The sequence below is a fragment of the Streptomyces sp. NPDC127098 genome, from assembly GCF_042722465.1.
Classification (GTDB): Bacteria; Actinomycetota; Actinomycetes; order Streptomycetales; family Streptomycetaceae; genus Streptomyces; species Streptomyces millisiae.
The window spans coordinates 1-53,384 of sequence record NZ_JBHXFJ010000055.1 but is presented as its reverse complement, the minus strand read 5'-3'; the positions used below and the strand labels follow the sequence as shown (position 1 = coordinate 53,384).

At 73.6% G+C, this 53,384-nt stretch carries 51 protein-coding genes and 3 pseudogenes; 21 read left to right on the top strand and 33 right to left on the bottom strand.

The window, feature by feature from the left end; genetic code table 11:
• Positions 1–109: 109 nt before the first annotated feature.
• Complete coding sequence (locus ACFWI8_RS27740; protein ID WP_132821217.1) at positions 110–790, bottom strand: response regulator transcription factor; 681 nt, start codon at positions 788–790, stop codon at positions 110–112.
• Positions 787–2,097 (bottom strand): sensor histidine kinase, encoded by a 1,311-nt coding sequence (locus ACFWI8_RS27735; protein WP_387096891.1) that lies wholly within the window; start codon positions 2,095–2,097, stop codon positions 787–789. Before ACFWI8_RS27735 ends, ACFWI8_RS27740 begins: the two co-directional genes overlap by 4 nt.
• A 181-nt stretch (positions 2,098–2,278) precedes the next feature.
• On the opposite strand from ACFWI8_RS27735, the gene phoU reads away from it, so the two are divergent.
• Complete coding sequence (gene phoU, locus ACFWI8_RS27730) at positions 2,279–2,953, top strand: phosphate signaling complex protein PhoU (RefSeq protein ID WP_311604949.1); 675 nt, start codon at positions 2,279–2,281, stop codon at positions 2,951–2,953.
• A gap of 428 nt (positions 2,954–3,381) precedes the next feature.
• On the opposite strand, the gene ACFWI8_RS27725 is transcribed toward phoU, so the two are convergent.
• Positions 3,382–4,668 (bottom strand): sensor histidine kinase, encoded by a 1,287-nt coding sequence (locus ACFWI8_RS27725; RefSeq protein ID WP_387096888.1) that lies wholly within the window; start codon positions 4,666–4,668, stop codon positions 3,382–3,384.
• Between the two features lie 73 nt (positions 4,669–4,741).
• A complete protein-coding gene (locus tag ACFWI8_RS27720) occupies positions 4,742–5,500 on the bottom strand; it encodes a phosphoglyceromutase (RefSeq protein WP_387096885.1) in 759 nt (252 codons plus the stop codon).
• 74 nt (positions 5,501–5,574) lie between these two features.
• On the opposite strand from ACFWI8_RS27720, the gene ACFWI8_RS27715 reads away from it, so the two are divergent.
• Positions 5,575–8,238 (top strand): SpoIIE family protein phosphatase, encoded by a 2,664-nt coding sequence (locus tag ACFWI8_RS27715; protein ID WP_387096883.1) that lies wholly within the window; start codon positions 5,575–5,577, stop codon positions 8,236–8,238.
• Here the strand turns inward: ACFWI8_RS27715 and ACFWI8_RS27710 are convergent.
• On the bottom strand, positions 8,226–8,732 hold the full coding sequence (locus ACFWI8_RS27710; protein WP_387096880.1) for a YbjN domain-containing protein: 507 nt from the start codon (positions 8,730–8,732) through the stop codon (positions 8,226–8,228). The two genes, ACFWI8_RS27715 and ACFWI8_RS27710, sit on opposite strands and share 13 nt — an antisense overlap.
• Entirely contained in the window at positions 8,725–10,071 is a 1,347-nt protein-coding gene (mshA, locus tag ACFWI8_RS27705) for a D-inositol-3-phosphate glycosyltransferase (protein WP_387096877.1), read from the bottom strand. The genes ACFWI8_RS27710 and mshA overlap by 8 nt, the downstream gene beginning before the upstream one ends.
• Before the next feature lie 45 nt (positions 10,072–10,116).
• On the opposite strand from mshA, the gene ACFWI8_RS27700 reads away from it, so the two are divergent.
• Positions 10,117–10,953 carry a class I SAM-dependent methyltransferase gene (locus ACFWI8_RS27700; protein ID WP_387096874.1) on the top strand — a complete coding sequence of 279 codons (837 nt, stop codon included), beginning with the start codon at positions 10,117–10,119 and terminating at the stop codon, positions 10,951–10,953.
• Positions 10,954–10,966: 13 nt separating this feature from the next.
• On the opposite strand, the gene ACFWI8_RS27695 is transcribed toward ACFWI8_RS27700, so the two are convergent.
• The 3 genes from ACFWI8_RS27695 to mshD all read right to left on the bottom strand — a co-directional run bounded on the left by ACFWI8_RS27695 (position 10,967) and on the right by mshD (position 14,926).
• Positions 10,967–11,392: an NUDIX hydrolase gene (locus tag ACFWI8_RS27695; RefSeq protein WP_387096871.1), complete on the bottom strand. Its 426-nt coding sequence runs from the start codon at positions 11,390–11,392 to the stop codon at positions 10,967–10,969.
• Complete coding sequence (locus tag ACFWI8_RS27690) at positions 11,376–13,514, bottom strand: RNA degradosome polyphosphate kinase (RefSeq protein WP_387096868.1); 2,139 nt, start codon at positions 13,512–13,514, stop codon at positions 11,376–11,378. The genes ACFWI8_RS27695 and ACFWI8_RS27690 overlap by 17 nt, the downstream gene beginning before the upstream one ends.
• Before the next feature lie 509 nt (positions 13,515–14,023).
• Entirely contained in the window at positions 14,024–14,926 is a 903-nt protein-coding gene (gene mshD, locus ACFWI8_RS27685; protein WP_387096865.1) for a mycothiol synthase, read from the bottom strand.
• A gap of 121 nt (positions 14,927–15,047) precedes the next feature.
• Here mshD and ACFWI8_RS27680 point away from each other — a divergent pair, with 121 nt between their 5' ends.
• Positions 15,048–16,832 (top strand): bifunctional metallophosphatase/5'-nucleotidase, encoded by a 1,785-nt coding sequence (locus tag ACFWI8_RS27680; protein ID WP_387096862.1) that lies wholly within the window; start codon positions 15,048–15,050, stop codon positions 16,830–16,832.
• Between the two features lie 55 nt (positions 16,833–16,887).
• On the opposite strand, the gene ACFWI8_RS27675 is transcribed toward ACFWI8_RS27680, so the two are convergent.
• Both ACFWI8_RS27675 and ACFWI8_RS27670 read right to left on the bottom strand, forming a co-directional pair.
• Positions 16,888–17,559 (bottom strand): 4'-phosphopantetheinyl transferase, encoded by a 672-nt coding sequence (locus ACFWI8_RS27675; protein WP_387096900.1) that lies wholly within the window; start codon positions 17,557–17,559, stop codon positions 16,888–16,890.
• Between the two features lie 5 nt (positions 17,560–17,564).
• Positions 17,565–18,416: a metallophosphoesterase family protein gene (locus ACFWI8_RS27670; RefSeq protein WP_387096859.1), complete on the bottom strand. Its 852-nt coding sequence runs from the start codon at positions 18,414–18,416 to the stop codon at positions 17,565–17,567.
• 59 nt (positions 18,417–18,475) lie between these two features.
• On the opposite strand from ACFWI8_RS27670, the gene soxR reads away from it, so the two are divergent.
• Complete coding sequence (soxR, locus tag ACFWI8_RS27665; RefSeq protein WP_387096856.1) at positions 18,476–18,994, top strand: redox-sensitive transcriptional activator SoxR; 519 nt, start codon at positions 18,476–18,478, stop codon at positions 18,992–18,994.
• Positions 18,995–19,005: 11 nt separating this feature from the next.
• Positions 19,006–19,950: pseudogene (locus tag ACFWI8_RS27660) on the top strand (aminoglycoside phosphotransferase family protein).
• A gap of 83 nt (positions 19,951–20,033) precedes the next feature.
• Here ACFWI8_RS27660 and ACFWI8_RS27655 read toward each other — a convergent pair.
• The 6 genes from ACFWI8_RS27655 to ACFWI8_RS27630 all read right to left on the bottom strand — a co-directional run bounded on the left by ACFWI8_RS27655 (position 20,034) and on the right by ACFWI8_RS27630 (position 25,876).
• Positions 20,034–21,458, bottom strand: a complete 1,425-nt coding sequence (locus ACFWI8_RS27655; RefSeq protein WP_387096853.1) for a sensor histidine kinase — start codon at positions 21,456–21,458, stop codon at positions 20,034–20,036.
• Between the two features lie 24 nt (positions 21,459–21,482).
• On the bottom strand, positions 21,483–22,205 hold the full coding sequence (locus ACFWI8_RS27650; protein ID WP_387096851.1) for a response regulator transcription factor: 723 nt from the start codon (positions 22,203–22,205) through the stop codon (positions 21,483–21,485).
• A 15-nt stretch (positions 22,206–22,220) separates the two neighbouring features.
• A complete protein-coding gene (locus ACFWI8_RS27645; protein ID WP_387096847.1) occupies positions 22,221–23,177 on the bottom strand; it encodes a S1C family serine protease in 957 nt (318 codons plus the stop codon).
• A 63-nt stretch (positions 23,178–23,240) separates the two neighbouring features.
• Complete coding sequence (locus tag ACFWI8_RS27640; protein ID WP_387096845.1) at positions 23,241–23,822, bottom strand: Uma2 family endonuclease; 582 nt, start codon at positions 23,820–23,822, stop codon at positions 23,241–23,243.
• 96 nt (positions 23,823–23,918) lie between these two features.
• The gene (locus ACFWI8_RS27635; RefSeq protein WP_311604697.1) at positions 23,919–24,938 is read right to left on the bottom strand and encodes a LacI family DNA-binding transcriptional regulator; all 1,020 of its coding nucleotides are present in this window, start codon (positions 24,936–24,938) and stop codon (positions 23,919–23,921) included.
• A 194-nt stretch (positions 24,939–25,132) separates the two neighbouring features.
• Complete coding sequence (locus ACFWI8_RS27630; RefSeq protein ID WP_387096842.1) at positions 25,133–25,876, bottom strand: winged-helix domain-containing protein; 744 nt, start codon at positions 25,874–25,876, stop codon at positions 25,133–25,135.
• Between the two features lie 291 nt (positions 25,877–26,167).
• Between ACFWI8_RS27630 and ACFWI8_RS27625 the strand changes: the two genes are divergently transcribed.
• From ACFWI8_RS27625 to ACFWI8_RS27600, 6 genes are all read left to right on the top strand, one after another.
• Complete coding sequence (locus tag ACFWI8_RS27625; RefSeq protein WP_387096840.1) at positions 26,168–26,434, top strand: MoaD/ThiS family protein; 267 nt, start codon at positions 26,168–26,170, stop codon at positions 26,432–26,434.
• A gap of 23 nt (positions 26,435–26,457) precedes the next feature.
• Entirely contained in the window at positions 26,458–27,243 is a 786-nt protein-coding gene (locus ACFWI8_RS27620; RefSeq protein ID WP_387096897.1) for a hypothetical protein, read from the top strand.
• Positions 27,244–27,390: 147 nt separating this feature from the next.
• Positions 27,391–28,110 carry a DUF2993 domain-containing protein gene (locus ACFWI8_RS27615; protein ID WP_387096837.1) on the top strand — a complete coding sequence of 240 codons (720 nt, stop codon included), beginning with the start codon at positions 27,391–27,393 and terminating at the stop codon, positions 28,108–28,110.
• Positions 28,111–28,218: 108 nt separating this feature from the next.
• Positions 28,219–28,320: a putative leader peptide gene (locus ACFWI8_RS27610; protein WP_347877143.1), complete on the top strand. Its 102-nt coding sequence runs from the start codon at positions 28,219–28,221 to the stop codon at positions 28,318–28,320.
• Positions 28,321–28,440: 120 nt separating this feature from the next.
• The gene (locus ACFWI8_RS27605; protein WP_387096834.1) at positions 28,441–29,280 is read left to right on the top strand and encodes a sulfurtransferase; all 840 of its coding nucleotides are present in this window, start codon (positions 28,441–28,443) and stop codon (positions 29,278–29,280) included.
• A 39-nt stretch (positions 29,281–29,319) separates the two neighbouring features.
• On the top strand, positions 29,320–29,607 hold the full coding sequence (locus ACFWI8_RS27600; protein WP_311602561.1) for a DUF1416 domain-containing protein: 288 nt from the start codon (positions 29,320–29,322) through the stop codon (positions 29,605–29,607).
• 125 nt (positions 29,608–29,732) lie between these two features.
• On the opposite strand, the gene ACFWI8_RS27595 is transcribed toward ACFWI8_RS27600, so the two are convergent.
• Entirely contained in the window at positions 29,733–30,095 is a 363-nt protein-coding gene (locus tag ACFWI8_RS27595; protein WP_387096830.1) for a DsrE family protein, read from the bottom strand.
• A 397-nt stretch (positions 30,096–30,492) separates the two neighbouring features.
• Here ACFWI8_RS27595 and ACFWI8_RS27590 point away from each other — a divergent pair, with 397 nt between their 5' ends.
• The gene (locus ACFWI8_RS27590; RefSeq protein ID WP_387096827.1) at positions 30,493–31,071 is read left to right on the top strand and encodes an FABP family protein; all 579 of its coding nucleotides are present in this window, start codon (positions 30,493–30,495) and stop codon (positions 31,069–31,071) included.
• Between the two features lie 10 nt (positions 31,072–31,081).
• On the opposite strand, the gene ACFWI8_RS27585 is transcribed toward ACFWI8_RS27590, so the two are convergent.
• The 3 genes from ACFWI8_RS27585 to ACFWI8_RS27575 form a co-directional block, all read right to left on the bottom strand.
• The gene (locus ACFWI8_RS27585; protein ID WP_387096824.1) at positions 31,082–31,843 is read right to left on the bottom strand and encodes an SDR family oxidoreductase; all 762 of its coding nucleotides are present in this window, start codon (positions 31,841–31,843) and stop codon (positions 31,082–31,084) included.
• Positions 31,844–31,904: 61 nt separating this feature from the next.
• Positions 31,905–32,810, bottom strand: coding sequence for an asparaginase (locus ACFWI8_RS27580; RefSeq protein WP_387096822.1), 906 nt, complete (start codon positions 32,808–32,810; stop codon positions 31,905–31,907).
• Positions 32,811–32,849: 39 nt separating this feature from the next.
• Complete coding sequence (locus tag ACFWI8_RS27575; protein ID WP_387096819.1) at positions 32,850–33,377, bottom strand: ABC transporter substrate-binding protein; 528 nt, start codon at positions 33,375–33,377, stop codon at positions 32,850–32,852.
• Between the two features lie 147 nt (positions 33,378–33,524).
• Here ACFWI8_RS27575 and dtd point away from each other — a divergent pair, with 147 nt between their 5' ends.
• A complete protein-coding gene (dtd, locus tag ACFWI8_RS27570) occupies positions 33,525–33,950 on the top strand; it encodes a D-aminoacyl-tRNA deacylase (protein ID WP_387096816.1) in 426 nt (141 codons plus the stop codon).
• A gap of 106 nt (positions 33,951–34,056) precedes the next feature.
• On the opposite strand, the gene ACFWI8_RS27565 is transcribed toward dtd, so the two are convergent.
• The 3 genes from ACFWI8_RS27565 to ACFWI8_RS27555 form a co-directional block, all read right to left on the bottom strand.
• Positions 34,057–35,031, bottom strand: a complete 975-nt coding sequence (locus ACFWI8_RS27565) for a YgfZ/GcvT domain-containing protein (protein WP_387096813.1) — start codon at positions 35,029–35,031, stop codon at positions 34,057–34,059.
• 21 nt (positions 35,032–35,052) lie between these two features.
• Positions 35,053–35,478 (bottom strand): Fur family transcriptional regulator, encoded by a 426-nt coding sequence (locus ACFWI8_RS27560; protein WP_387096810.1) that lies wholly within the window; start codon positions 35,476–35,478, stop codon positions 35,053–35,055.
• A 299-nt stretch (positions 35,479–35,777) separates the two neighbouring features.
• Complete coding sequence (locus tag ACFWI8_RS27555; protein WP_387096808.1) at positions 35,778–38,240, bottom strand: hypothetical protein; 2,463 nt, start codon at positions 38,238–38,240, stop codon at positions 35,778–35,780.
• Between the two features lie 365 nt (positions 38,241–38,605).
• Here ACFWI8_RS27555 and ACFWI8_RS27550 point away from each other — a divergent pair, with 365 nt between their 5' ends.
• Positions 38,606–39,856, top strand: coding sequence for a GNAT family N-acetyltransferase (locus ACFWI8_RS27550; protein ID WP_387096805.1), 1,251 nt, complete (start codon positions 38,606–38,608; stop codon positions 39,854–39,856).
• 24 nt (positions 39,857–39,880) lie between these two features.
• On the opposite strand, the gene ACFWI8_RS27545 is transcribed toward ACFWI8_RS27550, so the two are convergent.
• Positions 39,881–40,066: a hypothetical protein gene (locus tag ACFWI8_RS27545; RefSeq protein WP_311602584.1), complete on the bottom strand. Its 186-nt coding sequence runs from the start codon at positions 40,064–40,066 to the stop codon at positions 39,881–39,883.
• Positions 40,067–40,220: 154 nt separating this feature from the next.
• On the opposite strand from ACFWI8_RS27545, the gene ACFWI8_RS27540 reads away from it, so the two are divergent.
• From ACFWI8_RS27540 to ACFWI8_RS27530, 3 genes are all read left to right on the top strand, one after another.
• Entirely contained in the window at positions 40,221–41,087 is an 867-nt protein-coding gene (locus ACFWI8_RS27540; RefSeq protein ID WP_387096802.1) for a GntR family transcriptional regulator, read from the top strand.
• Positions 41,088–41,780, top strand: a complete 693-nt coding sequence (locus ACFWI8_RS27535) for an HAD family hydrolase (RefSeq protein ID WP_387096799.1) — start codon at positions 41,088–41,090, stop codon at positions 41,778–41,780.
• Positions 41,781–41,867: 87 nt separating this feature from the next.
• Complete coding sequence (locus tag ACFWI8_RS27530; protein ID WP_387096796.1) at positions 41,868–42,977, top strand: phosphotransferase family protein; 1,110 nt, start codon at positions 41,868–41,870, stop codon at positions 42,975–42,977.
• Here the strand turns inward: ACFWI8_RS27530 and ACFWI8_RS27525 are convergent.
• From ACFWI8_RS27525 to ACFWI8_RS27490, 8 genes and pseudogenes are all read right to left on the bottom strand, one after another.
• On the bottom strand, positions 42,901–45,066 hold the full coding sequence (locus tag ACFWI8_RS27525) for an MMPL family transporter (protein WP_387096793.1): 2,166 nt from the start codon (positions 45,064–45,066) through the stop codon (positions 42,901–42,903). The two genes, ACFWI8_RS27530 and ACFWI8_RS27525, sit on opposite strands and share 77 nt — an antisense overlap.
• A gap of 45 nt (positions 45,067–45,111) precedes the next feature.
• Positions 45,112–45,312: a DUF5957 family protein gene (locus ACFWI8_RS27520; RefSeq protein ID WP_387096790.1), complete on the bottom strand. Its 201-nt coding sequence runs from the start codon at positions 45,310–45,312 to the stop codon at positions 45,112–45,114.
• A gap of 1 nt (position 45,313) precedes the next feature.
• Positions 45,314–46,090: a cytochrome d ubiquinol oxidase subunit II gene (locus ACFWI8_RS27515; RefSeq protein WP_387096787.1), complete on the bottom strand. Its 777-nt coding sequence runs from the start codon at positions 46,088–46,090 to the stop codon at positions 45,314–45,316.
• 9 nt (positions 46,091–46,099) lie between these two features.
• Positions 46,100–47,341 carry a cytochrome ubiquinol oxidase subunit I gene (locus ACFWI8_RS27510; protein WP_387096784.1) on the bottom strand — a complete coding sequence of 414 codons (1,242 nt, stop codon included), beginning with the start codon at positions 47,339–47,341 and terminating at the stop codon, positions 46,100–46,102.
• A gap of 275 nt (positions 47,342–47,616) precedes the next feature.
• The gene (locus ACFWI8_RS27505) at positions 47,617–48,300 is read right to left on the bottom strand and encodes a response regulator (protein WP_387096781.1); all 684 of its coding nucleotides are present in this window, start codon (positions 48,298–48,300) and stop codon (positions 47,617–47,619) included.
• Positions 48,301–48,498: 198 nt separating this feature from the next.
• Entirely contained in the window at positions 48,499–48,969 is a 471-nt protein-coding gene (locus ACFWI8_RS27500; RefSeq protein ID WP_387096895.1) for a GNAT family N-acetyltransferase, read from the bottom strand.
• A gap of 183 nt (positions 48,970–49,152) precedes the next feature.
• Positions 49,153–49,233 (bottom strand): annotated as a pseudogene (locus ACFWI8_RS27495) (kinase); the annotation flags it as partial.
• A gap of 26 nt (positions 49,234–49,259) precedes the next feature.
• Positions 49,260–50,129 (bottom strand): LysR family transcriptional regulator, encoded by an 870-nt coding sequence (locus tag ACFWI8_RS27490; protein ID WP_387096778.1) that lies wholly within the window; start codon positions 50,127–50,129, stop codon positions 49,260–49,262.
• Positions 50,130–50,237: 108 nt separating this feature from the next.
• On the opposite strand from ACFWI8_RS27490, the gene ACFWI8_RS27485 reads away from it, so the two are divergent.
• From ACFWI8_RS27485 to ACFWI8_RS27475, 3 genes and pseudogenes are all read left to right on the top strand, one after another.
• Entirely contained in the window at positions 50,238–51,188 is a 951-nt protein-coding gene (locus tag ACFWI8_RS27485; RefSeq protein WP_387096776.1) for a DMT family transporter, read from the top strand.
• On the top strand, positions 51,136–51,651 hold the full coding sequence (locus ACFWI8_RS27480; protein ID WP_387096773.1) for a pyridoxamine 5'-phosphate oxidase family protein: 516 nt from the start codon (positions 51,136–51,138) through the stop codon (positions 51,649–51,651). Before ACFWI8_RS27485 ends, ACFWI8_RS27480 begins: the two co-directional genes overlap by 53 nt.
• Before the next feature lie 85 nt (positions 51,652–51,736).
• Positions 51,737–53,384, top strand: a pseudogene (locus ACFWI8_RS27475) (hypothetical protein); the annotation flags it as partial.

The window sequence follows — 53,384 nt, the reverse complement described above, 5'->3', positions numbered from 1 at the left end:
TCAGCCACCGCGTCGCCCCAGCGGTGTGTGGGGGGGGGGGGGTGGGACAGCTCCACCCCCCCGCCTCTCGCGTGGTCGGCCGACGTCGCGGCCACGCCGCACCCGCGGCCTACGGCTCGAACTTGTAGCCGAGGCCACGCACCGTGACCAGGTAGCGCGGGGTGCCGGGGTCGGGCTCGATCTTGGCCCGCAGGCGCTTGACGTGGACGTCGAGGGTCTTGGTGTCCCCCACGTAGTCCGCGCCCCAGACGCGGTCGATCAGCTGCATCCTGGTGAGCACCCGTCCGGCGTTGCGCAGCAGCATCGCCAGCAGGTCGAACTCCTTGAGCGGCAGGTCCACCTTCCGGCCGGAGACGGTGACCACGTGCCGGTCGACGTCCATCCTGACCGGTCCCGCCTCCAGGGCGGCCGGGCTCTCCTCCTCCGACTCCCCCCTGCGGCGCAGCACCGCGCGGATGCGCGCCACCAGCTCGCGGGAGGAGAACGGCTTGGTCACGTAGTCGTCGGCCCCTATCTCGAGGCCGACCACCTTGTCGATCTCGCTGTCCTTCGCGGTCACCATGATGACCGGTACGTTCGATCGGCCCCTGAGCTGGCGGCAGACCTCCGTGCCGGGCAGGCCCGGCAGCATGAGGTCGAGCAGCACCAGGTCGGCGCCGTTGCGCTCGAACTCGTCCAGCCCCTCGGGACCCGTGGCCGCGGTGGCGACCTCGAAGCCCTCCTTGCGGAGCATGTACGACAGAGCGTCGCTGAAAGACTCCTCGTCCTCGACTACGAGCACTCGGGTCACGGGAGGACCTCCCGGGCGGTTTCGTTGGTGCGGGTGGTGTGGTCGGGCTCCGTCGCCCCGTCGGCGTCGACGCCGTCGGGGAACTCGGCCGGTTCGTGCAGGGTGCCACCGAACCCCTCGCGCTTGCGTCGGGCGGCCAGGTGGCGTTCCCGCGCGCTGCCGGGCTCCGGCAGCCGCAGGGTGAAGGTGGAGCCCTGACCTTCAGCGCTCCACACCATGACTTCCCCGCCGTGCGAGGCTGCCACATGCTTGACGATCGCGAGCCCGAGGCCGGTGCCGCCGGTCTGGCGGGAGCGGGCCGGGTCGACGCGGTAGAAGCGCTCGAAGATGCGCTCCTTGTCGGTCTCGGGGATGCCGATGCCCTGGTCGGTCACGGCGATCTCGACCAGGTCGCCGCCGGGCGCGGAGACCTGGGAGCCGGCGATGGCGACCCTGGTGTGGGGCGGGCTGTAGTTGACCGCGTTCTCCACCAGGTTGCCGAGGGCGGCGGCGAGCTGCCCGCGGTTGCCCCAGACGGCGAGGCCCGCGGTGCCGCCGGAGGCGATGGTGATCTGCTTGCTCCCGGCGTGCTGGCGGCAGCGGTCGAGCGCCTCGGTGACCAGTTCCTCGACGGGCACCAGCTCGGCGGCGGTGAGCATGTCGTTGTCCTGCACCCGGGAGAGGTCGATCAGCTCCTGGATGAGGTTGGTGAGCCGGGTGGCCTCCTTCTGCATCCGGCCGGCGAAGCGGCTGACGGCCTCGGGGTCGTCCGCCGCGTCGAGCACGGCCTCGGAGAGCAGGGAGAGCGCGCCGGCCGGGGTCTTGAGCTCGTGGCTGACGTTGGCGACGAAGTCGCGGCGGACGGCCTCGATGCGGCGGGCCTCGGTGAGGTCCTCGACCAGCAGCAGCACCAGGCGGGCGCCGAGCGGCGCGGAGCGGGCGGAGACGGCGAGGACATCGGCGCGGCCGAGCTTGCCGCGCTTGGGCACGTCGAGCTCCAGCTGCCGTATCTCGCCGTCGCGGCGGGTGTCGCGGGCCATCTTCAGCATCGGCTCGACGGCGAGCCGGCCACCGCGCACCAGACCGAGGGCGTAGGCGGCCGAGCTGGCCTTGACGACGCCGTCGTGCTCGTCGAGGACGACGGCCGAGGAGCGGAGCACGGACAGCACGGTGTCCACGCCCGGCGGCAGGACCGCCTCGGCCGGCTGGGCCGTGCGCGGTGGCCTGGTTCGTTCGCGCTCGCTCAGCCGGAATGCCAGCATGGCAACCACGCCGGTGCAGAGACCGGCTATCGCTGCCACTGCGGCGACCGCCGCGTTCACGTCCATATCCTCAGGTTATGCGGGGCTTGCCCACTGACCACAGGTGTGACTGAAGATGCTCTTCCGGCCGCCCGCGAGAGTTCACCTTGCCGACAGCGATGATTCACTTGACGGGGCGGAAACGGCCGCTTTACGAGCAGAGCTTGTGACGGACAGAGCAAGGCGGGCGGAGGAAGGACGAGAGGTCATGCGTGACGCATACCACGAGGAGCTCGACGCGATCAGCGACAACCTGGTCGAGATGGCGAGGTTCGTCGGTTCGGCGATCGGTAGGGCGACGACGGCGATGCTGGACGCCGACCTGAAGCTCGCGGAGAGCGTGATAGAGGCCGACGTGAAGGTCGACGAGATGCACCGCGACCTGGAGAACTCGGCCATAGCACTGCTCGCGCGGCAGCAGCCGGTGGCCACGGACCTGCGGATCGTCGTCACCAGCCTGCGGATGAGCGCGGACCTGGAGCGGTGCGGGGACCTGGCGCAGCACGTGGCGAAGGTGGCGCGGCTGCGGTTCCCCGACTCGGCGGTGCCGAGGGATCTTTCGGCCACCATCCTGGAGATGGGCCAGCTGGCGCAGCGGCTGATGGCCAAGGCGACGGAGGTGCTGATCACCAAGGACGTCGAACTGGCGATGCAGCTGGAGCAGGACGACGACGAGATGGACTCGCTGCACCGGACGCTCTTCAGCCACCTGCTCGACGACCGCTGGCGCCACGGGATCGAGACGGCGGTGGACGTGACGCTGCTCGGCCGCTACTACGAGCGCTTCGCCGACCACGCGGTGTCGATCGCGCGCCGCGTCGTCTACCTGGTGACGGGCGAGCACGCCGACGAGTTCGCGCCGGAACCGGAGACGACGGCCTAGCCGGCCGGGCTTGGACGGCGGTTCTTCCCCCACCCACCCGCCCTTTTCCCGCGGCGCGGCCACCGGCGCCGGGCCGCAGGCGGCAGGCCGCGGTTCGTGGCGCCCGCCAGGCGGCAGGCCGCGCTGCGCGCGCCTGGCCGGCCGGCTGCGGGCGCGTACCCGGTCCCACCCGGGGCCCGGGGCGAAGCCCCGTGCGCTGGTGCGCCCCTGTGCGCGGGTTGTCGGGGGTGGGGGTGGCGGCCGTCCATGGGGGGAGGACGATCTGAGGAGGGTCCATGGAGGCGACACCCCTGCCCGCTCCCGTGACACCGCCCGGGGAGCGTCGGCCGCTGCCGTTGCTCGGTGGGTGCGGTTGCGGTTCCGGTTGCAGCTGCGGCTGTCAGTCGGGGTCCGCGTGTCAGTGCGGGGGCAACTGCGGCTGATCCTTTTCAGTCCCTGGGGTCCCGCCCGAGGGGGGTGGGACCCCAGGGCAGCTCCGCCACCAACTCGAACTCCGTGCCCGAGGCGCTCGGCCCGTGCCGCAGCGCGCCGCCCTCGAGCGCCACGCGCTCCTCGAGGCCGGCGAGGCCGGCGCCCGAGCCCGGGATCTCGGCGGCCGAGGGGCGCGCCGGCAGCGCGCTCCGCACCGCGACCGTGAGGCCCTGCCCGGGCGCGCCGCCGATGGCCACCTGGACGGGCGCCCCCGGCGCGTGCTTGCGCGCGTTGGTCAGGCCCTCCTGCACCACGCGGTAGGCCGTGCGCTGCACGGTGGTCCTGAGCGCCGCCGCCGCGCCCGCGTCCACGTCGCGGGTGTAGACGACGCGCTGGCCGGCCCGCTCCGCCTCGGTGACGAGCCCGCCGATGTCGGCCACGCCGGGCTGCGGGCCGCCCTCGCCCTGGCCGCGCCCGCGCAGCACCGTCAGCACCTCGCGCAGCTCCTCCAACGCCTGGTGCGCCGTGTCCCTGATGACGCGCGCGCTGTCGCCTATCTCCGTGTCGCTGAGCGGCTTGGCGCCGCCCGCCGCGGCGTCGGTGCGGTAGGCGAGCGCGCCGGCGTGCACCGAGAGAAGCGAGATGCGGTGCGCGAGCACGTCGTGCATCTCGCGCGCGATGGCCTCGCGCTCGGTGCGCCGCGCGTCCACCAGGCGTCTGGTGTGCTCGGCCCGCTCCCGCCTGGCGTCGGCCCGCAGCCGGACCACGAGCTGGCGGCGCAGCCGCACGCTGGCGCCCCAGACGAAGAAGAACAGGTAGTAGGCGATCATGAACGAGACGGCCATGTAGCCGCCGTCGTGCGGGACGCTGTACTCGACGAGGTAGGGCGTGAGGACGGCGAAGTGCGCCCCGAGGACCAGCAGCGCGGTGGACAGCGGCAGCCGCAGGCCGAGGTTGAGGATGCCGAAGGTGACCGCGCCGAAGCCGCAGCTGGAGAACGCCGTGACGGGGAGGAGGGCGAGGCCGATGGCCAGCGGGTGCTCCCGGCGCCACCAGATCGCCAGGCAGGCGAACGCGCCGAGCCAGGGGTCGACGGTCGACATCCAGTCCGGCAGGTAGAACCGGCTGGGCAGGTCGATCAGGAGCAGCAGCCAGACGGCGGCCGAGAGGGCGAAGAACAGGCCGTCGACCGCCCAGTCCCGGCCGGTGCGACGCGGGCGGGCGCTGCTGCCCTCGGCCAGCAGCTCCCCTGGCAGCAGCCACCGCTGCTCCCATCCGTCGCGCAGCGCCCCCGTATCGGTCATGTATACGAGATTAAGGGCTCGCCGGCCGCCGGCCGGGGGGAAGGACCGGCCGGCGGGACGTGGGCGCGGTGGGCTACTTCTTGCCCTGGTTCTTGACGGCCTCGATGGCGGCCCTGGCGGCCTCCGGGTCCAGGTAGCGGCCGCCGGGGGTGACGGGGCGGAAGTCGGCGTCCAGCTCGTAGAGGAGCGGGATGCCGGTGGGGATGTTGAGGCCCACGATCTCCGCGTCCGAGATGCCGTCCAGGTGCTTGACCAGGGCGCGCAGGCTGTTGCCGTGCGCGGTGACCAGCACGGTGCGGCCGGTGAGGAGGTCGGGGACGATGCCGTCGTACCAGTAGGGCAGCATCCGGACGACGACGTCCTTCAGGCACTCGGTGCGCGGCCGCAGCTCGCTCGGGATGGTGGCGTAGCGCGGGTCGTCGCTCTGCGACCACTCGGCGCCGTCGGCGAGCTCCGGCGGCGGGGTGTCGTAGGAGCGGCGCCACTTCATGAACTGCTCCTCGCCGAACTCGGCGAGGGTGGCGGCCTTGTCCTTGCCCTGCAGGGCGCCGTAGTGCCGCTCGTTGAGCCGCCAGGAGCGCCGGACGGGGATCCAGCCCCGGTCGGCGGCGTCGAGCGCCAGGTTGGCGGTGCGGGTGGCCCGCTTGAGCAGGGAGGTGTGCAGCACGTCGGGGAGCAGGCCGGCCTCCTTCAGCAGCTCGCCGCCGCGGACCGCCTCCTTCTCGCCCTTCTCGTTCAGGTTGACGTCCACCCAGCCGGTGAACAGGTTCTTGGCGTTCCACTCGCTCTCGCCGTGGCGGAGCAGGATCAGCTTGTACGGTGCGTCGGCCATGAGGCCGAGAGTAGACGGCACCCCCGTGCGGCGGCGGATCGCCCCCGGGATCACCTCCGGTGCAAAGTGGAGGAATGAGGGCATTTCGCTCTGGCCCACGCCTGCGGAGCGTCGTCGGCCAGATGTTCATCCTCCAGGTGGTGATCACGCTGCTGCTGGTCGCCGCCGGGGTGGGTGCCCTCGTGCTGGAGAAGCGCCACGAGAAGCGCGCCGCGGCCGCCGAGCGCGCCCTGGTGGTGGCCCAGACCTTCGCCAACTCGCCGGGGATCGTGCGCGCCCTGCGCTCGGACGACCCGTCGGCCGAGCTCCAGCCGAGCGCCGAGGCGGCCAGGAAGGCCACCGGCGTCGACTTCATCGTGGTGATGGACCCCGACGGCATCCGCTACACCCACCCCAACCCCGACCAGATCGGCAAGCGCTTCATCGGCACCTTCAGGCCAGCCGCCCAGGGCCATGTGGTGCGGGAGCAGGCCACCGGCACGCTCGGCGCCTCGGAGCGCGCGGTGGTGCCCGTGCGGGACGGGGACGGCCGGGTGATCGGGATGGTCGCGTGCGGCGAGACGCTGCGCAAGATCAACCTGATGGTCAGCAGCGAGCTGCCGCTGCTGTTCGGCGCGGCCGGCGTCGCGCTGGCCCTGACCATCGGCGGCGCCGCGTTCGTCAGCCGGCGGCTGCTACGGCAGACCCGGGGCCTGGGGCCCAGCGAGATCACCCGACTGTACGAACTCCACGACGCGGTTCTGCACTCGGTCCGCGAGGGCGTGCTGATCCTGGACGAGGACTGCCGCCTGCTGCTGGTCAACGAGGAGGCGCGGCGGCTCCTCGACCTGCCGGAGGACACGACCGGCAGGCCCCTCGGCGACCTAGGCCTCGACGAGGCCACCCAGGAGCTGCTCAGCAGCGCGGAGGACGTCACGGACGAGGTGCACCCGGCCGGCGGCCGGCTGCTCGCCGTCAACCTGCGCCACACCACGGGCCGCGGCGGCCCGCCGGCCGTCGTGGCCACGCTGCGCGACACCACCGAGATCCAGGCGGTCTCCGGCCGCGCCGAGACCGCCCAGCGCCGGCTCGGGCTGCTCTACGCGGCCAGCGTCCGGATCGGCACCACCCTGGAGATCACCAGGACCGCGGAGGAGCTGGTGGAGGTCGCCGTGCCGGAGTTCGCCGACTACGTCAGCGTCGACCTGTCGGAGACCGTGCTGCGCGGCGACGAGCAGCCGGGCACCGACATCAGGATCAGACGGATCGCCGCCGGCGGCATCACCGCCGACCACCCCCTCTACCCCTCGGGCCAGGCCCTCTCCCTGCGCCCTGAGACGGCCGAGGTGATGGGGCTGCGCGGCGGCCGGGCCCAGCTGGAGACCGACCTGCGCGGCACCGACTGGTGGCGGGCCGGCGACGAGGAACACGCCAGGCGGCTGCTCGACCTGGGCCTGCACTCGCTGATCTCCACGCCGCTCCAGGCGCGCGGGGTGGTGCTCGGCGTGGCCAACTTCTGGCGCTCCCGGGAGGGCGCGCCGTTCGACGAGCAGGACCTGGAGCTGGCCGAGGACCTCGCCGCGCGCACCGCCGTCACGGTGGACAACGCCCGCCGCTACGCGCGCGAGCACGAGATGGCCGCCACTCTCCAGCGCAGCCTGCTGCCGCGCGAGGTGCCGGAGCAGAACGCGGTGCGGGCCGCCTACCGCTACCGGCCGGCCGAGGCGGTGGGCGGTGACTTCTTCGACGTGATCCCGCTCTCCGGCGCCCGGGTCGCGCTGGTCGTCGGCGACGTGGTGGGCCACGGACTGCACGCGGCCGCCACCATGGGCCGGCTGCGCACCGCCGTGCACAACTTCGCGGCGCTCGACCTGCCGCCCGACGAGCTGCTCGGCCACCTGGACGAGCTGGCCGACCGGGTGGACCGCGACGAGGCGGGGTTGGACGGCGCCACCGGCACCATCACCGGCGCCACCTGCCTGTACGCGATCTACGACCCGGTCGAGGGCGTGGTCACCATGGCGCGCGCCGGGCACCTGCCGCCGGCGCTGATCCTGCCCGACCACTCGGTCTCCTTCCCCGAGCTGCCGGCCCAGCCGCCGCTGGGCGTCGGCGGCATGCCCTTCGAGACCGCCGAGCTGCGGCTGCCCGAGGGCAGCGCCCTGGTCCTCTACACCGACGGCCTGGTGGAGGCCAGGCAGCGGGACATCGACCGCGGCCTTGGGCTGCTGGCCGACGCGCTGCGCCACTCGGCCCTGCGGGACGAGGACCCGGACGACATGTGCGACGCGGTGCTCGACGAGCTGCTGCCGCCCCGTCCGGGCGATGACGTGGCGCTGCTGGTCGCCCGCACCCGGATGCTCTCGCCCGACCAGGTCGCGGTGTGGGACGTGCCGACGACGGCGGCGGCCGTCGCGCCGATCCGGGCCGCCGTCAGCGAGCGCCTCGACGAGTGGCGGCTGAGCGAGATGGCGTTCATCACCGAGCTGATCCTGACCGAGCTGATCACCAACGCCATCCGGCACGCGTCGGGCCCCGTACGGGTGCGGGTGCTGCGCGACCGGACGCTGATCTGTGAGGTGTCGGACTCCAGCAGCACCTCGCCGCACCTGCGGAACGCGAAGGACACCGACGAGGGCGGGCGCGGCCTGTTCATGGTGGCGCAGTACGCCGAGCGCTGGGGCACCCGCTACACGCCGGAGGGCAAGGTCATCTGGGCCGAGCAACGGATGCCGGCCGGCTGGCGTCAGGAGTCCTGAGCCGGCCTGGTGAGGTGCGCGAAGGCGTCGAGGTTGCGGGTCGACTCGCCGCGGGCCGTGCGCCAGGCGTACTCCTTGCGGATGGCGGTGGCGAAGCCCAGCTCCAGCAGGGTGTTGAACGAGCCGTCCGCCTGTTCGAGGACGGTGCCGAGCAGCCGGTCGATCTCCTCGGGGGTGATCGCGGCCAGCGGCAGCCGGCCCACCAGGTAGACGTCGCCCGTCGCGTCCACCGCGTAGGCCACGCCGTAGAGGCGGGTGTTGCGCTCCAGCAGCCAGCGGTGCACGGCGGCCGCGTTCTCGTCCGGGCGGCGGATCACGAAGGCGTTCACCGAGAGGCTGTGCCGGCCGACCACCAGCGAGCAGGTGGTGGACAGCTTGCGGGTGCCGGGCAGGGTGACGACGTACCGTCCCGGCGCCGGGCTCTCCCACTCGGCGCCGCTCTCCCGCAGCGCCGCCTCCAACGCACCTGCCGCACCCTCGACGCCGTCAGCCATGGGCCGATCGTAGCCCGCGGCCGGCCCGGAACCGCCTGGCCTCCACGGCCGCCCGGTAGACCTCCAGGGTGCCGGCCGCCGTGGCCTCCCAGCCGAAGCGGCGGGCGTGCCGGGCGGCCTCCGCGCCGAGCCGGCCGGCGTGCGCGGGGTCGGCGAAGCGGCGCAGCGCCGCCGCGTACTCCACCGGGTCGTGGCCGTCGATCAGGTAGCCGGTGGCGCCGTCCCGCACCACCACGGGCAGCCCGCCGACGGCCGCCGCCACCACCGGCGTCCCGCACGCCTGCGCCTCGACGGCGACCAGGCCGAACGACTCACTGTAGGACGGCATCACCAGCACGTCGGCCGCCCGGTACCAGTCGGCGAGCTCCGCCTGCGAGACCGGCGGCCGGAAGCGCACGAGATCGCCGATGCCCAGCCTGGCCGCCAGCTTCCGCATCCGCTCGGGACGGGCGAGCCCGGTGCCGCTCGGCCCGCCGACCACCGGCACCAGCAGCCGCCGGCGCAGCGCCGGCTCCGCGTCGACCAGTTCCCGGACGGCCTGCAGCAGGATGTCGGGCCCCTTCAGCGGCTGGATGCGGCCGGCGAACAGCGGGATCAGCGCGTCGGCCGGCAGCCCGAGCCGCTCCCTGGCGGCGGCCCGCCCGTCCCCCGGACGGAAGGTGGCCAGGTTGACCCCGGGGTGGACGACGGCGGTGCGCAGCGGGTCGGCGTCGTAGTGGCCGACCAGCTCGGCGGCCTCGCCCGCGGTGTTGGCGATCAGCCGGTCGGCGGCCTGCACGATCTGCGTCTCGCCGATGACCCGGGCCGCGGGCTCCGGGGTGTCGCCGGTGGCCAGCGCCGCGTTCTTCACCTTGGCCATGGTGTGCATGGTGTGCACCAGCGGCACCCCCCAGCGTTCGGCGGCCAGCCAGCCGACGTGCCCGGAGAGCCAGTAGTGCGAGTGCACCAGGTCGAAGTAGCCGGGCGGCTGTTCGGCCCAGGTCTGCATCACGCCGTGCGTGAAGGCGCACAGTTGCGCCGGCAGCTCCTCCTTGCTGAGCCCCTCGTAGGGGCCGGCCTCCACGTGCCGCACCCGCACCCCCGGCACCAGCTCGACGGTGGGCGCGAGCCCGCCGGCCGTCGCCCGGGTGAACACCTCCACCTCGATGCCGAGCGCCGCCAGCTGCCGCGACAGCTCCACGATGTAGACGTTCATGCCGCCGGCGTCTCCGGTGCCCGGCTGGTCGAGCGGCGAGGTGTGCACGCTGAACATCGCGACCCGGCGGACGTGTGGCACAGCGGCTCCTGCTCGTCGCTTGGGGGAACTTCGGGGAAGGGACCAGGAGGTGCAACCCGGCACCGGAAGCTCGTGTTCCCATTGTGCGGGACCGTTACCCTCGACCGCATGCGGCAGGGTCCCGAGGGAAAGCCAGAGGGAAATGTCACACGCGGCACCACCAACCCGAACCGGCTGCGCCGCATGGACCGCTGGATCGCCGCCACGCTCGGCCCCGCGCTGCGCCGCTCGACCGCCCCGCCCTCGGCCGTCGACCTCGGCTACGGGGCGGCGCCCTGGACCGCCGTCGAACTGCTCGCCCGGCTGCGTCGGGTGCGGGCCGACGTCCGGCTGTTCGGCGTCGAGATCGACCAGGCCAGGGTGGCGGCGGCGCTGCCGTACGCGGGCCCCGGGCTCGACTTCGTGCGCGGCGGCTTCGAGCTGCCGCTGCCGGGCGGCCGACGGCCGCTGCTGATCAGGGCGGCCAACGTGCTGCGGCAGTACGCCGAGGACGAGGTGCCGGCCGCCTGGGCCCGGCTCTGCGGGCGGCTCGCGCCCGGTGGGCTGCTGGTCGAGGGCACCTGCGACGAGATAGGCCGCCGGCACGCCTGGGTGGCGCTCGACGCCGCCGGGCCCCGCACCCTCACCCTGGCCGCCAGGACCGCCTCCCTCACCGCCCCGTCCGAACTCGCGGAGCGGCTGCCCAAGGCGCTGATCCACCGCAACGTGCCGGGCGAGCCGATCCACGCGCTGCTGCGCGACCTGGACCGCGCCTGGGCCTCGGCCTCGCCCTACGCGGCCTTCGGGCCGCGCCAGCGCTGGCTCCGCGCCGTCGCCCTGCTGGCCGCCGACTGGCCGGTCGCCGACCGGGGGCGGCGGCAGCGCCACGGCGAGCTGACCGTGCCGTGGGCGGCCGTCTGCCCGGCCAGAGGACCACTGGCCGGCACGGCCGCCGCCCGCGGCTAGGGCCGGGACGGCCCTACGGCGCGACGTGCGGAAGCGCTTCGTCGAGCAGCAGCCGGTCGGGCTCGTGGCTCAGCCGGGCGCGGGCCCCGACCGGCGGGAGCCACAGCACCCGGTCGACCTCGTCGTTCGGCTCGAAGCCGCCGCCCACCGCCTCCGCCACCCAGTACCTGACCTCCTTGGGTCGGCCCTTCGCCAGATAGCGGGCCGTGCTCAGCGGCGCGCCGAGCCGGCAGTCGAGGCCGGTCTCCTCCCGCACCTCGCGCAGCGCGGCGGCCTCCGCCGGCTCGCCGGCGTGCAGCTTGCCCTTCGGGTGCGACCAGTCGTCGTAGCGCGGCCGGTGCACCAGCACCAGCTCGACGCCATCCGCCGCCCGCCGCCACACCACGCAGCCGGCCGCCTGCACCGGGCGCGCCGGCTCGCCGTCAGCCGGCGCCGCCACGACGCTTCCTCCGGCCCTCGATCAGCGTCTCCTGCACGTTCCGCAGGGGCTGGCCCTCGTCGTCGAACGCGTGCCGCGTCCAGTCGCCGTGCTGGTCCAGGTGCCAGGACTCGGACGAGTCCGAGGTGCCGGTGGACAGCAGCCGGGTCAGCGCCGAGCGGTGCCCGGGGTCGCTGACCCGCACCAGCGTCTCGATCCGCCGGTCCAGGTTCCGGTGCATCAGGTCGGCGCTGCCCAGCCACACCTCGTTCTCGCCGCCGCCCGCGAAGGCGTAGACCCGGGAGTGCTCAAGGAAGCGGCCGAGGACGCTGCGCACCCTGATGTTCTCCGAGAGCCCCGGCACCCCGGGGCGCAGCGAGCAGATGCCGCGCACCCACACGTCCACCGGGACGCCGGCCTGCGAGGCGCGGTAGAGGGCGTCGATCACCGCCTCGTCGACGATCGAGTTCACCTTGATCCGCACCCAGGCCGGCCGGCCGGCGCGGTGGTTGTCGACCTCGCGGCGGATCCGGGAGATCAGGCCGTCCCGCAGCGAGCGCGGGGCGACCAGCAGCCGGCGGTAGTTGTCCCGCCGGGAGTAGCCGGAGAGCCGGTTGAACAGGTCGGACAGGTCGGCGCCCACCTCGGCGTCGGCCGTCAGCAGCCCCAGGTCCTCGTAGAGTCTGGCCGTCTTGGGGTGGTAGTTACCGGTGCCGACGTGCGAGTAGCGGCGCAGCTCGTCGCCCTCCTGCCGCACCACCAGCGACAGCTTGCAGTGCGTCTTGAGCCCGACGAGGCCGTAGACGACGTGGCAGCCGGCCTCCTCCAGCTTCCTGGCCCACTTGATGTTGGCGTGCTCGTCGAACCGCGCCTTGATCTCCACCAGCACCAGCACCTGCTTGCCCGACTCGGCGGCGTCGATCAGCGCGTCCACGATCGGCGAGTCGCCCGAGGTGCGGTACAGCGTCTGCTTTATCGCCAGCACGTCGGGGTCGCCCGCCGCCTGCTCGAGGAACGCCTGCACCGAGGTGGAGAACGAGTCGTACGGGTGGTGCAGCAGCACGTCGCGCTGGCGGAGCGCGGCGAAGATGTCGGGCGCCGAGGCGGACTCCACCTCGGCCAGGTCGCGGTGGGTGCCGGCGACGAACTTCGGGTACTTCAGCTCCGGCCGGTCAAGCGCCGCGATCGAGCCGAGCCCGGTGAGGTCCAGCGGGCTGGGCAGCGTGAAGACCTCCTCGCGGCTGATCTTCAGCTCGCGCACCAGCCGGTCGAGCACCCTCGGGTCGACGCTGTCCTCGACCTCCAGACGCACGGGCGGCCCGAAGCGGCGCCGCAGCAGCTCCTTCTCCAGCGCCTGGAGCAGGTTCTCCGCGTCGTCCTCCTCGACCTCCAGGTCCTCGTTCCTGGTGACCCGGAACACGTGGTGCGCCAGCACCTCCATGCCGCGGAACAGCTCCTCCAGGTGCGCGGCGATCACGTCCTCGACCGGCACGAAGCGCTGCGGCGACGCCTCGAGGAAACGGTCAAGCAGCGGCGGCACCTTCACGCGGGCGAAGTGCTCGTTGCCGGAGGACGGGTTGCGGACCACGACCGCGAGGTTGAGCGAGAGTCCCGATATGTACGGGAAAGGGTGCGCCGGGTCGACGGCGAGCGGCGTGAGGACCGGGAAGATCTTCTTGCGGAACATGGAGAAGAGCCGGGTCTGCTCCTGCTCGGTCAGGTCCTGCCAGCGGACCAGGTGGATCCCGGCCTCGGCGAGCCGCGGGGCGACGGTCTTCTGGTAGCAGGCGGCGTGCCGGCTCATCAGCTCGCGGGTGCCGGCCCAGATCGACTCCAGCACGTCACGCGGCGCCTGCCCGGTCAGCGAGCGGGTGGCGACGCCGGTCGCGATCCGGCGCTTCAGACCCGCGACCCGGACCATGAAGAACTCGTCCAGGTTGCTGGCGAAGATGCTGAGGAAGTTCGCCCGCTCGAGCAACGGCGTGTCGGGATCCTCGGCGAGGTCGAGCACCCGTTCGTTGAACGCGAGCCAGCTGCGCTCGCGATCGAGGAACCGGTCCGCCGGGAGCTCGGCCTCCGACTCGACGGTCGGCGCCGGCGCGGCGGGCTGCGGGACGAGGGCGGCGCGGGTTTCCTGACTCATGCCTCCATTCTCGCGCTACGTGTGCAAACGGGGCACGTCAGCGCGGTAAACAGGCTGACAGCGTGCGCGGGGCGGCGTAGCCGCCCGGGGCGCCGCCGCGCTTCGCGCGGGCGCTTCCCCCCCACCCGCCCGCCCTTCCCGCTGGCGCGGAGCGCCACCCCCGCGCTCCGCGCGGCACCGACCTGACGGCCCGCGCCCACTCGCCCGCCCTCTTCCGCGCTCCGCGCGGTGCGAGGCCACCGCCGAGGGCGGGCCGGCGGGCGCGGCACCGGGCCGCCAGGCCCGGGCGGCGGCTGCGGCCGTATGCCGGCCCCGCGCTCCGCGCGGTGCGGCGGCTGCGCCGCCGGAGCGCGGGCTGCGCCGCGCGAGGCCACCGCCGAGGGCGGGTGGGTGGGCGCGGACCGGGCCTGGCGGCTGCGCCGCCCAGGGCCGGCGGATCCGGCGCACGCCGGCGAAAGGGCGGGTGGGTGGGCGCGGCACCGGGGCCGCCAGGCCCGTGCGGCGGTTCGTCAGGATTCCGTGCGGTACATCAGGTCCACCTCGAAGGTGCGGAAGCCGAGGGACTCGTAGAGGCGGACCGCCGTGCCGTTGTCGGCGTCGACGTAGAGCATGGCCGTGTCCAGGCCGGGGCGCCCGGCCAGGTGGCGGAGGCCGGTCGTGGTGAGGGCGCGGCCCAGGCCGAGGCCCTGCGCCGCCGGCGAGACGCCGAGGACGTAGATCTCGCCGAGGCCCTCGGCCCGGTGCTCCTTGGTCCAGTGGAAGCCGAGCAGCTCGCCGTCCGCCTGCCGCTCCGCGAGGAAGAAGCCGGCCGGGTCGAACCACGGCTCCGCCTTGCGCGCGTCGAGGTCACGCTGGGTGAGCGAGCCCTGCTCTGGGTGGTGCGCGAACGCCGCCGCGTTGACGGCGAGCCAGGCCGCGTCGTCCTGTCCCGGCACGAACGTCCGCACCCGCACGCCCGCCGGCAGCGTCGGCTCGGCCGACCGGAGGCCGCCGAGCGGCCGCCGCAGCTGTCGCAGCTCGCGGAAGAGCGTGAGCCCGAGGGCCTGCGCCAGGTGGCGTGCCCGCGGGTGGCCGCCGTGGGCCCACAGCCGCAGCCGGTGGCCGGACTCGTCGAGCAGGGCCCGGCCGAGCCTCCTGCCGTGGCCCTGGGCGCGCCGCTCCGGGTGGACGACGAGTTCGCCGGCCGGCGGCTCGACGGCGTCCGTGCCGTCGAGTTGGGCGTAGCCGGCGATCGTGTCCCCGTCCCACAGCAGCAGGTGTCGCACCCCGGCGCGCGGGCCGTCCCGCAGCAGCAGCCGGCCCTGTTCGGACACCGCGTACTGGCCGTCGACCTTGGCCGCGGCCTCGATCAGCTCCCGGACCAGGCGTAGTTCGTCCGCCTCCACCTGATCGCGCACCAGGATCTCGCTCATGCTCTAGACAGTAGGACACCCCGGGCCCGCACCCCCCGAATGCGCCCGTTCACTTCCTTTCACCTCGCCGTTACACACATCCCCCTGCCGGGCTACGCGCGTAGCCAATAGGGTGCCGCTCATGCACGCACGGATGTTCAGACTGACCGCGGGAGCCGCCACGTTGGCCGCCGTCGGGGCGCTCGCCGTCGCCCTGCCCGCCGCGCAGGCGCAGCCCGACAACGACTCGAGAACCAGGCCAGGTCCCACCGTCGACCTCCAGTTGCTGGCGATCAACGACCTGCACGGCGCCCTCGAACCGCCCACCGGGTCCAACGGCCAGGTCACGCACCGGCACGAGGACGGCACCACCGAGCAGCTCACGGCCGGTGGCGTGGAGTACCTGGCGACCGGGCTGCGCGAGGCGCGCGAGGGCCAGCGGCGCTCCCTGACCGTGGCGGCCGGCGACCTGGTCGGCGCCACCCCGCTGCTGTCCGGCCTCTTCCACGACGAGCCCACCATCGAGGCGTTGAACGAGCTGGAGATGGACGTGGCGGGCGTGGGCAACCACGAGTTCGACGAGGGCTGGGAGGAGCTGACCCGGCTGCAGGAGGGCGGCTGCCACCCGGTGGACGGCTGCTACGTCGAGGGCCGCGAGTTCGAGGGCGCCGACTTCCCCTACCTGGCGGCCAACGTGGTGGACGAGGACACCGGCCGCCCGATCCTGCCGCCCTACTCGGTGCAGAACCTGAACGGGGCCCGGGTCGGCTTCATCGGCGTGACCCTGGAGGGCACCGCCGACATCGTCACCCAGGAGGGCATCGAGGGCCTGGAGTTCCTGGACGAGGTCGAGACCATCGACCGCTACTCACGCGAGCTGCGCCGCCGGGGCGTGAACGCGGTCGTGGTGCTGATCCACGAGGGCGGCTACCCGACCGACACGGCCTACAACAACCGCTGCGAGGGCGGCGCCGACGGCGGCGTCTCCGGGCCGATCGTGGACATCGCCGAGCAGGCCAGCTCCGCCGTGGACGTGTTCGTCAGCGGCCACACCCACCAGCCCTACGTCTGCGCCATCCCCGACCCCTCGGGCCGGGAGCGCCTGGTGACGTCGGCGGCCTCCAACGGCCGGCTCTTCACCGAGCTGAACATGAAGTACGACCTGCGCTCCGGCGACATCGTGCGGGCCTCGGTCGAGGGCAGCAACCGGGTCGTGGACCGCGAGCAGCCGGCGGCCGCCGACCTGACCGCGCTGATCGACTACTGGAGCGAGCTGGCCGCGCCGGTGGCGAACGCGCCGATCGGCTACATCTCCGAGGACATCAGGGGCCGCGGCGCCGGCACGCCCGAGTTCCCGCTCGGCGACCTGATCGCCGACGCGCAGCTGGCGCACGCCCGTGAGCTCGACCCGTCGGCCGCGGTGGCGCTGATGAACCCGGGCGGGGTGCGCGCCGACCTGACGTACGCGGCCTCAGGTGACGAGGGCGACGGCGTGGTGACGTACGGCGAGGGCTTCACGGTCCAGCCGTTCTCGAACACGGTCAACCTCCTCGACCTCACCGGTGAGGAGCTGCTCCAGGTGCTGCGCGAGCAGGTGACCGGGGTGAACCAGTCGTCGCCGAAGATCCTCCAGCCCTCGGCCGGCCTGACGTACACGCTGGACCTGACCCGTTCGGGCGCCGAGCGGATCGTGGCGGACTCGGTGCGGATCGACGGCGAGCCGCTGGACCCGGCGGCCACCTACCGGGTCGCGGTCAACTCCTTCCTGGCCGGCGGCGGCGACGGCTTCGCCACCCTGGCGGACGGCGACAACCCGCTGGTCGGCGACGACGACATGGCGGTGCTCGCGGAGTACCTGACGGCCAACTCCTCGGCCGGGGCGCCGCTCTCGGCTCCGGCGGCGGACCGCGTCACCGTCGTCCAGTGACCGCACGCGCCACCTGATGCGGCCGGGCCCGGCGTGGGCCCGGCCGCATCGGCGTTCACCGGCCGCGCGGCAGCGCGATCGCGGTGACGAGCAGTCCGTCCTGGGCCAGCCAGCGGCCGGTGAACGAGTCGTGCCGCACCCCGTCGACGACCGGCCCCGGCACCAGCAGCCGGGCCGTGAAGGTGCCGGCCGCCAGATCGAAGTCGAGCGCCGCCTCCTCGAAGTCGAGCCACTTCCCGGTGAGCGGGTACCAGACCTTGTAGACGCTCTCCTTGGCGCTGAACAGCAGCCGCTCCCAGCACACTTCGGGATGGACGGCGGCCAGCCGGCGCAGCCTCGGCCGCTCCTCGGGCAGCGAGATCAGGTCGAGCACGCCCGGGTCACGCAGCGGCTCGTCGGGCTCGGCGTCGATGCCGAGGCCGGCCACGGCGTCCCGGCGGGCGACCGCCGCGGCCCGGTAGCCGTCGCAGTGCGTCAGGGAGCCGACGAAGCCGGCCGGCCAGCCGGGCGCCCCGCGCTCGCCGGGCAGCAGCGGCACCCGGGGGCCGCCGAGCGCGGCCAGCGCGGTGCGGGCGCAGTGCCGCACGGTGGCGAACTCGCGCCGCCGCTTGTCGACGGCGTTGGCCACGTGCGCCGATTCCTCGGGGAACAGCTCCGGCTGCTCGGCCGGGTCCCCGAACGACTCGACCACCTCCACCGGTTCGTCGGCCAGCAGCTTGCCGAGCACCCCGCTCACCGCCCCACCGCCGCGGCCGGCAGGATCGGCACCAGGCGTCCCGGCGTGCTGGGGCGCGGCTGCCACTCGCGCGGGTAGCCGAGCGAGACCTCCTGGTGGAGGACGCCGTCGACGCGCATCTCGCGGGGGATGTGCAGGTGTCCGTAGACCACGGCCGCGGCGCGGAAGCGGACCGGCCAGTCGTGGGTGGCCTCCGTGCCGCACCACAGCGCGAACTCGGGGTAGCGCAGGATCCGGGTCGGTTCGCGCACGATCGGCCAGTGGTTGACCAGCACGCTGGGCAGGCCCTCGGGCAGCTCGGCGACGAGCCGCGCCTCGGTGGCCGCGACCCTGGCCCGGCACCAGTCGTCCAGGCCGGGGTGGGGGTCGGGGTGGAGCATGAACTCGTCGGTGCAGACCACGCCGGCGGCCTCGGCGACCCGGAGGGCATCGGCCTTGCTGTGGGTGCCGGCCGGCCGGAAGGTGTAGTCGTAGAGCAGGAAGAGCGGCGCGATCACGGCGGGCCCGCCCTCGCCCTCCCACACCGGGTACGGGTCCTCGGGCGTGACGATCCCGAGCCGGCGGCACAGCTCGACCAGGTACGCGTAGCGCGCCTCGCCGGTGAGCCGCACCGGGTCGTCGGGCGGCGTCCACAGCTCGTGGTTGCCCGGCACCCACACCACCTTGGCGAACCGCTCGGCGAGCAGGGTCAGCGCCCACTCGATGTCGCCCGTCAGCTCGCCCACGTCCCCGGCGACCAGCAGCCAGTCGTCGTCGGACGCCGGCCGCAGCCGCTCCACGATCGCCCGGTTCTCGTCGTACCGCACGTGCAGGTCGCTGATGGCGACGAGTCTCCCCGCCTTCCCCATGCGCCACTCCCCTCAGGTCAACCTCAAGAAAACTTGAGCTCTGCGCTACGCTCGGCGGCATGCCCCAGAGCACCATCGCGAAGGAACTCACCATCGGCCAGCTTGCCCAGCGCAGCGGCGTCGCCACCTCCGCACTCCGCTTCTACGAGGAGCAGGGCCTGATCACCAGCCGCCGCACCTCGGGCAACCAGCGCCGCTACGCCCGCGACATGCTGCGCCGGGTGGCGTTCATCAGGGTCTCGCAGAACGTCGGCATGCCGCTCGCCGCCATCCGCGACGCGCTGCACCGGCTGCCCGAGGGCCGCACCCCCAACAGGGACGACTGGGCCGAGGTCTCCGAGTCGTGGCGGGCCGACCTCGACCGGCGCATCCACCGCCTACGGCAGCTCCGGGACGGCCTGACCGACTGCATCGGCTGCGGCTGTCTCTCCCTGGAGAGCTGCGTGCTGGCCAACCCCGACGACATCTGCGGCCAGAGCGGCGCCTGCGGCCCCGTCCGCCTGCTCGCCGACGGCGAGGACCCGTTGGAGGCGCCGGAGGTGTCCGGTTCCTGCGTGCCTGTGGCGAGCTGTCGCTAGCGTTGCCCGGCATGACGCACACCGCGACGCCGGACGAGACCGAGGTCACCGCCGAGCTGGTCATGGACCTGCTGCGCGAGCAGCATCCCGACCTGGCCGACCGCCCCGTGCGGCTCGGCGCGCGCGGCTGGGACAACCAGCTGTGGCGGCTCGGCGACGACCTCGCGGTCCGGCTGCCCTGGGCGACCGGGACGGCCGACGCCCTGTTGCTGAAGGAGCACGCCTGGCTGCCCACGCTCGCCCCACTGCTTCCGCTGCCGATCCCCGTCCCGCAGCGCCTCGGCGCGCCCTCCGAGCGGTTCCCCCGCCCCTGGATCGTCACCACCTAGGTGCCGGGCTCGCCCGCCGACCGCGCCCCCGCCACCCGCGCCGAGGAGGCGGCCGACGCGCTGGCCACCTTCCTCACCGCGCTGCACCGGCCGGCGCCCGCCGACGCGCCCGTCAGCCAGGACGGCCGTGGGGAACCACTGGGCGAGCGTGCTCAGCGGTTCTTCGAGCACCAGCTCGCCCAGGCGGTCGAGTTCGGGCTGGTCCCCGATCCCGACGCCGTCCGCGCGATCTGGGCGGACGCCGTCGCGGCCCCCGACTGGGCGGGCCCGGCGCTCTGGCTCCACGGCGACCTGCACCCGGCCAACGTCCTCACCGCCGACGGCACCTTCTGCGGCGTGATCGACTTCGGCGCCCTGTGCGTCGGCGACCCGGCCCATGACCTCGCCGCCGCCTGGCTGCTGCTGCCCGACGGCGCCGTCGACCGCTTCCACGACGCCTACCGGCCGACCCCCGACGCGGCGACTCTGCGCCGCGCCCGGGGCCACGCGCTGCTGCTCGTCTTCCTCGGCCTCCTCGTCGGGCACGCCGGCGTCCACGTCCGGCCCGGCGGCAAGCCCACCTGGGGCCCACCCGCGCAGGCGGCGCTGCGCCGCCTCGTCGCCACGGCCAGCCGAACGGCCGGATGACCGAATCAGGCGGGCGGCTGAGCCGCCGGTGCGTTGTCGCGCGGAGCCCGCCCCCCACCGTGGCCTACGCCAAGCGCGTAGCGCTACCGTTCCGGCGGCGGGACCGGGGCGCCCGGGAGGCGCAGCACGGCCTCCGTGCCGCCCTCCCCGTCACGCGCCGGGCGCAGCGTGATGTCGCCGCCCGACTCGCGGACCGTCCTGGCCACGATGGAGAGCCCGAGCCCGGAGCCCGGCAGCCGACGTGCGCCCGGCGCGCGCCAGAAGCGCTCGAAGACGTGCGGCAGCTCCTCGGCCGGGATACCGGGGCCCCGGTCGCGGACCAGCAGCACCCCGTCCCGCAGCACCACGTCCACCCCGGCCCGCGGATCCCGGCCCTCCGCGCCGAACTTCACCGCGTTGTCCAGCAGGTTCACCACCACCCGCTCGAGCGCCGCCGGCTCGCCGCGCACGAACCACGGGTCGAGCTCCGCGTCGATCGGCATCCCCTGCGGCGCGCGCGGCCTGGCCCGCGCCACGGCCCGCGCCGCCACGTCGTGCAGCGCCACCACCTCGACCCGGCCGCTGCCCGCCGCCCGTTCCGGCCGGGACAGCTCCTGGAGGTCGCCGATGAGCGCGGCCAGCTCCGTCAGCTGCGCCGTCACCGAGGCCATCAGCTGCCGCCGGTCCTCGGGCGGCAACGGCCGGCCGGTCTCCTCGCTGCGCGCCAGCAGCTCGATGTTGGTGCGCAACGAGGTCAGCGGGGTCCGCAGCTCGTGCCCGGCGTCCGCGATCAGCTGTTGCTGGAGCTCGCGGGACGAGGCGAGCGCCGCCGTCATCGAGTTGAACGAGCGCGAGAGCCGGGCGATCTCGTCGTCGCCGGTGACCGGGATCCGCACGCTCAGGTCCTCGGTGCGGGCGATGTGCTCGGTCGCCTCGGTCAGCCGGTCGACCGGCCGCAGCCCGGCCCTGGCCAGCGCCACGCCGACGCCCGCCGCGCCCACCACGCCGCCGGCCGCGACCAGCGTCAGCACCACGGCCAGCGACCGCAGCGGATCGTCCACCTCGGACAGGGGCCTGGCGACGGTCACCGCGTATCCGGCGGCGAGCTGCCTGGTGACCACCCGGTAGGAGGCGCCGTCCGAGCCGGTCGCGTCGTGCAGCGACTCCGGCGACCTGCCCTGGGTCACCGCCACGTCCGTGTCCGACACGTCGAGCAGCGCGCTGCCCTGGATCAGGCAGCGGTCACCGTCGGCGTTCACCACCTGGGTGACGAAGCCGAGCGGCGGGCGCGGCAGGTCGCTCGGCAGTTGGTCGGGGTCGGTCACGCAGGCGCCCGTCTGCACCCTGGCGATCAGCGGCGGGGCGTCCACCCGGCTGCTCCGCAGCGTCTCGTCCACCGACGACGTCAGCTGGTCGCGCACCAGGAACCAGGCGACGCCCGAGCACACCGCCACCGCCACCGCCACGGCGAGCGCCGTCAGCAGCGCGAGCCGGGACCGCAGCGGCAGGTCGCGGAAGCGGTGCCTCATGTCCCTCGCCTCATGTCCCCGGCCTCATGACTCGGCGGCGCGCAGCACGTATCCGACCCCCCGGACGGTGTGCAGCAGCCGTGGCTCGCCGCCCGCCTCGGTCTTGCGGCGCAGGTACATGATGTAGACGTCCAGGGAGTTGGAGCTGGGCTCGTAGTCGAAGCCCCAGACCGCGTGCAGGATCTGCTCGCGGGTGAGCACCTGACGCGGGTGCGCCATGAAGAGCTCGAGCAGGGTGAACTCGGTGCGGGTCAGCTCCATCGCCCGCTCGCCACGCGTGACCTCGCGGGTCGCCGGGTTCATCCGCAGGTCGGCGAAGCCAAGCCACTCGTCGGCGGCCGTGCCGGGCTCGCCGTCGGCGCCGGCCCTGGCGTACGAGCCGCGCCGCAGCAGCGCCCGCAGCCGGGCCAGCAGCTCGTCCAGCTCGAACGGCTTCACCAGGTAGTCGTCGGCGCCGGCGTCGAGCCCGCTGACCCGGTCGCCGACCGTGTCGCGCGCGGTGAGCATGAGGATCGGCACCCGGTCCCCGACGGCGCGCAGCCGCCGGGCCGTGGTGAGCCCGTCCATGCGGGGCATCAGGACGTCGAGCACGATGACGTCCGGTTCGTAGGTGTCCCGCTTGGCCAGCGCGTCGGCGCCGTCCACGGCCGTCTCGGTGGCGTACCCCTCGAAGGCCAGGCTACGGCGCAGCGCCTCCCGCACGGCGGGCTCGTCGTCCACGATCAGGACGCGGGAACCGTCACTCATGGGGCAAGTCTCGCATCAGGCGGTGTCACCGGAGACGGCGCCGGAACCGGCACCGGCCAGGAACTCCTTGACGGTGTTGACGGGGATCGCGAAGCCGAGACCCGCGCTGCCCGAGTCCTGTCCCGTGCTGTACATGGCCGAGTTGACGCCGATGATCTCGCCGCGCATGTTGACCAGCGCGCCCCCGGAGTTGCCGGGGTTGAGGGAGGCGTCGGTCTGGATGGCCTCGTAGGTGGTGGTGCTCCCCGAGCCGAGGTCGCCGTTGTACTGGCCGCCGCCGAACTCGAACGGCCACTGCCCCTGGCTGCCGCCGCCGTCCTCCCTGGCCACGGTGACCTCGCGGTGCAGGGCCGAGACGATGCCGCTGGTGACGGTGCCGGTGAGGCCCTCCGGCGAGCCGATGGCGACGACCTGGTCGCCGACGGCCACCGAGTCGGAGTCGCCGAGCGTGGCGGCCGTCAGGCCGCTGACGTCCTCGGCCTTGATCAACGCCAGGTCGGTGTCCGGGTCGGTGTCGCTGACGGTGGCCGTGGCGGTCGAGCCGTCGCTGAAGGTGACCCGCACGGTGCCGGCGCCGGAGACGACGTGGTTGTTGGTGAGGATCTCGCCGTCGGAGGTGAGGATCACGCCGGAGCCGGTCGCCGAGCCGGTGGAGATCTCCACGACGCTGGGGCTGACGGCGGCGGCCACCGAGGAGACCGTGCCGGTCGAGCCGACGGAGACGGTGGAGGCGCTGGTGCCGGAACTCGCGGTCGCGGTGGCGGGCGCGTCGGTCACGGAGTCGAGGAGCGCGGCGGTGCCGCCGCCGGCCGCCGCGGCCACGATGGCCACGGCCGCGAACAAGGCCACGGGCCGCCGGGCCCGCCGCCGGTGTCGCGGCGGCGGCGGCTGCTCGTCGGTGCCGGCCACCGGCTCGTACTCCGGCCGGGGCGGGTAGGCGTTTCCCTGGTCTGCTGCCTGGTATTCGCTCATGGGACGAGCGTGCGTCCCGAAGATGAGAGGACCCTGAGCGCCGGCTCAGAATCTCCTACGGAATCAGCCGACGTGCCAGCCGGCCGTGTCGAGGCCCAGGTCGAAGGGCTCGGGGAGGTGGAAGGTGTCGCCGAACTTGCCGGTCTGGAGGCCCCGGTACATCTCGCCGTTCGGCTCGCCGTACAACGTCACCGTCGGCCCGCCGTCCGCGAACGCGTCGACCAGGAGATAGAGCGGCACCCCGGCGACGGCGTAGCCGACGCGCTTGGCAAGGCGGTCATGGCGGGCGGTGCCGGGTGACGTGATCTCCACGACCAGCTCGACGTCGGCGGCACGGACCAGCTCGGGCGACTCCAGCAGCGCCTCGGCAGCGACCACCAGGTCGGGGATGTAGCAACCCTCTCGGCGCGGGACGACGACACTCAGGTTCTGGAACACGCCCAGACTGCCGGGCAGATCAGCAAGCACCAATGCCCGGTGCAGTGCGCTGGCGATCGACGTGTGACTGTTGGACGGCCGCCGTGCCAAGGTGATGATCCCCTCGATGATCTCCGCCCTGTACCCCTCGGGGGCGTCCAGCTTCTCCCAGGCCCGAAGAAGGTCCTCGAAGCGGCCGTGGTTGTCATCGACGGTCGCGACGCTCATGGCGGTTTCCTCCAACTCTCCGCACAGAGCCCAGCATTCCTGGCGGAGCGGAGCCAAGCCCGTCAGCCGCTTTTCACTCGTACGAGGAACCAGAGGTCAGTCGCCGCAGCCGCAGGACCTGCGGATCTTGAGGGAGACCGGGAACTGCCGCAGCCGCTCGCCCTGGCCCTCCTCCGCGTCGCCTATCGCCAGGTCGACGGCGGCGCGCGCCATCGCCTGCCGGTCGGAGCCGACGGTGGTGAGCGGCGGGTCGGTCAGCACCGCCTCCTTGACGTCGTCGAAGCCGACGACGGCCAGCTCTCCGGGCACGTCGATCCGCAGCTCGCGGGCGGCGCGCAGCACGCCGATGGCCTGGTCGTCGGTCGCGCACATCAGCGCCGGCGGGCGCTGCGGCCCCGAGAGGATGTCGAGGGCGACGCGGTAGGCGTCGTAACGGTTGTAGAGGGCCTGGAACAGCCGGCCCTCGGTGGGGAGGCCGGCGTCCGCCATGGCCCGGCGCCAGCCGTTGACGTGGTCGGTGACCGGGTCGCCGGACTTGGGGGTGGACTCGATGCCGCCCATGCAGGCCACGTACGGGTAGCCGTGGTCGGCCAGCAGGTGCCGGGTGATCCGCTCGGCGCCGCCGATGTCGTCCAGGTAGACCGCCACGTCGTCGATGGACTCGGGCCGCTCGTGCAGCAGCACCACCCGGGCGTCCCAGGCGTCGATCTCGGCGGCGGCGGCCTCGCTCGGGCCCATGCTGATCAGGATCAGGCCCGAGACCCGCATCCCGAGGAACGCCCGCAGGTAGTGGACCTCGCGCTCGTCCCGGTAGTCCGAGTTCCCGACCAGCACCATCTTGCCGCGCTCGTCGGCGGCCTGTTCGACGGCGTGCGCCAGCTCGGCGAAGAACGGCTGCCGGGCGTCGGGCACGATCAGACCTATGAGGTCGGTGCGCTGGGACGCCATCGCCTGCGCGACCCGGTCCGGCCGGTACCCGAGCTCCTTGATCGCGGCGAGCACCCGCTCCCGCGTTCCCGCGGCCACCGGTCGCGGGCCGTTGTTGATGACATAGCTGACGACGGCGGTGGAGGTCCCCGCCAGTCGCGCAACGTCGTCCCGCGTCACTTTGGCCACGGCGCGCAGTCTACGCGCGCAACCCCCCACCCCGATACGGGGTCCTGGGCGGACGGCCTGAACGGTCCCCACCGGGCTCGGGGCGCTCCGCGCCGGGGGTTGTTCCCCCACCCACCCGCCCTTGAGCGCGCGCTGCGCGGCGCCGCCGCACCGCATCGCGGCCGGCAAAAGGGTGGGTGGGTGGGGGAAAACCGCTACCTACGACGCGCCGCTTCCTTCACCAGCGCCTCGGCCTCGCGCGTCACCGCGTCCTCCGCCGCCTTCTCCTTCTCCGGGACCACGAACCGGTAGCCCACGTTCCGGACCGTGCCGATCAGCGACTCGTGCTCCGGGCCCAGCTTGGCCCGCAGGCGGCGGACGTGGACGTCCACCGTGCGGGTGCCGCCGAAGTAGTCGTAGCCCCAGACCTCCTGCAGCAGCTGCGCCCGCGTGAAGACGCGGCCCGGGTGCTGCGCCAGGTACTTCAGCAGCTCGAACTCCTTGAAGGTCAGGTCGAGCACCCGGCCCTTCAGCTTCGCGCTGTACGTCGCCTCGTCCACCGACAGGTCGCCGTTGCGGATCTCCATCGGGCTGTCGTCACTCGTCAGCTGCTGGCGGCCGGTGGCGAGCCGCAGTCGCGCCTCGACCTCGGCCGGGCCCGCGGTGTCGAGGACCACGTCGTCGACGCCCCAGTCGGCGGTGACGGCGGCGAGGCCGCCCTCGGTCACGATCAGCACCAGCGGGCAGCCGGGGCCCGTGGAACGGAGCAGCTGGCAGAGGGAGCGGACCTGCGGCAGGTCCTTGCGGCCGTCGATGAGGATGACGTCGGCGCTGGGGGCGTCCACCAGGGCCGGGCCCTCGGCGGGGGCGACGCGGACGTTGTGGAGCAGCAGCTCTAGTGCCGGGAGGACTTGCGAGGAGGGCTGGAGGGCGTTGGTAAGGAGAAGCAGCGAACTCATGTCGGGGGGCGTTCCTTCCTCTGTCCTGGCGCGGGGACGATTCGAGCGGCTCTGCCCAGAAAACGCGAAAGGACCCGGGATGGCGTCAGTGCCCGGATCCTTCTTTCGCGAGCAGCATAGCCGAAACATTTCACCTTGCGCAGGGGCGCGTATCACACTGCTGCCCGCACCGACGCGGGCCGGCACGTGTACCCGTGCGCCCGCTCGTGCGCCCGCCGGGCCATCATGGTGCGGCAGCACACACCGTCGACGTGAGACGACGAGCGACGACGAGAGACGAGGAGAAGCCGGATGGCGAGCGGCACGATCCGTTACTGGGCCGCGGCGAAGGCCGCGGCTGGGACGGCGGAGGAGGCGTACGAGGCCGCCACGCTCGCCGGGGCGCTGGAGGCGGCCAGGGCGCTGCACGCCGACCGGCCCGAGTTCGCGCGGGTGCTGACGCGCTGCTCCTTCCTGGTGAACGGGGAGCAGGTCGGTTCGCGGTCCCACGAGACGGTCACGCTGCCCGACGGCGGCACGGTCGAGGTGCTGCCGCCCTTCGCGGGCGGCGCCAGGTGAAGGGGGACCGGGACGTGAACGGGATGGTGAACGTGCGCCCCGAGGCCGATCCGCAGCCGGTCGCCGGCCGGCACCGGGCGCGGTCGCCGATCATCAGCCCGGGGATCCAGCCGGCGCTGCTGACCGTGGCGCTCTCCGCGCTCTTCGCGGCGACGGCGCCGCTCGGCCGGTGGGCCCTGCTGCCGGCGCTGGTGGTGCTGCAGGCGCTGACGGCGGCCGGCTGGTTCCGGCTGAACGGGATGTGGCCGGCGCGGCAGGGCATCGCGCTGGCCTTCGCCGGCGGCCTGGCGGCCGACGCGGCGCTGCTCGCGGTGGACGAGGACCGGCAGCCGGAGGCGCTGATCGCGGTGCTCGGGGTGTGGTTCCTGCTGCTGCTCGTGCTCCAGCTGCGGCACCGCGGCTCGGCCGACGAGCGGCTCGACTCGTTGACGGCGACGGCCGCGGCGACCCTGCTCACGGGCGTGGCCACCGGGCATCTGGCCGCCGCCTCGGTCTCGGGGAGCGCGGTGGCGGTGACGGCGTGCGGGGTGGCGGCCGCGACGTGGTTCGCGGCGCTGAAGGTGCCGTTCGTGTGGCCGGTGCTGGCGCTCGGCGCGGCGGCCGCCGCGGGGGCGATCGCGGAGCCGTTGACGGACCTGGGCCCGGACGCGATCGCGTTCGCGGCCGCCGGTGGCGTCGCGGCGCTGGTCGGTCTTCGGGTGGCCTCCTACGACTTCCCGTCCCGGTTCGTGCACTTCACCGCCGGTGTCGCGCTGCCGCTCTCGGCCGCGGCCCCGGCCGGCTACCTGCTCGCGCTGGCCCTGCTCTGACGGCGCGGCCGCCGACCGGCGGCCGTGTAACGGGCGTGCTGCAAGCGTCGGCCCACCCTCCTGCGCCGTGTTCGCGCACGTTACGCTCGCGGCACTTCGCACCGATGACCGGGTGCCTACCGACGGACCATGGGGGATGCAGGCCCGATGCGTGCACTGCGGATAAGTCTGATCATCTTGGGCGTGCTCGCCGTGCTCGCCGTCATCGCCGACCGGGTGGCGGTCCGGTTCGCCCAGAGCGAGGTCGCCTCGCAGGCCAGGAGCAGTCTCGGGCTCACCAGCGAGCCGAGCGTCACCATCAACGGTTTCCCGTTCCTCACCCAGGTACTCGGCCGCAACCTGAACCACGTGACCCTCGGCCTCGACGACTACGAGGCCGAGGTGGACGGCCAGGCGCTGCTGATCTCGGAGCTCTCGGCGGACCTGCGGGACGTGGAGATAGCCGGCGACTTCTCCGGCGCCACGGCCGAGCGGGCCGACGGCGAGGGCCTGGTCACCTACGAGGAGATGACCAGGGCCTACGGGGAGCTGCTGGCCTCAGGCGACAGCGGCTTCGGCGTCGAGTTCGGCTACGGGGACGGCGGGCAGCTGCTGCTGACGCTGCAGGCGTCCGCGTTCGGGCAGACGCTGGACATCGGCGAGGTGCCGGGCGAGCTGGTGCTCGACGGCGAGGCGGTGCGGCTCCAGGTGAACGACGGTGACATCCCGGACGTCGGCGGGGAGCAGGTCCAGGACGCGATAAGGGAGCAGCTGGACACCGGGCGGACCATCACGGGGCTGCCCGAGGGCGTGAGCCTGGACTCGGTGGAGCCGACCGAGGACGGGGTGCGGATCACCATCAGCGGCTCGAACGTGAGCCTCGGCTAGCGCCGCGAGAGCCGGGAGACACCGACCGTCCCACATGGCAGTCAGCCATGTCTCAACATCCGGAACGGCGGTGACATAACCGGCATCCGACCGGTTACGATCGCCCCCATGACGCGACAGGCTGCGGGCACCCCCGCCGGGGGCCTCACCAAGCGACGGGCGGTCGACCTCTGCCGCGTCGCCGCCATGCTCTGTCGCCGCGTCGGCTGACGGCCCACCTCATCCCCGTGCGGCGCCTCCCGCGCTGCGCGCTCTCCCGCGCCCGGGTGCCGAACCGCGCCCCGCGGCGCCCCGCCCCGCAGGTTCCGCAGATCGCCGAAGGAGAACAGCATGAGCCGCAGTGACGTCCTGGTGGACGCCGACTGGGTGCAGGAGCACATCGACGACGCGAAGGTCGTGCTCGTTGAGGTGGACGAGGACACCTCCGCGTACGAGAAGAACCACATCAGGAACGCCGTCCGGATCGACTGGAAGAAGGAGCTCCAGGACCCGGTCCGGCGCGACTTCGTCGACCAGGCCGGCTTCGAGGCGCTGCTCTCCGCCAAGGGCATCGCCAACGACGACACCGTCGTCCTCTACGGCGGCAACAACAACTGGTTCGCGGCCTACGCCTACTGGTACTTCAAGCTGTACGGCCACGAGGACGTCCGGCTGCTGGACGGCGGCCGCAAGAAGTGGGAGCTCGACGCCCGCGAGCTGGTCGAGGAGGTCCCGACCAGGGCGGCCACCGAGTACAAGGCCAAGGAGCAGGACACCTCGATCCGCGCCTTCCGCGACGAGGTGGTGGCGGCCATCGGCACCAAGAACCTGGTCGACGTCCGCTCCCCCGACGAGTTCGTCGGCAAGCTGCTGGCCCCGGCGCACCTGCCGCAGGAGCAGTCCCAGGTGGCGGGCCACATCCCGTCGGCCAGGAACATCCCCTGGTCCAAGACGGCCAACGACGACGGCACCTTCCGCTCCGAGGACGAGCTGACGGAGCTGTACCAGGGCGAGGGCGTCGACCTGGGCCAGGACACCATCGCCTACTGCCGGATCGGCGAGCGCTCGGCGCACACCTGGTTCGTGCTGCACGAGCTGCTCGGCGTGCCGAACGTGAAGAACTACGACGGCTCGTGGACCGAGTACGGCTCGCTGGTCGGCGTGCCGGTCGAGACCGGCCCGGCCAAGTAGTCAGAGCCACAGGCCAGAAGTCGAGAAGGAGAGACAGCGATGTGCGGAGCGAAGGCGGGCGGCCCTGACGCCTCCGGGGTCAAGGCCGGTGAGACGACCATCCAGGGTTCGGTCACCCGGGACGGCGAGCCGGTGACGGGCTACGTCCGACTGCTGGACAGCGGTGGCGAGTTCACCGCCGAGGTGCCGACCTCGGCGACCGGCCAGTTCCGCTTCTACGCGGCGGAGGGCACCTGGACGGTGCGGGCGCTGGTTCCCGGCGCCACGGCCGACCGCACGGTGGTCGCCCAGCAGGGCGGCCTCGTCGAGGTCGCCATCGCCGTCTGATCGACCGACGGCACCAGCTCATGACGGAGGCCGCGCCCGGCTCGGGCGCGGCCTCCGCGGTTTCCCCCCGTTGGGTCGGACAGCCACGCTGTCCGTGAAGAGTCAGAAAAGGTCCGGCAGCAGGTTCAGTAGACGAGGGCCTGTACGCCGTCCGGCATGATCTCGCTCACGAAGACCTGAGCGCCGGCGATCCGCACCCCGTCGAGCACATCCTCCTCCTTGATCCCCCTGCGGGCGGCGCACTGCGTGCACAGAGTGATCCGCCCCCCCGATTGGATACCGGCGATCAGGTCGGGCAAGGGCGCCGCGTGCGGCAGCTCGAACTCCGCCGCACGCCCGGGGAGCGCGAACCACGCCGACTCCCCGGTCAGCCACAGCGAGACGTCCACCCCGCTGGCGGCGGCCACCGCGGCCACCGTGAAGGCCTGCGAGCAACGCTCGGGAGCGTCGGCTCCGGCCGTCACCTTGATCACCAGTTTCTCAGCCATGTCGTCACCGTAACGTGGCTACGGAACTAACGTGACGTACCACAAATTCCGCAGACCCAGTCTCCCTGTGGGCCTTGGTGCATGGTCCCGCCACAGTTCGGACAATTCATGATCACATCCTTTCCACGCCCTTAGACGCACGAAGGCTCAAACGCGTTCATCCGCAGTGATCACAAAACGGTCAAGGGCGCACGCAAGAGGCGAGCCCGCTCGGCGTACCCTCACTGAGCCTTACCCGAAGCGGGCCACTAGACTCGCCCTGCAACGTAACGACCGGCCCAAGGAGGCCCTGTGCTCGAGGCATTCTTCATCACCCTGATGGCACTGGTCGTCGTCGGCTCCGCCGCCTTCGCCGGCCTGGTCGTGAAGAAGCTCTACCAGGGCCAGCGCTGATCCGATGATCGAGATCCCCAGTGACCTCCACCCCTCGCTCGTCCCCCTCGCCTTCCTGCTCGGCACCTGGCAGGGCGCCGGAGTGGCGGAGGGCTTCGAGAATCAAGAGGGCCAGGACACCGAGGCGTGCAACTTCGGCCAGCAGGTGACCTTCGCACATGACGGCCGGGATTTCCTCGAGTACGTCTCGCACACCTGGCAGCTGGACGACGAGGGCAACCGGGTGCGTCCCCTGGAGTCGGAGCACGGCTACTGGCGGATCAGGGAGCGCGAGGTGGAGGTCGTGATGATCCGCGACCAGGGCGTGGCCGAGATCTGGTACGGCGAACTGGCCGAGGGCAAGCCGCAGATCGACCTCGTCACGGACGCCGTCGCCCGCACCCCGGGATCCCCCGCCTACTCGGGCGGCAAGCGCCTCTACGGCTACGTCAACGGCGATCTGATGTGGGTGGGCGAGAAGGCCACACCCGACACGCCGCTGCGCCCCTACATGTCGGCGCAGCTGAAGAAGGCGGTGGACCCCCGGGAGTGGGTCGCCGACCTCAAGGACCTCCCGGACGACGGCATCGCCTTCTTCCGCTGAACGGCGCCTGTCAGAGCGTGCGCAGCGAGCCGCCGTCGACGGGGATGATCGACCCGGTGACATAGCCGGCCGCCGGCGAGAGCAGGAAGGCCGCCGTCCGGCCGAACTCGGCGGGCTCGCCGTAGCGGCCGAGTGGGATGGCGGCCACCGCGCGTTCCCTGGCCGCCGGGCCGAAGGCGGCGTCCAGGTCCCGCATCCGGTCGGTGGCGATCCGCCCCGGCAGCAGGCCGAACACCCGCACCGCGCGCGGGCCGAACTCGTCGGCCAGGTCCTTGGCGACCATGGCGAGCCCGGGGCGCAGCCCGTTGGAGATGCCGAGCCCCGCGATGGGCGAGCGGACCGAGGTGGAGAGCACCAGGCCGACCGCGCCGCCCCCGTCCCCCTCGGCCAGCCGCCTGGCGACCGTGCGCGCGCCGCGCACCGCGCCGAGGAAGACCGTCTCGAACGCCTCCCGCCACTGTTCGTCGGTGGCGGTGGCCGCGGTGCCGGGCGGCGGGCCGCCGACCGAGAGCAGCGCGCCGTCGAGTCGCCCGAAACGGTCGTGCGCCAGCGCGACGAGGCGCTCGGCCGCGGTGGCGTCGCGCAGGTCGGCCGCCTCGCCGACCGCGACGTCGGCGCCGAGCCGGCCGACGGCGGCCGCCACGGCCTCCTTGTCGCGGGCGGCGAGCACCACCCGCGCGCCGTCGGCCACCAGCGCCTCGGCGGTGGCGTAGCCGAGGCCACGGCTGCCGCCGGTCACCACGTAGACCCGATCCTTCAGGCCCAGATCCATCCGGTCGCTCCCTTCACTCCGGCCACTTCGGTCGCCGGCCATCCTTCCAGGGGAGCGCGGATCAGAACACCGCCCGCACCTCCCCCACCGGCCGGCCCCGGCCGAGGATCGGCTCGGCCGGCACGGATGAGGCGTCGACGCCCAGTCGGCGCAGCGCGGCGGCCAGCACCGGCCCGCGGGCCCGGGGCGCGCCGTCCTCGATCTTGAGCGCGATCGCCCGGCCGTCCGGCAGCGCGAGCGCCTGGACGCCCTCGGCACCGGCCTTGGACAGGGCGCCCGGCAGGCCGCGCATCACCAGCGTGTCGAGCCGCCCAGTGCCGGCCACGTACTCGGGGTGGGCGCGCATCGCGTCGGCGACCCGCCGCTCGGGGCGTCCCGGCTCCGCCAGCACGAAGGCGCGGAAGGCGCGGGCCAGGCCGGTCAGCGAGAAGCCGAGCAGCGGCGCCCCGCAGCCGTCCACCGCGACGTGCGCGACCGGTTCGCCGGTGGCGGCCTCGACGGTCTCGGCGATCAGCCGCTGGAGCGGGTGTTCCGGGTCGGTGTACGAGTCGACGGGCCAGCCGCGGGTGACGCAGGCGACGAGCATGGCGGCGTGCTTGCCCGAGCAGTTCATGGCCACCCTGGTCCGCTCCGGGCCGTCGGGCGGGCAGTGCAGCGCCTCCTCGTCGAGCCCGTGCTCGGCGAGCAGCAGCCGCACCAGGCGCTGGTGGAAGTCCTCGCCCGCGTGGCTGGCGGCGGCGATCGCGAGCCGCTCGCCGGCAAGATCGGCGCCGGCACGCAGCACGGCGGCCGCCTGCATCGGCTTGTTGCTCGACCTGGGGAAGCAGGGCCCGGTGACGTCGCCCAGGGCCAGCTCGACCGAGCCGTCGGCGGCCAGGACCACGAGCGAGCCGCGGTGCCTGCCCTCCACGAAGCCGGAGCGGACCACCTCGGCCAGCACGGGGGCGGTGACTATGTCGGAGGGCATGGGCGGGCCTTTCTCGGTGGTGCGGTGGTGCGGGTGGCGCTAGGAGAGCAGGTCGTCGACCTGCGCCTCGCCCTCACGGTACCTGCGGGCGATCTCGGCCCCGCAGCCGTCCGCCGTGCGGTGCAGCGCCTGCCGTCGGCGCGACACCTCGGCCTCCCAACGGGCCAGTCTGGCGAGCGCGTTGTGCAGCACCTCGTCGTTGAGGCCGCTCAGGTCGGACAGCTCGACCTCGCCCAACATCTCCTCGGCGAGCCGCCGGTACTCCTCGCTGGCGGGCGTGGAGAGCGTCACATGGCGGGCCGAGGAGCGCTGTCTGGACGGCGGGTCGGCGAGGATGCGCGGCAGTTGGTCGAGCAGCCCGACCTCGGGGGCGATCCGGCGGCGGCGCTCCGCCTCCAGGATGTCGATCCGCCCCTGCAACAGCCGTCTGACGAAACTGAGATCCGCCTCCTCGCGCTGTGCCGAGCGGCGCAGTTCGCGCAGCTCGGGCAGCCGCAGTGCCCGCAGATCGGGCTGGACGTCACGCCACAGGGCGCCCGGTGTGATCATGCGGTTTTGTCCCCTCATCCCCATTTCGGTGCGGTGGCGCGCGGTACGTACCCCGTGCCACGCATCGTGTCACTGTGTACCCATCGAGCGCAGCGCTTTGGCACCCATCCGGATGGCTCCGGAGCGCGTCGGCGCACGGCGGAACGTTCCGGCATGATGAGCGGCATGCGAGCGGTGGTGCAACGGGTGGCCGGCGCGGCCGTCGAGGTGGCCGGCGAGACGGTCGGGGAGATCGTGGGCGAGGGTCTGTGCGTGCTGGTCGGCGCCACGCACACGGACAACCGGGAGACGGCGGGCAGACTGGCCCGCAAGCTGTGGACGCTGCGCGTGCTGGAGGGCGAGAGGTCCTGCTCGGACGCGGGGGCGCCGCTGCTGGTGATCTCCCAGTTCACCCTCTACGGTGACGCGCGCAAGGGGCGCCGCCCGACCTGGAGCGCGGCGGCGCCGGGCGAGGTCGCCGAGCCCCTGGTGGACGCGGTGGTGAGCGAGCTGCGCGCGCTGGGCGCGACCGTGGCGACGGGCCGCTTCGGCGCGAAGATGCGGGTTTCGCTCACCAACGACGGGCCGTTCACGGTGCTTCTGGAGGTCTGAGCCGTCAGCGGGGCGCGGTCCAGGGCAGCGTGCGGCGCGACCGCCGGCCGTCACGGGCCCGGGCCGCGCACCCACGGTCGCTCGTCTCGGTTCCGCCAGCGCCGCGTCAGGGTTCGACGACGATCTCCTGGGCCGCCGGCGTGGTGCCGGCCAGGAGCTCGGCGTCGGCCGGCACGTTCCGCTTGACCAGGGCGAGCGCGATCGGGCCCAGCTCGTGGTGGCGGGCCGAGGTGGTGACGATGCCCAGCTGCCGGCCCTCTGGCCCGTCCGCCGCCAGCCGCACCGGGTCGCCGTGCTCGGGGATGGTGACCTCGCTGCCGTCCAGGTGGAGGAAGACCAGGCGGCGGGGCGGCCGGCCCAGGTTCTGCACCCGGGCCACAGTCTCCTGGCCCCGGTAGCAGCCCTTGTGCAGGTGCACCGCCGTCTCCAGCCAGCCGAGCTCGTGCGGGATGGTGCGGTGGTCCGTCTCCCGGCCGAGCCGCGGCCGGTGCGCCTCGACGCGCAGCGCCTCGAGCGCCAGCGCGCCGGCCGGCGAGCCGACCCGCTCGGCGAAGGCCGCGAGCTCGGCGCGCGGCAGGAACAGGTCGCGCCCGCGCGGCGTCTCCCGCGCCACCACGCCGGCCGGCGTCTCGACGATGGACCCGGCGGGCAGCCACACCACGGCGAACTCGGCCGTGCGGTCGGCCACCTCGACCCGGTAGAAGAACTTCATGCTCTCCAGGTAAGCGACCAGCGCGGCGGCCTGGCCCGGCTCGGTGTGCAGCCAGGTCGTCCCGCCGTCGTCCACCAGGTAGAGCGCGTGCTCGATGTGGCCCTTGGCCGAGAGGATCAGCGCCTCGGTGGCGTGCCCCGGCTGGAGTTCGGTGACGTGCTGCGTGATCAGCAGGTGCAGCCAGCTCAGCCGCTCGGGCCCGGCGACGGTGACCACGTCGCGGTGCGAGAGGTCGACGAACCCCTCCCCCTTGGCGAGCGAGCGCTGCTCCCGGAACAGATCACCGTAGTGCGCGGCCACCCCCGCGTCGGGGCCCTCGGCGGGCACGGCACCTGGCAGGGACAGCAGCGGGCTGGCGTACGACGACATGCCCTCAAGCGTACGACCGGCTCACCGGTCGCGGGCCTGGCACTCCTCGCAGCGGCCGAAGATGGCGAAGTGCTTCATGTCGGTGTCGAAGCCGAACCGCTCCCGCAGCCGGGCGGCGAACGGGGCCGCGATGTCCACGTCGGCCTCCAGCACCTTCTCGCAGTCCCGGCACATGAGGTGCATGTGGTCGTGCCGCTCGGCCAGGTGGTACGTCGGGGCGCCGTGGCCGAGGTGGGTGTGGGAGACGAGGCCGAGCTCCTCGAGGAGTTCGAGCGTCCGGTAGACGGTCGAGATGTTGACCCCGCCCGCGGTGCGCCGCACCTCGGTGAGGATGTCCTCGGGCGTCGAGTGCTCGAGCCTGTCGACAGCCTCCAGGACCAGCTGCCGCTGTGGGGTCAGCCGGTATCCGCGGTTGCGCAGATCGGTCTGCCAGTCGGTGCTCGCCACGCGACCCAGTGTAGGGCGACGAAAGGGCACGGACCCCGCCCGAGGGGAATCGGCGGGGTCCGTGCGAGGAGGCGGTACTCATCGTGCGGCCTCATGTGTCAAGCCACCGTAAGTGCCTCCGGGGGGCCGATCGCGTCCGCGGCAGCCGTTTTCGGCACCGAGTTCGCCGCCGATCGCGGAAGAGCCCCCTCCGGCAGCCTAGCCCTTCGGGGCCGTCGCGACGATCTTCGTGCGGCCCCGGGACAGAGCCGTGAACGGATCGGTACCGGAAACGGCCTTGACGGCTGCCGGGATCCGGGTCAGCCCTCGCGCAGCGAGCCCTGGTCGAAGCCCTGGACGACGTTGCCCCGGTAGCCCGGGTAGATGTTGCCCTCCAGGTTCAGCACCCCGTTCATCACGTCGCTCTCGTTGGCGCCGTCGGGCTCCGGCAGGGGATAGTCCCGGGCGGTCTCGCCGCGGCCCGGGTTGGCGTAGTCGGCGGCCTGGGCGGCGTAGGCGACGATGGCGCGGGCCTCCCAGTCGCCGCGCTCGATGGAGTCCCACTGGGCGGCCTTCACGCCGCCGTCGCCCGGGTCGGGCAGCGTGTAGCGGAGGCCCTCGACCAGGCCGAAGGCGCCCAGCGAGATGCCGGCGCTGACCGGCCCTGAGACGCTGGCCAGGCCGCCGGCGACCCAGAAGGCGGTACTGAGGCCGTTCATCGCCGTGATCCGGTGCTTGGTCGCCAGGCCGGCGTCGTCGACGGCCCGGTCCGCGTGGTCGAGGAAGCCGGAGACCCGGCCCACCGACTGGAGCGCGGCCGGGGCGTCGCGGTCGTCGGTGAACGCCTCGTGGGCGGTGACCGCCTGCCAGGCGGCGACGCCCTGCCGGAAGTCGTCGCGGACGGCCGGGTCCGCCTCGTTCATCAGGCGGAACAGGGTGCGCTGTTCCGACCCGCCGAGCTCGAAGGCGTAGCGGTACTCCCGGCCGAAGAGGTTCTCGTAGGGCACGCCGTTCTCGTCGGCGGCCAGGAAGCCGGACGAGCCGTCGCCCGACAGCTGGGACACCACGTTCAGGTACCGGAGCACGGTGTCGCCGACGGCGCCCTGGAGCGCCGAGTGGTCGACGGGGCCGTACGCGGCGATGGTGTGGTTGCCGCGGCCGAGGATGTCGTCGGGGTGGGCGGCGGCGTACGCGAGGACCTCGTAGGCGGCCGCCACGTATTGCCGGGCCGCCGGGTCGTTGTGGTCGACCCCCTCGGGGACCGTCACGCCGCTGTCGACCAGCGCCGCGGCTCCTGAGCTGTCCTCCCAGTGCACGCCGAGCAGGCTCTCCCGGAAGGCGTCCTCGCGCAGCAGCTCCGCGCTCAGCTCGTGGTTGAGCGCGACGGCGGTGAGCAGGCCGCTGCCGCCGGTGTTGGCGAGGTCGCCGTGGCCGCCGTCCACGTACTGGTACTGGGTGCCGCCCTGCAGGGTGACGGCGGTGTGGGCCAGTTCCCGGCCGAAGGCGTCGCCGGGCGGGACGGTCGCGGTGGACAGCAGGTCGCCGAAGCCGTTGAAGTCCGCCAGGGTCTCCCGGTAGGCGTCGCCCGGCGGGGTGCGCGTGGTGGTGGTGACGGCCTCGGCGAGCGCGTCGGTCAGGGTGGGGTCGCCGTAGCCGAGCACCAGGCTCCTGACGCCCTCCGGCACCCGGGCCCGGTCCGCCGGGTCCCGTGGGTCGAGGCCGCCGACGGCGGGGTCGAGCAGCGTGAGGACGCCGTTCGCGACACGTTGCACGCTGGCGTACTGGTGGCCGGCCGGGCCGGGGTCGAGGCCCGTCGTGTCGTCCCGGAGCGCGCCGAGGGTGGCGAGCGCGTGGGCGTCGAGCGTGCCGAGGAACGCCTGGAGGTAGGCGCGCTCGGCCGGGGTGAGGTCCCGCCGTGGGGCGCCGGGGTCGACCGGGTCGCCGTGGACGCCGGCCACGATCGCGCCGACGCCCTCGGTGTGGAGGAGGAGGGCGGCCGGGTCGGGGTCGTCCCTGGCGAGTTCCTCGGCGAGGCGACGCCCCGCGTACTCGGCCATCTCCTCGGTGGTCCAGAGCCCGAGCGGTCCTTCGGAGAGGTCGTAGCCGAGTTCGCCGAGCTCCTGGCCGTACTGGGCGAGCCGGCCGCGGTAGGCCTCGATGGCCCCGACGACGTCCTCGTGGGTGGCGGTGGCGGCGTCGGCGACCGCCCGCAGGTGCCGGTCGCGGATGCCGAGCGCGACGATGTCGGGGGTGGGCTGGAAGCCGCCGGGGGTGAGGAGCGGCCGGTCGCCGGTCGGCGTCGCGCCGAGGAGGCCGGCGGGGGCGGGGACGCGGGCCGCCCGCGTGGACTGCCACTCCCGCCACTCGGCCCGCGCGGCCTCGACGTGGCGCAGGTAGACGTCGTCGAGGGCGCCCGGCGCGTGCACCGCGTCGTGCACCTCGCGTTCGGTGTCGATCGCGGTGTTCATGGCGCGCACCAGGTAGCCGACCATGTCGTCCACGTCGTCACCGCCGCTGCCCAGCGCCGCGGCGGTCGCGTCGATCCGGCCCTCGGCGTCCACCAGCGGGGCGCCGTCGAGGCCGCCGGCCGTCCCGGCCAGTTCGCCGGCCTCCCGGGCCAGGTCGAACGCGGAGCGCGCCTCGCCGGCGGCGCGCGCGTAGACGGCGGCGGTGTCCGCCATGTCCTCGGGTCTGATCTCGGCGGTGAACTCGCGCGAGCGGGTCCAGGGCTCACCGCCCGCCTCCCTCTCGACATCGGCGCGGGTGAACTGCACGTCGGGCATGGGGGCTCCAGGGCTGCCGCCCGGGACGCGGAGCCGGGCGGCTCAGGGGTGGGATCAGGGGGCTACGGGCTGCGGGATCGGGCGGTCAGAGACACCGGGGGCCGTGGGGCCGACAGGAGGTGTACCGCGAGGGGATCCGCATGATCGGCAGTCTAGGAAGCGCCGCCCGGGTGGTGGCCGCGCCGAGCCGGCCCGCCGGGGGCCCGTCATGCGCCCGCAACGTCCGGCGCGACGCGCGGCGGCCCTGAGCTCGGCGTGTGTCTCCCGGTCAACAACGGGTGAACATCCGGTGACCCGGCCTGCGGGGTGGGCACTGGCGGAAAATCCTTGGCCAGAGGCGCACGGCCGCACGTAGCCTCGGCCCCATGAGCCTGGAGATCCGTGACATCGTCGACAGCGCCGCCGACCAGGACGCCTGGTTCCGGGCGGTGTACACCGGGTTTCTGACCGCGGAGGCGCCGAGCCCGGAGCAGCTGGCCGAGCGGCGCGAGCGCAGCGAGATGGGGCGGGCGCAGGGCGCCTTCGACGGCGACCGCTGCGTGGCGACGTTCCGCAGCTTCGACCAGGAGCTGACCGTGCCGGGCGGCGGCGTGGTGCGGGCCGACGCGGTGTCGGGGGTCACGGTGACCGCCACCCACCGGCGGCGCGGGCTGCTCACCCGGATGATGACCAGGGACCTGACCGAGGCCAGGGAGCGCGGCGACGTGGTGGCCACGCTGGCCGCCGCCGAGTTCCTGATCTACGGCCGGTACGGCTTCGGGCCCGCGGCGCGCACCGCGGAGTGGCGGGTCGAGAAGCCGCTGGCCCGGTTCGACCCGCGGTGGACGCTGCCGGAGTCCGAGGGCACCGTGGCGTTCGTGGACGGGGCCGAGGTGCGCAAGGAGGGTCCCGCGGTGCACGAGCGCTTCCGGCGGGGGCGGGCCGGCGCGGTCGACACCGTGCCGATGTACTGGGAGCGGCTGACCGGCGAGGTGCGCTGGGGCCCGGACGCGTGGAAGGAACCGTTCTACGTGCTCTTCCGCGACCCGGCCGGCGAGGCGCAGGGGCTCGTGGTCTTCGACGTGCAGGACGCGTGGCGGGACGTGCAGCCGGCGAACGTGGCCAAGGTGCGGAAGCTGTTCGCGGCCACGCCGGCCGCGGAGCGCGCGCTGTGGCGGTTCCTGCTCTCCATCGACTGGGTGAGCGAGGTGCGCACCAGCGACGAGGGCGACCCGGACGCGCTGCTGCCGCTGCTGCTGCCGAACCAGCGGGCGGCCACCACGCTCTCCCACGCGGATCTGCTGTGGGTGCGGCCGCTCGACGTCCCCGGCATGCTCACCGCACGGCGTTACTCGGCCAGTGGTGCGCTCGTGCTGGACATCCGCGACCCCCTGGGGCTGTCCGAGGGGCGCTACCTGCTGGAGGTCTCGGAGGCCGGGGCGAGCTGCGTGCCGACCACCAGGAGCGCCGATCTGACGCTGGACACCGGCGCGTTGTCGGCCCTTTACCTGGGTGACGCCTCGGCCGCGCGGCTGGCCGCCGCCGGTCTGGTCGACGCGAACGCGGACGGGGCGCCGGACCGTGCGGACGCGCTCTTCCGCACGGGCCGACGCCCCTGGTGCCCTGACACCTTCTGATTCGCTACGCGCTCCGCATCCTCGTCAGACCGCGACCACGAACAGCGTTACCAGCACCGTCGTGCCCACGCATGCGCAGGTGAAATTGCGCTTGCGCAGCCCTGTCCTGAGGATCAGCAGGCCGATCAGACCCGGCAGACCCCACTGGATGTCGACTGCCCGCTCCACTGCGATGCCGAGGGCAGCCACGGCGATCGTTGAGACGATCATGACTCCTCCTCACATCACGTCAACTCGGGAGAACTTCCCGGAAGTTGTCTAAGTTGTGCGCCAACTATACGCTTGTTTTCCCCAGTTGGCGGACTACTGGAAACGTCCTCTTTCCAACCTTCCTGATCTGGCCGAAAGTTGTATGGTGTTCGGCGTGAGTCAGGAGATCGCCCCGGCAAGCGAGGCCCCGCAGAACCCCGGTGACCTGCTCTCTCCCGACCACCTGGCGGGGGTGTTGCGTGATCGGATACGCAAGGGGGAGCTGCGACAGCACGAGCGGCTGCCCACTCAACGCGCGTTGGTGGAGGAGTTCGGCACCAACCGCACCACCGTGCGTCAGGCGCTGGCCATCCTGGAGCGCGAGGGGTACGTCTCCACCCGGGGTCGCGGCGCGCCCGCCGTCGTGTCGGCCCCCAACCGGGACAGTCCTCGTCCGGCCAGCGCCGAGGTGGCCGACCGGATCGCCGTGGCCTTCCACGCCGAGGACATCTCGATCGACGCGTTCTGCCTCACCACCGAGACCCTCAACTCGGCGCTCGCCGCGCCCCTGATCGCGATCTCCGCCGGCGAGTTGACGCCCCGCTCGATCTCCATCCGGGTGCTGCTGCCCAACCCGGACGCGCCGCTCGCCTACCCGCGGCTGGTCTCCGACCCGTCCGACCGCCGCCCGCTGGCCCGGCTGCGCCAGATCACCCGCACCTTCTCCACCTCGCTGCGCCATCAGCTGACCTCGCTCGGCGAGATGCAGCTGGTGCCCAAGGTGAACGTCGAGATCAGGGCCGTGCCGATCACCCCGGTGCAGAAGCTCTACCTCCTCAACGGCACCGAGGTGCTGAGCGCCTACTACCAGGTGGTGCCGCGGGTCGTGGAGTACGAGGACGAGCAGATGGAGATCTACGACGTCCTGGGCCTCAGCTCGAAGGTTTTCAGGTCCTCCTCCGACACCGCGTTTGTTGAAGAGTCACAGCAGTGGTTCGAGTCCCTCTGGTCAACGCTTGCCCAACCGCTCACACTCGGTTAGATGAGGGGACTCATCAGTAACGCTCACTGTGTTCTCTTCGACTTCGACGGCCCGGTGTGCCGCCTGTTCGCGGTCCGGTCCGCCGAGTCGATCGCCCGACGCCTGCGGGACCTCGCGGCCGAACTGGCCCTGTCGGCGCTGCTGACCGCCGACTTACGGGACTCGCCCGACCCGCACCACGTGCTGCGGGGCATCGCCGGGCAGCGCCCGGGCCACGGAGTCGTCCAGCGCCTCGAGGCGGCGCTCACCCACGAGGAGGTCTTCGCCGCCGCCTCGGCCCAGCCAACTCCCTACGCCGCGGCCCTGATAGCGGCCCTGTCCACGCGCGGCCGGCAGGTGGCCATCGCCACCAACAACTCGCCGCTGGCCGCCGAACGTTACCTCGCGCAGCACAACCTCTCGGGTTACATCGGCGGCCGGGTCCACGGCCGCACCCGGGACGTCTCCCGGCTCAAGCCGCACCCGGACTCCCTGCTGCGCGCCCTGGCGTCGACCAGAACCGCGCCGGCCGACGCCCTGATGATCGGGGACAGCGTCGCCGACCTGGCCGCCGCGCGAGCCGCCGGCGTGCCCTTCCTCGGATACGCCACCAGTCGGGCCGGCTTCGAGGAGTTCCGGACGGCCGAAGCCGAACACGTGGTGACCTCGCTCGAGCAGGTGCTGACGGCGCTGATCACCCCGTCCTTCGGCTAGACCGGTCTTTTTGAGCCATCGGCAGCCGAACCGAACGGGGCGTACCGTGCTGCTACTCGTACCAACGGCTCCCGGGGGAAGCACATCATGAGCCAACCGCTGCCACGACCTACCCTGCGCGGCAACCACCGTGTCTGGCAGGTCGTGGAGGCGGAAGGCGAACTCGCGGCGCTCGGCCGCCTCAAGACGGGCCGGACTCGTCCCGGAGTACACCGATTCGACCCGCGCTGCTTCGCCAACGAGGAGGACGTGCTCATCGAGCTCGCCCTCCTCGGCATGCGACGCATCGCCCCGGTCTACCGATTGGTGGGCGCCGACGACGAACTCCGGGTCCACGGCTACATCGAGGGCCAGCCGCTGTCCGCCATCCGCCCACCAGGAACGGCACTGACCGGATCCGAACTAGGCCAACTCGTCGACCTGTTCGGCAAACTGGCCACGATTCGGCCAAGTGCCTTCGCCCTCGTCCACCGCTGCCCGCCGGTGTTACGACCGCGCAGCAGCCGACAGTTCCTCCAGACCCTGATCCGCTTCACCCGACGAAGGGTCTACGCCGTCCACCGCCCGCTGATGCGGGACCTCTTCACGGCGCTGCGCATCGGCCCCACCGTCCTCTCCGCCACCGGGCCGCTGGCCCGCGAGGCGGCGAAACTGAGTGACCGGCCGTTCTGCCTGCTCCACGGCGACCTGCACCGCGACAACCTGATCGTGGCGGAGTCGGACGGCATGCTGTGGACCATCGACTGGGAGCTGGCGCTCATCGGCGACCCGCTCTACGACCTGGCCACCCACCTGCATCTGATGCGCTACCCGCCGGGGCAGGAGCACGCGCTGCTGCTGCGTTGGGCCAGGACCATGGACGCCGCCCTGCCGGGCAGCGCGGCCGGGCTCGCCCGCGACCTGCCGCGCTACCTGGCGTACAAGCGGGTGCAGTCCGTGTTCACCGACGTCATCCGGCAGGCGTACCTGGTGCAGGCCACCCCGCCCGCGCAGCTGGCCGAGCAACTGCCCCGCACGGTCGAGGTGGTGCACGGCGTGATGAGAAAGGCCTCGCGCATGCTGGGGCTCGGCCGGGTGCCGAGCCCCAGGTCGATCGAGGCCGCCTACGCCGCCTGGTACGTCAACGCCCCTCCAACTCCAAGTGTGGCAGCAGTCGACCAAGCCAGGACGGCAGCCACCAGGCCCGGCGGCCCATGAGCCGCATGGCCGCCGGCACCATCAGGCAGCGGATCACCACCGCGTCCACGAAGATCGCCACCGCCATGCCGAAGCCCATCTGCTGGAGCATCCGGTCGGCGCTCAGCAGGAAGGAGCCGAACACCACGATCATGATCGCGCCGGCCGCCGTGATCACCGAGCCGGTGTGCGCCAGGCCCTCGCGCACCGCCCGCGCGTGGTCGCCGGTGCGCACCCACTCCTCGTGGATCCGGGAGACCAGGAAGATCTCGTAGTCCATGGAGAGGCCGAAGGCGATGGCGAAGATCATCACCGGCAGGAACGCCTCGACGGGTCCTGGCTCCGCGATGCCGAACAGGCCCTCCTGGAACACCAGGGTCATCGCGCCCAGCGCGGCGCCGATGCTGATCAGGTTGAGCAGCGCCGCCTTGAGCGGGATCAGCAGCGAACGGAACACCGCCATCAGCAGGACCACCGACACCCCGACCACGATGGCGACGAACAGCGGCATCCGCTCGGCGACCTTGGCCGCGTAGTCGTCGACGGCCGCCGTGGCGCCGCCCACCAGGTACTCGGCGCCGGTGCGCTCGGCGAGCCCGGGCAGCACGTCGTCCCGCAGTTCGGTGACGAGCTCCGCGGTCGCCTCGTCCTGCGGCGCCGAGTCGGGGAAGGCGATCACGGTGGCCACCGCGCCGTCCTCGGTGGGGATCGGGCCCACGGCCTGGGCTATGCCGGCGGTGTCCTCCAGGGTCTCGACGGCGGCGGCCCCGGCCTGCTCAGCGCCCTGTGAGCCGCCGTCGGCGATCACCACGAGCGGCCCGTTGAAGCCGGGCCCGAAGCCCTCGGCGAGCAGGTCGTACGCCTTGCGGCTGGTGTTGGCCGCCGGGTCGTTGCCCGCGTCCGCGAAGCCGAGACGCAGGCCGAGCGCGGGCGCGGCCAGCGCGCCCAGCGCCACCACCGCGAGCAGCAGCACCGCGACCGGCCGGCGCTGCGTGAACTCGCCGAGCCGCCGCCACGCCCGGCCCTCGGCCGCCCTGCCCCGCGCCGCGCGCTTCGCGGCCCGCGCGGTGAACTGGCGGGCGAAGCGCTTACCGAAGATCCCGAGCAGCGCCGGCAGCAGGCAGAGCGCGGCCAGCATCGTCATCAGCACGGTCAGCGCCACGGCCAGCGCGATGCCCTGGAGCGAGCCGAGGCCGAGCGCCACCAGACCGAGCAGGGCGACGATCACGGTGCAGCCGGCGAAGAACACGGTGCGTCCCGCGGCGTCCAGCGCGGTCGTGGTGGCGCGCTCGGGGCTGGCGCCGGCGATCAGCTCGCCCCGGTAGCGGGCGAAGATCAGCAGCGCGTAGTCGATGCCGACGCCGAGGCCGACCAGCATCATCACATAGGGCGTGTAGTCGGCGACGGTGAACACGTGCGAGGCGAGCACCACCAGGCCGAGCGCCGAGCCGACCGCGAACAGGGCGGTGATCACGGGGAGTCCGGCCGCGATGACCGTGCCGAAGAGGAAGACGCAGATCACCAGCGCGGCCAGGATGCCCATGCCCTCGGCGGCCCCGCCGCTCTCCTCGGTCAGCTGCCTGGCCGCGTCGCCGCCGAGCTCCACCTGGAGCCCCTCGTCCTGGGCGGTGCGGGCGGTCTCCAGGATCGCCTCGGTGTCGGCGAGCTCCATCTGCTCCGACCGCACGTCGAGCACGACCGTGGCGTAGCCGACGGTGCCGTCCTCCGAGACGGCGGTGGCGTCGTCGTAGGGGCTCACCACCTGGGCGACCCGGGGCAGTTCCGCGACCTCGGCCAGCATCTCGGCGACCCGGCCCTCGACGGCCGCGTCGCCGCGCAGCCCGTCCGGGTCGTGCAGCACGATGCTGAGGCTGTCGCCGGCCTGTGCCGAGCCGTGCTCGGCCAGCAGCTCGGCGGCGCGCTGCGACTCGGTGCCGGGCAGCGAGTAGTCCTCGCGGTAGTCGTCTCCGGCGGCCGAGGCGCCGGCCCAGACGCCGACCAGCACCAGGACCCACAGGAACAGGGCGAGCCAGCGGCGTCGCTGGGCGAAGCCGGCGACGCGGGCGAACACGCCGGCGCTCTCCGGCGCTTGGGGTGGGGCGGTATCCATGTGCATGTTCCTCGCGCTCCTCGAAACGGTGGGTCAGCGGGTGGGTCAGCGCCGCTTGGCGCGGCGGGCGATCAGGGGGCCGACGAACAGGCCGCCGGCGGCGAGGTAGAAGGGCGTCAGACGCACGGCGAGCGGCACCTCGGCGTCGGCGACGACGTGGATGGTGATGCCGATGGCGGCGGCCAGCAGTTCGCCGGCCAGGAAGCCGACGACCAGGCCGGCCAGGGCGGCGAGCGGAGTGCGCATCTCAGGTCCCCCTCGGGTGGTTGTGGTGTGCCGTGGTCGTCGCGGCGCGTCGGAGCCACCACTGGGCGGCCACCAGCAGCGGCAGCGCGGCGCACAGCAGCGGAAGTTGGAACAGGAGGGTGGTGTCGCCCGCCGCGTGCTCGGTCAGCGGCAGGCGGGCGCCGGCCAGCACCGGCAGGGCCGCCATCACGACCGAGGTGAGCAGTCGGGACGCGCCGTCGGTCCGGCCGCCGGTCAACTGCCGGGCCCGCCACAGCGGTTCGGCGACCAGCCGGCGGGTGGACCGGCTCAGCCCGTGGGCGAGGAAGAGCAGCGCGACGACGGCCGCCGTCAGCGCCCCGGTCACGGCCGGCGCGGGCCCCGGCCGCTCCCCACCCACCAGCAGCGAGGCGAGCAGCCAGCCCCAGGACCCGGCCAGCAGCCAACTCCCCGCCACCACCAGGCCGTCGAGGACGGGCGCGGCCGAGACCCGGCGCCACCAGAGCCCTGCGTCCCGCAGCAGCCAGCCGGCGAGCAGCGGCACCAGCACCGGCAGCAGACCGCCGAACAGCTCCCCCTCCAGGGCGGGGAAGCAGCCGGCGAACACGCCGGCCGCGGCGACCAGCCACACCTCGTTGGCGAAGAACAGCGGCCCGATGCCGGCGGCCAGCACCGAGCCCCGCTCGGCCCGGCCCCGGCCGAGCAGCGGCAGCAGCATCCCGAGGCCGATGTCGGCCCCCGCCAGCACGAAGTAGCCGGCCACGAAGGCCGCGAGCAGCAGCGCGGCAAGCGTTTCCACGGTCTCTCCTCACCCCACGCGGAGGTCGGTGTGGTGCGGGCCGCGCCCGGCGGCGCGGAGCAGCAGCCACCAGTTGACGGCGATCAGCACGGCGAACAGCGGCACGAAGACGGCGAGCGACAGCCGCATCTGGGTCGCGGAGACCTGGGAGACGGCGTCCTCGGTGCGCAGCAGCCCGTACACCACCCATGGCTGCCGGCCGGCCTCCCGGAACACCCAGCCGGCGATCATCGCCAGGTAGGGCAGCGGCACCAGCGCCATCAGCGTCAGGTGCCAGACCCGCAGCCGCCGCACCGCCCACGGCCACAGCGCCAGCAGCCCGCTGGCCAGCAGCGGCAGCGTCAGCAGTGCGAACGCGAGCAGCATCGTCAGCCCCGCGCCCCTGGTCAGCGCGGCGTCCGGCAGGTAGTCGCCCGGGCCGAAGCGGGCCACCATCTCGGCTTGGAGGCGGGCGAGTTCTGCGGTGTCCTGGTCGAACGTGGCCGCCTTGGCGGGCTGCCACTCGCGGATCGCGGCCAGCTGGACGCCGCCGAAGGTGACGGTGACGAACAGCGCCGGCAGCGCGGTGAAGACGCCGACGCGCAGCGAACGCCGGAAGAACCCGTCGTGCTCCTCACGGTTCCCGAACAGGTGGTAGGCGCTCACCCCCGCCATGAACACGGCCGCCGTGAGCAGCGCACCGGCCGTGACGTGCCCGAACGCGAGCAGCGTGTTGGGGTTGGTCATCAGCGCGACCGGGTCGGCCAGTTCGAGCCGCCCGTCGGCCGTCTCCCTGTGCCCGCGCGGGTGGTTGAGGAAGCCGTTGGCGACGAGGATCCAGTAGGCGGAGAGGTAGGCGGTGAGCGTGACCACCCACAGCGTCGCCAGGTGCACCCAGCGGTTGAACCGGTCCCAGCCGAGCAGCCACAGCGCGAGGAACGTCGACTCGACGAAGAACGCCAGCACCGTCTCCAGCGCCAGCGAGGACCCGAACGCGTCCCCCGCGTAGTGCCCGAGCCCGGCCCAGGCCATGCCGAGCTGGAACTCCATGAGGATGCCGGTGACGATGCCGACGCCGTAGTTGATGACGTAGAGCCGCCCCCAGTACCTGACCAGGCGCTCGGCCGTCCCACCGCCGCCGCGCGCCGTGGCCCAGGTCTGCAGCACCGCCAGGATGGTCGCCAACCCGAGGGTCAGCGCCACGAAAAGGAAGTGCCCGCCGGCGGTCAGGGCGAACTGCCACCGGGCCAGGTCGAGGGTCTCCGCGTCCACGCCTCACACGGTCGCGGTGGGGTCATGCCCCCCGCGTCCCCCGCCGGCTGACACCGGCCGTACCACGGCGGTTGCGGCCGGGTGTGGCGGCGTACCACCGGGGTGGTACGGCGACCCGTCCGCTCAGCTCGCCGGGTGCGCCGCCGTCCACCGGGCGCCGTCGCCCGGCAACGGCCCCCACACCAGTGCGCAAGCGGCAGCAGGTGCCGCTGGGCGGGGAGCGGATCGGGGTCGTACTCGTCGGGGTCGCGGTCCACCCCCCGACACGTCGCCCATCAGCTGAGCCAGCCCGGCGTGATCATCCCCGACTCGTAGGCCAGGATCACGAGTTGGGCCCGGTCGCGGACGTCGAGCTTGGTCATGATGCGGCTGACGTGCGTCTTGGCGGTCGCCGGGCTGAGGACCAGCCGCCGCGCGATCTCGTCGTTGGTGAGGCCGGCCCCCACCAGGCCCATCACCTCCCGCTCCCGCTCGGTCAGCGCGTTGAGCCGGGGGCTCGGCTCCGGCTGCCGCGCCTTCCGGCTGGCGAACTCCGCGATCAGCCGGCGGGTGATCGCCGGCGCGATCAGCGCGTCGCCGCGCGCGCAGACCCGGATGCCGTGCAGCAGCTCCATCGGCTCGGTGTCCTTCACCAGGAACCCGGACGCCCCGGCGCGCAGCGCGCCGTACACGTAGTCGTCCACGTCGAAGGTCGTGAGGATGACGACCCTGACGTCCGCCAGCCGCTCGTCCGCGACGATCGCCTCGGTCGCCGCGAGCCCGTCCATCTCCGGCATCCGGATGTCCATCAACACCACGTCCGGCCGCGTCTGGCGCGCCAGCGCGACGGCCTCCGTCCCGGTGGCCGCCTCGCCGACGACCTCGATGTCGTCCTCGTCCTCCAGGATCGACCTGAACCCGGCCCGGACGAGCCGCTGGTCGTCGGCGAGCAGGACGCGAATGCGGGGCGTGGTGGTCATGCCGGTCAGGTTAGACGCGGCGCCGGCCGAGCCGTCCGACGCATCGGAGTTGACGCCGACGACGCGGGAGCCGGCGGTGGGCCGGACGGGCGGACACCCCCATCGAACAGGTGCGCGATGTCGGGGCGATCCTCAGCGCCCGGGACAACCGACGCTCCGGTTGGACGGGCGCGCCGGCGCGGGCGGTGTGAACCGGGATCAGTCCAGCGCCCGCGTCAGGCGGATCTCCTCCGGCCGATACCCCAGCGCCTCGTAGAAGCGGAGCGCGGTGGCGTTGGCCGCGCCCGTCTGGAGCGTCAGGTGGCGCAGGCCACGGTCGCGGGCCCACCGCTCCGCCGCCGCCATCAGGCGCCGCCCCACACCCTGCCGGGACGCCTGCGCGGCGACGGCGAGTTCGCCGACGTACCCGTCGACCGTGCCCGTGAAGTGGCGCTGCTCCGAGACCGACACCACCCCGACGACCGTGCCGCCGCGCACCGCGACGAAGACTCCGGCCCGCCCTTCGGCCGCCCGGGCCAGGGAGTCGGCCGGCCAGCTCCCGGCGGCCGTGATCGCCGCCGACCGGCCCCGCCAGGCCGCCACGCCTTCAGCGAGCCGGGGCGCCAGCGCCATGACGCCCTCCCGGTCCGTGCCCACCACCGGGCGCACATCCACCACGTCAGGGGTCATCCGTCCGAGTATGGCGGGCCACCGGCCGTTGATAAATGCCGGCAGCGGGCGGCGGCACCCTCCCGGAAACGCGTGATTGGTCTTTCCAAGCGAACGGCTGGGATCACTCACCGGCGAAGGGGGGGCCGGCGCGACGTGCGCGGTGTCGAACGCTGCCGTCAGCGCCGGGGACAGCCGCGGCTCCATCGCGAGGCCCCGGCCGTACCGCTGGCGGATCCCGGCGGCCACCGAGGACTTGCCGGAGGCCGAGTTGCCGCGCAGCATGACCAGCCACCTTCATCCGCCGCACGTTACCGCTCGCGACACCAGTCGGTGAGGCGTTCCGCGAGTGGGTGCCGGGGGCGGTCGGACGGGCCCGTCAGGGAGAGGTGGCGGGAGACGGTGTGGGTCAGCGGCACCATGGTCAGCTGGTGGTCGAGCAGCGTGGCCAGCAGTCCCGGCACCACGGAGACGCCGACGCCGCCGCGCACCATGGCGAGCAGCGTGCCCATGTCCCGCACCCCGTGCGCCCACTGGAACCGGGCGCCGGCCAGGCGGTAGGCGTGCTCGATATACGGCTGGCAGCCGCCGGTGGACAGGATGAACGGGTCGTCCGCCAGGTCGACCGGGTTGATCACCGGCTCGCCGGCCAGCGGGTGGTCGCGGCGCAGCAGCGCCTGGAAGGTGTCGGTCGCCAGGGGGACGCCGGGGGGCGGCTGCCGGCCGACGAGGACGGCGAACTCCACGACTCCGTCGCGCAGCCACTTCCCCACCTCGTCGTCCTCCCCCTCGAGCACCTCGACCCGCACGCCGGGGAACGCCTCCTTCCAGCCGGCGAGCAGCTCCGGAACCACGCCGAGGCAGGCCGACAGCGTCGCGGCGAGCCGCACGGTTCCGGCCGGCTCGCTGCGTGCCGCCGCGGCCAGCTCGCAGACGGTGGCGTGCGCGTCGACGGCCTGTCGGGCCGGGGCGAGGATCCGCTCGCCGAACGGCGTGGGCCGGGGCCGGCCGGGGTCCCGCACCAGCACGGGGACGCCGAGAGCGCGTTCCAGGGTGGCGACGGAGTGGGAGACCGCGGACTGGCTGACGCCGAGCTCGTCGGCCGCGCTGCCGAAGCCGCCGTGGTCGAGGACGGCGAGGAAGGCCCGCAGGTGGGTGATGCCGACGTTCACCACGCTCATGATGCGCGGCGTCCGCGAACATCGCAACGGTGGCCCATGAGCGCCGCTCATGAGGGCCGCGCGCCACTTGTTGGCGACGCGCGCCGGCTCGTGTCCAGAATCGCCGGCATGGAGCGCCATGAACAGGCCCGGTGGCTGCCGGCCTTCCTTGCCCTGTCGCTGATCTGGGGGTCGAGCTTCGCGCTGATCAAGGTCGCGGTGGACGCGGGCGTGGAGCCGGTGTGGGTGGCGCTGTGGCGATGCCTGTTCGGGGCGTTGGCGCTCGCCGCCATCACGGTGGCGCGGCGTGAGGCGTTCCCGCGCTCCCCCGCCACCTGGGGGCACGCGCTGGTGGTGGGGCTCCTGCTGAACTCGGTGCCGTTCGCGCTGCTCGCCTACGGCGAGACCCGGGTCAGCTCGGTGCTGGCCGGGATGGTCAACGCGGCGACGCCGCTGTCCACGCTGCTGTTCGCGCTGGCGCTGGTGCCGGGGGAACGGCTGACGCCGGGCCGGCTGGCCGGCCTCGCCGCCGGCTTCTGCGGGGTGCTGGTGATGCTGGGCGGGGACGTCGGCGACGTGGCGCTGGTCGGCGCCGCCGCCTGCCTCGGCTCGACCCTCTGCTACGGCGCCGGCTTCGCCTACACCCGCCGCTTCTTCGCCGGCCTGCCGGGCTCGGCCGCCGCCCTCTCCGCCACGCAACTCAGCTGTGCGACCGCCCAGTTGATGCTGGCCGCGCCGCTGCTCGGCGGCGCCCCCACCTGGCCGGGATGGCGGGCGGCCGCCGCGCTCGGCACGCTCGGCGCACTGGGCACCGGCGTCGCGTACATCCTCAACCTGCGCGTCATCCGGGAGGCCGGCCCCACGGTCGCGTCGACCGTCACCTATCTGACCCCGCTGTGGTCCACGCTGCTCGGCGTCGTGCTGCTGTCGGAGCCGCTGGGCTGGCGGACGGCCGCCGGCGCGCTGCTGGTGCTGGCCGGGGTCTCCCTGACCCGGGCGCGTGGCGACGGCCGTGGGAAGCTGGGCCATGCCCGTGACCAATCCCTGGCTGGCCGGCCCGGCTCCCGACCGGAAGCTTGACCGCGCGCGGCTTGAAGAGCGTGTCCTCAACCTCCTGTCCTCGCAGAACATGTGCGTGGTGGCCACGACCGGCCAGGACGGGCCGCTGGCCACGCCGGTGCGCTACTTCCACCTGGACCTCACGCTGCTGTTCACGGCCGTGGCCACCTCGCCGAAGATGCGGAACATCGCGGCCGACCCGCGCGTGTCGGTCGGCGTGTTCGCGCCGCTGGTCGGGCAGGCCAGCAGCCGGGGCGCACAACTCTTCGGCCGAGCACGGGTGTTGACCATCGAGGACGCGGAGTTCGAGCACTACTGGCCGGCGTACCGCTGGCAGTCGGACCACATCGAGCGCTCCCGCCCGTTGGACGAGCCGCCCGCCGGCCCGCTGGTGGTGGTCGAGGCCGAGCGCATCGTCTACACGGAGCACTGGCTGCGGCGGGACGGCTACGCGCCGCGCCAGTTCTGGCGGCGGGACGGCTGACCGCCGCGCGATCGCCGGGGTACTCACGGGGGGTTGAGTATCCCGGCGGATGTCGGTCCCGGCCGCGCCACGGGAGTGTGCCGGTATGGAACACGACATGTCGCCCGCCGCCGGCTGCCCCGGCTGCGGCCGGCCCGTGGGGGAGGCCGGCTGCCCGCACTGCGCCGTCGCCGCGCGGGTGCGGGCGATCGACGCGGAGGTGGCGGCGCTCCACGCCCGGGTCTTCGCCCTGCTCGGCGAGCGGGCGGCGCTGCTCGCCGGTCACCACGCCTGGGGGCCCGCGCCGCAACCGCCCGTCAGGGCCGGCGGTGAGACCTCGCGGCCGGCCGCGCGCACCGTGCTGCTGCTGCTCGGCGGCGGGCTGCTGGCGGTGGCCGCCGTCGCCTTCACGCTGCTGAGCTGGGGCCGGCTCGGCCTCGGCGCTCGGAGCGCGGTGCTCGGCCTGTCGACGCTGGCCGTCCTCGCGCTGCCGGTGGTACTGCTGCGGCGCGCCCTGACGGTGACCGCCGAGGTGGTCGCCGGGGTCGGCCTGGTGCTGCTGGCGCTCGACGCCTACGCCCTGCACCGGGTGGTGCTGCCGGGAGTGGACGGCGCCGGGTTCGCCGCCGCCGCGGTGGCGGCCCTGGCCGGTCTGTGGGCGGGTTACGGGCGGCTGCTGCCCGGGCTGCGCGCGGTGCCGCCGACCGCGGTCGGTCTCGCGCAGCCGGTGCCGCTGCTGGCCGCCGTGGCGCTGGACGCCGGGCCGCTCGGCTACGTGTGGGCGCTGCTGGTCGCCGCCGTGGCCGACCTGCCGCTGGCGCTGTCCCCCCGGGGGACGGCCGCGGTGCGGCGGGCGGCGGCGGTCGGCGGGCTGCTCGGGGCGGTGCCGGCGCTGCTGCTCGCGGCCGCGCTGTCGGTCGAGGCGACCGAGGTCGGCGGGGCGCTGGAGGCGGCGGCGCCGCTGCTGGTCGGGGCGGCGGCGCTGGTCTTGGCCGGGCACCGGGGCGCCGGGTTCGGCACCGCGGCGAGGGTCTCGTGCTGGGCCGGGGCGACGCTGGCGCTGCTCGCGGCGGTCGGGGGCCTGCTGCGGCTGCCGCTGCCGTCGGCGGAGTGGCAGGCGGTGGGATATCTGGCGTGTGCGGCGGGGGCGTTGGCCCTGTCCGTGCTGCTGGTCGGGTGGGGGCGCGAGGCGGCGCTCGGCTCGGCCGGCGCGGCCGGTCTTGTGCACCTCGGCGCGCTGCTGTGGTGTCTGCCGGCCGTGGTGGAGGCCGTGACGGCGCCGGCCGGGTGGGCGGCGCGCGTCTGGTCGGGAGCGCCGGGCGGCCCGGCGCGGGAGGCGCTGGGCCCCGACCTCGCCTGGTCCGGCGGGGCGACCACGGCGGCGGCGCTCACCATGGCGGCGTTCAGTGCCGTGGTGGCGCGCCGACTGCCGGACGCGGACCGGTGGCGGAGTCCGCTCGACCTGGCGGCCTGGGCGGTGGCCGGTGCGGCCGGGTCGGCGTGGGTGCTGGCCTCCGGGCTGCCGTACCCGGCGGCCCTGGCGGCGCTGACCGCGCTGGCGGTCGCGCTCCTCGCGGTCGCGTCGGTGACCGCGGCGCCGGGCCCGGGCGGGGTCGGCCTGGTGCTGGCGGTGACCACCGGGTGCTGGGCGCTGGCCGAGCGGCCGGCGACGCCGGCGGTACTCGTGGTGCTGGGCGCGGTGTTCGCGGCCGCGGCCTGGCGCGCGGCGCCGCCGGCACACCGGGCGGTGGCCT

Bases quoted from the DNA above. Each gene is read 5' to 3' on its own strand.
- ACFWI8_RS27735 (WP_387096891.1), bottom strand. From the start codon at position 2,097: ATGGACGTGAACGCGGCGGTCGCCGCAGTGGCAGCGATAGCCGGTCTC.
- phoU (WP_311604949.1), top strand. From the start codon at position 2,279: ATGCGTGACGCATACCACGAGGAGCTCGACGCGATCAGCGACAACCTG.
- ACFWI8_RS27725 (WP_387096888.1), bottom strand. From the start codon at position 4,668: ATGACCGATACGGGGGCGCTGCGCGACGGATGGGAGCAGCGGTGGCTG.
- ACFWI8_RS27720 (WP_387096885.1), bottom strand. From the start codon at position 5,500: ATGGCCGACGCACCGTACAAGCTGATCCTGCTCCGCCACGGCGAGAGC.
- ACFWI8_RS27715 (WP_387096883.1), top strand. From the start codon at position 5,575: ATGAGGGCATTTCGCTCTGGCCCACGCCTGCGGAGCGTCGTCGGCCAG.
- ACFWI8_RS27710 (WP_387096880.1), bottom strand. From the start codon at position 8,732: ATGGCTGACGGCGTCGAGGGTGCGGCAGGTGCGTTGGAGGCGGCGCTG.
- ACFWI8_RS27700 (WP_387096874.1), top strand. From the start codon at position 10,117: ATGCGGCAGGGTCCCGAGGGAAAGCCAGAGGGAAATGTCACACGCGGC.
- ACFWI8_RS27690 (WP_387096868.1), bottom strand. From the start codon at position 13,514: ATGAGTCAGGAAACCCGCGCCGCCCTCGTCCCGCAGCCCGCCGCGCCG.
- mshD (WP_387096865.1), bottom strand. From the start codon at position 14,926: ATGAGCGAGATCCTGGTGCGCGATCAGGTGGAGGCGGACGAACTACGC.
- ACFWI8_RS27680 (WP_387096862.1), top strand. From the start codon at position 15,048: ATGCACGCACGGATGTTCAGACTGACCGCGGGAGCCGCCACGTTGGCC.
- ACFWI8_RS27670 (WP_387096859.1), bottom strand. From the start codon at position 18,416: ATGGGGAAGGCGGGGAGACTCGTCGCCATCAGCGACCTGCACGTGCGG.
- soxR (WP_387096856.1), top strand. From the start codon at position 18,476: ATGCCCCAGAGCACCATCGCGAAGGAACTCACCATCGGCCAGCTTGCC.
- ACFWI8_RS27655 (WP_387096853.1), bottom strand. From the start codon at position 21,458: ATGAGGCACCGCTTCCGCGACCTGCCGCTGCGGTCCCGGCTCGCGCTG.
- ACFWI8_RS27650 (WP_387096851.1), bottom strand. From the start codon at position 22,205: ATGAGTGACGGTTCCCGCGTCCTGATCGTGGACGACGAGCCCGCCGTG.
- ACFWI8_RS27645 (WP_387096847.1), bottom strand. From the start codon at position 23,177: ATGAGCGAATACCAGGCAGCAGACCAGGGAAACGCCTACCCGCCCCGG.
- ACFWI8_RS27640 (WP_387096845.1), bottom strand. From the start codon at position 23,822: ATGAGCGTCGCGACCGTCGATGACAACCACGGCCGCTTCGAGGACCTT.
- ACFWI8_RS27630 (WP_387096842.1), bottom strand. From the start codon at position 25,876: ATGAGTTCGCTGCTTCTCCTTACCAACGCCCTCCAGCCCTCCTCGCAA.
- ACFWI8_RS27625 (WP_387096840.1), top strand. From the start codon at position 26,168: ATGGCGAGCGGCACGATCCGTTACTGGGCCGCGGCGAAGGCCGCGGCT.
- ACFWI8_RS27620 (WP_387096897.1), top strand. From the start codon at position 26,458: ATGGTGAACGTGCGCCCCGAGGCCGATCCGCAGCCGGTCGCCGGCCGG.
- ACFWI8_RS27615 (WP_387096837.1), top strand. From the start codon at position 27,391: ATGCGTGCACTGCGGATAAGTCTGATCATCTTGGGCGTGCTCGCCGTG.
- ACFWI8_RS27610 (WP_347877143.1), top strand. From the start codon at position 28,219: ATGACGCGACAGGCTGCGGGCACCCCCGCCGGGGGCCTCACCAAGCGA.
- ACFWI8_RS27605 (WP_387096834.1), top strand. From the start codon at position 28,441: ATGAGCCGCAGTGACGTCCTGGTGGACGCCGACTGGGTGCAGGAGCAC.
- ACFWI8_RS27600 (WP_311602561.1), top strand. From the start codon at position 29,320: ATGTGCGGAGCGAAGGCGGGCGGCCCTGACGCCTCCGGGGTCAAGGCC.
- ACFWI8_RS27595 (WP_387096830.1), bottom strand. From the start codon at position 30,095: ATGGCTGAGAAACTGGTGATCAAGGTGACGGCCGGAGCCGACGCTCCC.
- ACFWI8_RS27590 (WP_387096827.1), top strand. From the start codon at position 30,493: ATGATCGAGATCCCCAGTGACCTCCACCCCTCGCTCGTCCCCCTCGCC.
- ACFWI8_RS27585 (WP_387096824.1), bottom strand. From the start codon at position 31,843: ATGGATCTGGGCCTGAAGGATCGGGTCTACGTGGTGACCGGCGGCAGC.
- ACFWI8_RS27580 (WP_387096822.1), bottom strand. From the start codon at position 32,810: ATGCCCTCCGACATAGTCACCGCCCCCGTGCTGGCCGAGGTGGTCCGC.
- ACFWI8_RS27575 (WP_387096819.1), bottom strand. From the start codon at position 33,377: ATGAGGGGACAAAACCGCATGATCACACCGGGCGCCCTGTGGCGTGAC.
- dtd (WP_387096816.1), top strand. From the start codon at position 33,525: ATGCGAGCGGTGGTGCAACGGGTGGCCGGCGCGGCCGTCGAGGTGGCC.
- ACFWI8_RS27565 (WP_387096813.1), bottom strand. From the start codon at position 35,031: ATGTCGTCGTACGCCAGCCCGCTGCTGTCCCTGCCAGGTGCCGTGCCC.
- ACFWI8_RS27555 (WP_387096808.1), bottom strand. From the start codon at position 38,240: ATGCCCGACGTGCAGTTCACCCGCGCCGATGTCGAGAGGGAGGCGGGC.
- ACFWI8_RS27550 (WP_387096805.1), top strand. From the start codon at position 38,606: ATGAGCCTGGAGATCCGTGACATCGTCGACAGCGCCGCCGACCAGGAC.
- ACFWI8_RS27545 (WP_311602584.1), bottom strand. From the start codon at position 40,066: ATGATCGTCTCAACGATCGCCGTGGCTGCCCTCGGCATCGCAGTGGAG.
- ACFWI8_RS27535 (WP_387096799.1), top strand. From the start codon at position 41,088: ATGAGGGGACTCATCAGTAACGCTCACTGTGTTCTCTTCGACTTCGAC.
- ACFWI8_RS27530 (WP_387096796.1), top strand. From the start codon at position 41,868: ATGAGCCAACCGCTGCCACGACCTACCCTGCGCGGCAACCACCGTGTC.
- ACFWI8_RS27525 (WP_387096793.1), bottom strand. From the start codon at position 45,066: ATGGATACCGCCCCACCCCAAGCGCCGGAGAGCGCCGGCGTGTTCGCC.
- ACFWI8_RS27520 (WP_387096790.1), bottom strand. From the start codon at position 45,312: ATGCGCACTCCGCTCGCCGCCCTGGCCGGCCTGGTCGTCGGCTTCCTG.
- ACFWI8_RS27505 (WP_387096781.1), bottom strand. From the start codon at position 48,300: ATGACCACCACGCCCCGCATTCGCGTCCTGCTCGCCGACGACCAGCGG.
- ACFWI8_RS27500 (WP_387096895.1), bottom strand. From the start codon at position 48,969: ATGACCCCTGACGTGGTGGATGTGCGCCCGGTGGTGGGCACGGACCGG.
- ACFWI8_RS27490 (WP_387096778.1), bottom strand. From the start codon at position 50,129: ATGAGCGTGGTGAACGTCGGCATCACCCACCTGCGGGCCTTCCTCGCC.
- ACFWI8_RS27485 (WP_387096776.1), top strand. From the start codon at position 50,238: ATGGAGCGCCATGAACAGGCCCGGTGGCTGCCGGCCTTCCTTGCCCTG.
- ACFWI8_RS27480 (WP_387096773.1), top strand. From the start codon at position 51,136: ATGCCCGTGACCAATCCCTGGCTGGCCGGCCCGGCTCCCGACCGGAAG.